This window comes from Thermus hydrothermalis, assembly GCF_022760925.1.
Classification (GTDB): domain Bacteria; phylum Deinococcota; class Deinococci; order Deinococcales; family Thermaceae; genus Thermus; species Thermus hydrothermalis.
Map to the genome: position 1 here is coordinate 55,055 of NZ_JAKTNT010000001.1, position 51,579 is coordinate 106,633.

At 68.6% G+C, this 51,579-nt stretch carries 53 protein-coding genes, 2 pseudogenes and 1 riboswitch; of the genes and pseudogenes, 16 read left to right on the forward strand and 39 right to left on the reverse strand.

Annotated elements, in window-relative coordinates:
* Positions 1-334 precede the first annotated feature (334 nt).
* The 8 genes and pseudogenes from L0C60_RS12735 to L0C60_RS00330 form a co-directional block, all read left to right on the forward strand.
* Positions 335-643 carry a hypothetical protein gene (locus L0C60_RS12735; protein WP_267962809.1) on the forward strand — a complete coding sequence of 103 codons (309 nt, stop codon included), beginning with the start codon at positions 335-337 and terminating at the stop codon, positions 641-643.
* A 37-nt stretch (positions 644-680) separates the two neighbouring features.
* Positions 681-1,415 carry a CRISPR-associated endoribonuclease Cas6 gene (cas6, locus tag L0C60_RS00305; protein WP_234508075.1) on the forward strand — a complete coding sequence of 245 codons (735 nt, stop codon included), beginning with the start codon at positions 681-683 and terminating at the stop codon, positions 1,413-1,415.
* Positions 1,408-1,998, forward strand: coding sequence for a hypothetical protein (locus tag L0C60_RS00310; RefSeq protein ID WP_234508073.1), 591 nt, complete (start codon positions 1,408-1,410; stop codon positions 1,996-1,998). Before cas6 ends, L0C60_RS00310 begins: the two co-directional genes overlap by 8 nt.
* Positions 1,999-2,070: 72 nt before the next feature.
* On the forward strand, positions 2,071-3,033 hold the full coding sequence (locus L0C60_RS00315; RefSeq protein WP_234508071.1) for an AAA family ATPase: 963 nt from the start codon (positions 2,071-2,073) through the stop codon (positions 3,031-3,033).
* Positions 3,030-3,905 (forward strand): ParB/RepB/Spo0J family partition protein, encoded by an 876-nt coding sequence (locus L0C60_RS00320; RefSeq protein WP_243092371.1) that lies wholly within the window; start codon positions 3,030-3,032, stop codon positions 3,903-3,905. The genes L0C60_RS00315 and L0C60_RS00320 overlap by 4 nt, the downstream gene beginning before the upstream one ends.
* A 110-nt stretch (positions 3,906-4,015) precedes the next feature.
* A complete protein-coding gene (locus L0C60_RS00325) occupies positions 4,016-4,222 on the forward strand; it encodes a DUF2281 domain-containing protein (RefSeq protein WP_234508068.1) in 207 nt (68 codons plus the stop codon).
* Between the two features lie 72 nt (positions 4,223-4,294).
* Positions 4,295-4,630 (forward strand): annotated as a pseudogene (locus tag L0C60_RS12940) (PIN domain-containing protein); the annotation flags it as partial.
* A gap of 152 nt (positions 4,631-4,782) precedes the next feature.
* Positions 4,783-5,262 (forward strand): annotated as a pseudogene (locus L0C60_RS00330) (ParB/RepB/Spo0J family partition protein); the annotation flags it as partial.
* Here L0C60_RS00330 and uvsE read toward each other — a convergent pair.
* The 8 genes from uvsE to L0C60_RS12740 are packed head-to-tail and all read right to left on the reverse strand — an operon-like array spanning position 5,231 to position 9,939.
* Positions 5,231-6,145: a UV DNA damage repair endonuclease UvsE gene (gene uvsE / locus L0C60_RS00335; RefSeq protein ID WP_234508066.1), complete on the reverse strand. Its 915-nt coding sequence runs from the start codon at positions 6,143-6,145 to the stop codon at positions 5,231-5,233. The pseudogene L0C60_RS00330 and the gene uvsE overlap by 32 nt on opposite strands.
* On the reverse strand, positions 6,142-6,648 hold the full coding sequence (locus tag L0C60_RS00340; RefSeq protein ID WP_234508064.1) for a YceI family protein: 507 nt from the start codon (positions 6,646-6,648) through the stop codon (positions 6,142-6,144). The genes uvsE and L0C60_RS00340 overlap by 4 nt, the downstream gene beginning before the upstream one ends.
* Entirely contained in the window at positions 6,645-7,142 is a 498-nt protein-coding gene (locus L0C60_RS00345; RefSeq protein WP_234508062.1) for a flavin reductase family protein, read from the reverse strand. The genes L0C60_RS00340 and L0C60_RS00345 overlap by 4 nt, the downstream gene beginning before the upstream one ends.
* A gap of 2 nt (positions 7,143-7,144) precedes the next feature.
* Entirely contained in the window at positions 7,145-7,768 is a 624-nt protein-coding gene (locus L0C60_RS00350) for an SDR family NAD(P)-dependent oxidoreductase (RefSeq protein ID WP_234508060.1), read from the reverse strand.
* A gap of 50 nt (positions 7,769-7,818) precedes the next feature.
* Positions 7,819-9,234: a DUF2867 domain-containing protein gene (locus tag L0C60_RS00355; protein ID WP_234508058.1), complete on the reverse strand. Its 1,416-nt coding sequence runs from the start codon at positions 9,232-9,234 to the stop codon at positions 7,819-7,821.
* Positions 9,235-9,257: 23 nt separating this feature from the next.
* Positions 9,258-9,566, reverse strand: coding sequence for a nucleotidyltransferase domain-containing protein (locus L0C60_RS00360; RefSeq protein WP_243092372.1), 309 nt, complete (start codon positions 9,564-9,566; stop codon positions 9,258-9,260).
* Entirely contained in the window at positions 9,563-9,802 is a 240-nt protein-coding gene (locus tag L0C60_RS00365; RefSeq protein WP_234508054.1) for a hypothetical protein, read from the reverse strand. The genes L0C60_RS00360 and L0C60_RS00365 overlap by 4 nt, the downstream gene beginning before the upstream one ends.
* 11 nt (positions 9,803-9,813) lie before the next feature.
* Complete coding sequence (locus L0C60_RS12740) at positions 9,814-9,939, reverse strand: hypothetical protein (protein ID WP_267962833.1); 126 nt, start codon at positions 9,937-9,939, stop codon at positions 9,814-9,816.
* A 59-nt stretch (positions 9,940-9,998) separates the two neighbouring features.
* Between L0C60_RS12740 and L0C60_RS00370 the strand changes: the two genes are divergently transcribed.
* Complete coding sequence (locus L0C60_RS00370; RefSeq protein ID WP_234508052.1) at positions 9,999-11,402, forward strand: phytoene desaturase family protein; 1,404 nt, start codon at positions 9,999-10,001, stop codon at positions 11,400-11,402.
* On the opposite strand, the gene L0C60_RS00375 is transcribed toward L0C60_RS00370, so the two are convergent.
* From L0C60_RS00375 to L0C60_RS00475, 21 genes are all read right to left on the reverse strand, one after another.
* Positions 11,308-12,585: an alpha/beta fold hydrolase gene (locus L0C60_RS00375; RefSeq protein ID WP_234508050.1), complete on the reverse strand. Its 1,278-nt coding sequence runs from the start codon at positions 12,583-12,585 to the stop codon at positions 11,308-11,310. The two genes, L0C60_RS00370 and L0C60_RS00375, sit on opposite strands and share 95 nt — an antisense overlap.
* Before the next feature lie 420 nt (positions 12,586-13,005).
* Positions 13,006-13,356 carry an endoribonuclease YicC domain-containing protein gene (locus L0C60_RS00380; protein ID WP_234508048.1) on the reverse strand — a complete coding sequence of 117 codons (351 nt, stop codon included), beginning with the start codon at positions 13,354-13,356 and terminating at the stop codon, positions 13,006-13,008.
* A 28-nt stretch (positions 13,357-13,384) separates the two neighbouring features.
* The gene (locus L0C60_RS00385) at positions 13,385-14,086 is read right to left on the reverse strand and encodes a class I SAM-dependent methyltransferase (RefSeq protein WP_234508047.1); all 702 of its coding nucleotides are present in this window, start codon (positions 14,084-14,086) and stop codon (positions 13,385-13,387) included.
* Between the two features lie 44 nt (positions 14,087-14,130).
* Positions 14,131-14,793 carry a DUF4397 domain-containing protein gene (locus L0C60_RS00390; RefSeq protein ID WP_234508045.1) on the reverse strand — a complete coding sequence of 221 codons (663 nt, stop codon included), beginning with the start codon at positions 14,791-14,793 and terminating at the stop codon, positions 14,131-14,133.
* 111 nt (positions 14,794-14,904) lie between these two features.
* Positions 14,905-16,824: a cobyric acid synthase gene (locus tag L0C60_RS00395; protein WP_243092373.1), complete on the reverse strand. Its 1,920-nt coding sequence runs from the start codon at positions 16,822-16,824 to the stop codon at positions 14,905-14,907.
* Positions 16,814-17,224, reverse strand: a complete 411-nt coding sequence (locus L0C60_RS00400; protein ID WP_234508041.1) for a HEPN domain-containing protein — start codon at positions 17,222-17,224, stop codon at positions 16,814-16,816. The genes L0C60_RS00395 and L0C60_RS00400 overlap by 11 nt, the downstream gene beginning before the upstream one ends.
* Positions 17,193-17,525, reverse strand: coding sequence for a nucleotidyltransferase domain-containing protein (locus L0C60_RS00405; protein WP_234508039.1), 333 nt, complete (start codon positions 17,523-17,525; stop codon positions 17,193-17,195). The genes L0C60_RS00400 and L0C60_RS00405 overlap by 32 nt, the downstream gene beginning before the upstream one ends.
* Positions 17,526-17,529: 4 nt before the next feature.
* The gene (locus L0C60_RS00410; protein ID WP_234508037.1) at positions 17,530-18,528 is read right to left on the reverse strand and encodes a pyridoxal phosphate-dependent aminotransferase; all 999 of its coding nucleotides are present in this window, start codon (positions 18,526-18,528) and stop codon (positions 17,530-17,532) included.
* Between the two features lie 44 nt (positions 18,529-18,572).
* Positions 18,573-19,427, reverse strand: coding sequence for an adenosylcobinamide-phosphate synthase CbiB (gene cbiB, locus L0C60_RS00415; protein WP_234508034.1), 855 nt, complete (start codon positions 19,425-19,427; stop codon positions 18,573-18,575).
* Positions 19,424-20,113, reverse strand: coding sequence for a uroporphyrinogen-III C-methyltransferase (gene cobA, locus L0C60_RS00420; RefSeq protein WP_234508032.1), 690 nt, complete (start codon positions 20,111-20,113; stop codon positions 19,424-19,426). Before cobA ends, cbiB begins: the two co-directional genes overlap by 4 nt.
* Positions 20,110-20,475 carry a DUF3209 family protein gene (locus L0C60_RS00425; RefSeq protein WP_234508030.1) on the reverse strand — a complete coding sequence of 122 codons (366 nt, stop codon included), beginning with the start codon at positions 20,473-20,475 and terminating at the stop codon, positions 20,110-20,112. Before L0C60_RS00425 ends, cobA begins: the two co-directional genes overlap by 4 nt.
* The gene (locus L0C60_RS00430) at positions 20,476-21,579 is read right to left on the reverse strand and encodes a CbiX/SirB N-terminal domain-containing protein (RefSeq protein WP_234508028.1); all 1,104 of its coding nucleotides are present in this window, start codon (positions 21,577-21,579) and stop codon (positions 20,476-20,478) included.
* A complete protein-coding gene (locus tag L0C60_RS00435) occupies positions 21,576-22,652 on the reverse strand; it encodes a cobalt-precorrin 5A hydrolase (protein ID WP_234508026.1) in 1,077 nt (358 codons plus the stop codon). The genes L0C60_RS00430 and L0C60_RS00435 overlap by 4 nt, the downstream gene beginning before the upstream one ends.
* Positions 22,645-23,508, reverse strand: coding sequence for a precorrin-3B C(17)-methyltransferase (gene cobJ, locus L0C60_RS00440; protein WP_234508024.1), 864 nt, complete (start codon positions 23,506-23,508; stop codon positions 22,645-22,647). The genes L0C60_RS00435 and cobJ overlap by 8 nt, the downstream gene beginning before the upstream one ends.
* 2 nt (positions 23,509-23,510) lie before the next feature.
* The gene (locus L0C60_RS00445) at positions 23,511-24,254 is read right to left on the reverse strand and encodes a cobalt-precorrin-4/precorrin-4 C(11)-methyltransferase (RefSeq protein WP_234508022.1); all 744 of its coding nucleotides are present in this window, start codon (positions 24,252-24,254) and stop codon (positions 23,511-23,513) included.
* Positions 24,251-24,916, reverse strand: a complete 666-nt coding sequence (locus tag L0C60_RS00450; RefSeq protein WP_234508020.1) for a precorrin-2 C(20)-methyltransferase — start codon at positions 24,914-24,916, stop codon at positions 24,251-24,253. The genes L0C60_RS00445 and L0C60_RS00450 overlap by 4 nt, the downstream gene beginning before the upstream one ends.
* The gene (cbiE, locus tag L0C60_RS00455; protein WP_234508018.1) at positions 24,913-26,127 is read right to left on the reverse strand and encodes a precorrin-6y C5,15-methyltransferase (decarboxylating) subunit CbiE; all 1,215 of its coding nucleotides are present in this window, start codon (positions 26,125-26,127) and stop codon (positions 24,913-24,915) included. The genes L0C60_RS00450 and cbiE overlap by 4 nt, the downstream gene beginning before the upstream one ends.
* Complete coding sequence (locus L0C60_RS00460) at positions 26,128-26,826, reverse strand: precorrin-8X methylmutase (RefSeq protein ID WP_234508016.1); 699 nt, start codon at positions 26,824-26,826, stop codon at positions 26,128-26,130.
* Positions 26,819-27,919 (reverse strand): cobalt-precorrin-5B (C(1))-methyltransferase, encoded by a 1,101-nt coding sequence (locus L0C60_RS00465; protein ID WP_234508014.1) that lies wholly within the window; start codon positions 27,917-27,919, stop codon positions 26,819-26,821. The genes L0C60_RS00460 and L0C60_RS00465 overlap by 8 nt, the downstream gene beginning before the upstream one ends.
* Positions 27,916-28,575 carry a HoxN/HupN/NixA family nickel/cobalt transporter gene (locus tag L0C60_RS00470; RefSeq protein ID WP_234508011.1) on the reverse strand — a complete coding sequence of 220 codons (660 nt, stop codon included), beginning with the start codon at positions 28,573-28,575 and terminating at the stop codon, positions 27,916-27,918. Before L0C60_RS00470 ends, L0C60_RS00465 begins: the two co-directional genes overlap by 4 nt.
* A 96-nt stretch (positions 28,576-28,671) precedes the next feature.
* Positions 28,672-28,834: riboswitch (cobalamin riboswitch) on the reverse strand.
* A 22-nt stretch (positions 28,835-28,856) separates the two neighbouring features.
* Entirely contained in the window at positions 28,857-29,399 is a 543-nt protein-coding gene (locus L0C60_RS00475; RefSeq protein ID WP_234508009.1) for a histidine phosphatase family protein, read from the reverse strand.
* A gap of 34 nt (positions 29,400-29,433) precedes the next feature.
* Between L0C60_RS00475 and cobT the strand changes: the two genes are divergently transcribed.
* From cobT to L0C60_RS00495, 4 genes are read left to right on the forward strand one after another with little or no spacing between them, the layout of a single operon-like run.
* Positions 29,434-30,444 carry a nicotinate-nucleotide--dimethylbenzimidazole phosphoribosyltransferase gene (gene cobT, locus L0C60_RS00480; protein ID WP_234508007.1) on the forward strand — a complete coding sequence of 337 codons (1,011 nt, stop codon included), beginning with the start codon at positions 29,434-29,436 and terminating at the stop codon, positions 30,442-30,444.
* Entirely contained in the window at positions 30,445-31,140 is a 696-nt protein-coding gene (locus L0C60_RS00485; protein ID WP_234508005.1) for an adenosylcobinamide-GDP ribazoletransferase, read from the forward strand.
* Positions 31,119-31,682 carry a cob(I)yrinic acid a,c-diamide adenosyltransferase gene (cobO, locus tag L0C60_RS00490; RefSeq protein WP_234508003.1) on the forward strand — a complete coding sequence of 188 codons (564 nt, stop codon included), beginning with the start codon at positions 31,119-31,121 and terminating at the stop codon, positions 31,680-31,682. The genes L0C60_RS00485 and cobO overlap by 22 nt, the downstream gene beginning before the upstream one ends.
* A complete protein-coding gene (locus tag L0C60_RS00495) occupies positions 31,682-33,001 on the forward strand; it encodes a cobyrinic acid a,c-diamide synthase CobB (protein ID WP_234508001.1) in 1,320 nt (439 codons plus the stop codon). Before cobO ends, L0C60_RS00495 begins: the two co-directional genes overlap by 1 nt.
* Before the next feature lie 130 nt (positions 33,002-33,131).
* Here L0C60_RS00495 and L0C60_RS00500 read toward each other — a convergent pair whose 3' ends face one another.
* The 7 genes from L0C60_RS00500 to L0C60_RS00530 all read right to left on the reverse strand — a co-directional run bounded on the left by L0C60_RS00500 (position 33,132) and on the right by L0C60_RS00530 (position 45,322).
* Entirely contained in the window at positions 33,132-36,410 is a 3,279-nt protein-coding gene (locus L0C60_RS00500) for a DUF499 domain-containing protein (RefSeq protein ID WP_243092374.1), read from the reverse strand.
* A gap of 51 nt (positions 36,411-36,461) precedes the next feature.
* Positions 36,462-37,022: a sigma-70 RNA polymerase sigma factor region 4 domain-containing protein gene (locus L0C60_RS00505; RefSeq protein WP_071678255.1), complete on the reverse strand. Its 561-nt coding sequence runs from the start codon at positions 37,020-37,022 to the stop codon at positions 36,462-36,464.
* Positions 37,023-37,025: 3 nt separating this feature from the next.
* Positions 37,026-37,406, reverse strand: a complete 381-nt coding sequence (locus tag L0C60_RS00510) for a helix-turn-helix domain-containing protein (protein WP_243092375.1) — start codon at positions 37,404-37,406, stop codon at positions 37,026-37,028.
* Between the two features lie 148 nt (positions 37,407-37,554).
* On the reverse strand, positions 37,555-37,791 hold the full coding sequence (locus tag L0C60_RS00515) for a hypothetical protein (protein WP_243092376.1): 237 nt from the start codon (positions 37,789-37,791) through the stop codon (positions 37,555-37,557).
* 84 nt (positions 37,792-37,875) lie between these two features.
* Positions 37,876-40,710, reverse strand: a complete 2,835-nt coding sequence (locus L0C60_RS00520; RefSeq protein WP_243092377.1) for a DUF1156 domain-containing protein — start codon at positions 40,708-40,710, stop codon at positions 37,876-37,878.
* Positions 40,691-41,869: a Fic family protein gene (locus tag L0C60_RS00525; RefSeq protein ID WP_243092378.1), complete on the reverse strand. Its 1,179-nt coding sequence runs from the start codon at positions 41,867-41,869 to the stop codon at positions 40,691-40,693. Before L0C60_RS00525 ends, L0C60_RS00520 begins: the two co-directional genes overlap by 20 nt.
* Before the next feature lie 63 nt (positions 41,870-41,932).
* On the reverse strand, positions 41,933-45,322 hold the full coding sequence (locus L0C60_RS00530; protein ID WP_243092379.1) for a helicase-related protein: 3,390 nt from the start codon (positions 45,320-45,322) through the stop codon (positions 41,933-41,935).
* Between the two features lie 139 nt (positions 45,323-45,461).
* Here L0C60_RS00530 and L0C60_RS00535 point away from each other — a divergent pair, with 139 nt between their 5' ends.
* Positions 45,462-45,650, forward strand: coding sequence for a hypothetical protein (locus L0C60_RS00535; RefSeq protein WP_234507800.1), 189 nt, complete (start codon positions 45,462-45,464; stop codon positions 45,648-45,650).
* Positions 45,651-46,153: 503 nt separating this feature from the next.
* Here the strand turns inward: L0C60_RS00535 and L0C60_RS00540 are convergent.
* The 3 genes from L0C60_RS00540 to L0C60_RS00550 all read right to left on the reverse strand — a co-directional run bounded on the left by L0C60_RS00540 (position 46,154) and on the right by L0C60_RS00550 (position 48,799).
* The gene (locus L0C60_RS00540) at positions 46,154-46,624 is read right to left on the reverse strand and encodes a type II toxin-antitoxin system HicB family antitoxin (protein WP_243092380.1); all 471 of its coding nucleotides are present in this window, start codon (positions 46,622-46,624) and stop codon (positions 46,154-46,156) included.
* Positions 46,625-46,661: 37 nt separating this feature from the next.
* The gene (locus L0C60_RS00545; RefSeq protein WP_326491141.1) at positions 46,662-46,910 is read right to left on the reverse strand and encodes a type II toxin-antitoxin system HicA family toxin; all 249 of its coding nucleotides are present in this window, start codon (positions 46,908-46,910) and stop codon (positions 46,662-46,664) included.
* A 356-nt stretch (positions 46,911-47,266) separates the two neighbouring features.
* The gene (locus L0C60_RS00550; protein ID WP_234507803.1) at positions 47,267-48,799 is read right to left on the reverse strand and encodes a Ppx/GppA family phosphatase; all 1,533 of its coding nucleotides are present in this window, start codon (positions 48,797-48,799) and stop codon (positions 47,267-47,269) included.
* Here L0C60_RS00550 and L0C60_RS00555 point away from each other — a divergent pair, their 5' ends adjacent.
* Positions 48,800-50,686 carry a phospholipase D-like domain-containing protein gene (locus tag L0C60_RS00555; protein ID WP_234507804.1) on the forward strand — a complete coding sequence of 629 codons (1,887 nt, stop codon included), beginning with the start codon at positions 48,800-48,802 and terminating at the stop codon, positions 50,684-50,686.
* A partial coding sequence (locus tag L0C60_RS00560; protein WP_243092381.1) for an RNA-guided endonuclease InsQ/TnpB family protein occupies positions 50,575-51,579 on the forward strand: 1,005 nt, incomplete at its 3' end. The genes L0C60_RS00555 and L0C60_RS00560, both read left to right, overlap by 112 nt.

Consider the following 51,579-nt stretch of genomic DNA (forward strand, 5'->3'; position numbering starts at 1 on the left):
TATCGGAAGACTTGGGGAGTTCTATCGGAAGACTTGGGGAGTTTTTCACCCCGGTTTGCGTCCTGAACGCGGTTTTCGCCCCGCCGCCCCCCGTCCTTGTTGTTGATCATCAATATATCAATGGGTTTAGAGCATTTAAGGAGATTAATAGAGATCAACAACACGGCACTATTGTTTGGATCCATTCCCTTTAGCGTTGGACAGGGCTCCCCTCTTTCCTTGCTCCATGTAACGTATCCAAGCAATGGCTATCGGAAGTCTTGGGGTGTCCTTCCCCCGGAAGCCCTCCGTGCCTGGCCCCGGTGGGTGCCCATCCCGAATGATAAAGCTCTGTATGAAGGTCCTCATCCTCACGGTAGGGACCACCCCAGGCCCCCTGGAGGAGGCCTTGGCCCACCACGCCCCGGAAGGGGTGGTTTTCCTGGCGAGCCAGGACACCCATCCCGTGGCGGCGAAGCTGGTGCGGGACTATGGCACCTCCTTGCGCCATCACGCCTCCTTTCTGGACTGGTCCGAAAGCTTTGCTGCAAGCTATCACGTAACCTTGAAGAACCCAAAGACGTTCCTGAAACAGAAGAGACTGGCGCCGGTTGCCTACCTGAAAGCGAGTACCAGGGCCAGCGAAGCGAGCGCTACCGTGTGAGCGATGGGCACCGGGGCCGAATGGGTACAATCGGGCCATGGTCTTGGCGGCGCTGGTGCTCCTCCTGGAGGGCGAGGCCCCGCCCGAGCCCTTGGGCCTAAGGGGGTTTTTCTACGGGCTCCTGCGGGAGGTGGCCCCCGAGGTGCACGACCAGGGGGAAAACCCCTTTGCCCTGGGGTTTGGGGGGAAGGAGGGGGCTTACTGGGCCCGGGTGAGCTTTCTAAGGGAGGACCTCTATGCCCGGCTCTCCCCTACCCTCTTCGCCCTCGAGGGCCAGGAGGTGCGCCTGGGGACCCCCTTCCGCCTCAAGGCCGTGCTCCAGGAGGGACACCCCTGGGCGGGGGTCACCACCTACCCGAGGCTTTTCCAGAACCCCTTAGGGCCGGACCTCCCCTTGCGCTTCCACGCCCCCACCTTCTTCCGCCGCAAGGGGGTGCACTACCCTCTCCCCGAGCCTAGGCTGGTGATGGAGAGCCTCTTACGGCGCCTCGAGGCCTTCGGCACCCTCAAGGCCCCAGAGGAGGTGCGGGAGGCCCTCTTGGAGAGGACCACGGTGCGCTGGCTGGAGGGGCGCACCCTGAGGGCGGCCACGGAGGTGGACACCGTGGGCTTCGTGGGCCGGGTGGTCTACCACCTCCCTAGGGCCACGGAGGAGGAGCGGGCTTGGCTTTGGGCCTTGGGGCGCTTCGCCTTCTTCGCCGGGGTGGGGGCCAAGACTGCCCTGGGCTACGGGCGGGCCAAGGTGTTCGCCCCGAGGGAGGGGGATGGGTAGGCTCCTTGTGGTCCTGGCCCTCCTCCTCGTGGCGGCCTGGTTTTGGCAGCGGCCCAAGCCCCCGCCGCCAGGCGTCCTGGCGCCCCATCCCCCGGTGCAGGAGCCCTTGGGGCCGGAAGATCCCCGTGCCCTGGTGAAGGGCCCCTACCGGCTAATCCCCGTGGCCCGGTTCGGCCTCGAGGCCCGTCTCCTCGCCAAGCGCCGCTACCGCTTTGACCGGTGGGCGGCGGTCGCCCCTTGGGACTTCGCCCTGGGCTGGGGACGGATGTCGGACACCGCCGTTCTCCGCCGCATGCGCATCTGGCAGGCGGACCGCTTCTACTTCTACGCTGGCTCCGGGGAGCCCCCCATCCCTTTGAGGGAGATCGTGGAGCATAGCGCCAACATGCACCTCGTGCCGGCAAGCCCAGGGATAGAGCGGGCCATGGGCCGGGTGCGCCCTGGCCAGGTGGTGCGCCTCGAGGGCTACCTGGTGGACGTCTACGGGCCGGATGGGTCCTATTGGCGGACCTCCACCACCCGCCAGGACACGGGGGCCGGGGCGTGCGAGGTGGTCTGGGTGGTGCGTTTTGCCTTTCGGTAGGGCCGGGGTTCTTGTGTGGGAACCGTCAGAGCCTGGTTGCCGAAAAGCGCACATACCTGGTATCCTTCCCTCATGAAACGGGAAAGGTTGGTTCCCCTCACGGAGTGGGCCCGCAAAGAGGGGATGTCGGAGAGCCTGGCCCGGAGGTGGATCAAGGAGGGCAGGCTGGCGGCGGTGCGCCTGGGCCACTACTGGTACATCCCCGAGGAGGTGGACGGTCCCGAGCGGAGGACGCAGGTTTACACCCTCTTCACCCACGCCGGCGGGGCGGGGAAGACCTCCCTGGCCCGGGACCTGGGGTTTGAGCTGGCCTCGAGGGGGTACCGGGTTCTCCTGATTGACGCCGACCCCCAGGCCAACCTCACCGCCTGGCTCGGCGTGGACCCGAGCGGCGTTCAGGACGAGGAAACCCTCCTTCGGGTCATCCGCCAGGACCTCCTCCCCCCGCCCAAGGAGGTGGGCCGTAACCTTTACCTGGTCCCCGCCTCCGTGAACCTGGCGGTGGGGGAGCTGGAGCTGGACCGGAAGCCCTTGGGCGCCCTGGCCCTGCGCACCGCCCTGGAAAAGCTGGAGCGGTACGACCTGGTCTTCGTGGACTCCCTGCCCTCCCTGGGCTCCTTGGCGGTGATGGCCGCCCTGGCGGGGGACGGGCTCCTGGTGCCCGTGGAGACGGGGGCCAAGGGAATCCAGGCGCTAAAGGCGGTGATCGGGGTGGCCAAGGAGTACCGGGAGGCCCTGCGCAAGGTGGACCCCGAGGCGGTGTCGGGGCGGGGCCATATCATCCGCGCCTTCATCCCCACCAAGTACGACGCCCGCACCGCCGGCGACAACCGGGTGCTGGAGACCATCCAAGAGCTGGAGGAAATCGCTCCCGTAACCCCTCGGATGGCCTACCGGCCTGGCCCACACCGCCGTGCCACGGAGGAGGGGGTGCCCATCCACCTCACGGGGGACAAGGAGGCGGCGGAGGAGGTCGCCCGGCTCGCCGACTTCCTCCTGGAGAGGGTCTTCCGCTTTGAGGAGGTGGTGGCGTGAGCGCCATCCGGGCCTACCTCAAGGGACTGGTGGAGGAGGCCAAACGCCCTGCATCCTCCGTGGCCCTCCTGAGCGAGCTTGTTCCCCGCCCCCAACCCCGCCGCCGCTTTGACGAGGCCTCCCTCCAGGCCCTGGCCGAGTCCATCCGGGCCCAAGGGGTCCTGGAGCCCCTCCTGGTTCGCCCCGTGGAGGGCGGGAAGTACGAGATTATCGCCGGGGAAAGGCGCTACCGTGCGGCGGGGATGGCGGGGCTTAAGGAGGTCCCCGTGGTGGTCCTGGAGGTGGAGGAGAAGGCCGCCTCTGCCATCGCCCTCATGGAGAACCTCCAGCGGGAGGACCTGAACCCCTACGAGGAAACCATCGGGGTCCTGGACCTCCTGGCCCTGGAGCTTGGGAAGAGCAGGGACGAGGTGGTGCGCTTCCTCCACCGGATGCGGAACGAGAAGGGGGGTAAGGCTACCCCCAACGTTGGGGGTAGCCCAGAGGCCCAGAAGGTGGAAGAGGTCTTCCGCCTCCTCGGACGAATGACCTGGGACTCCTTCGTGAAGCACCGCCTCCCCCTCTTGAGGCTTCCCGAGGACCTGAAGGAGGCCCTGGAAGGAGGTGCCATCCCCTACACCGCCGCCTTAGAGCTCAAGAAGGTGAAGGACGATGGCCTTCGGAAGGCCCTTCTGGAAGAAGTGAAGGCGGGGCTTTCCTTGCGGGACCTGAAGGCCAGGGTGCGGGAGGCCTTAAGGCGGGAGGAGGCGCCCAAGCCCTGGTACAAGGAGGTGGTGGCGAGGCTTAGCCGGCTTGACCTCGAGGCCCTCCCCCCCAAGAAGCGCCGCCTGGTGGAAGAGAAGCTGAGGGAGCTGGAAGCCGTGCTTCTCTGAGGGTTTGGGGGCTTCTGCGTTCCCCAGAAGAGACCGTTACTCTTGGGACGCCTGAAGGTGCCCCCGGGCCTGGAGAGGTGGCCCAAGGGTGGTAGAAGGGAGGAAGACGTATGGGAAGGCTTGAGGAGTTGCTTCAGCAGTTGCCGCCCGAATTGCAACGGGAGGTTGCCGACTTCGCGGAGTTCTTGCTGGAAAAGCGGCGCCGCAAGCAAGCACGTCCGTTGCGACAAGATTGGGCGGGAGCGCTCCGGGAGTACCGCAGTCAGTACACTGCGCTAGAGCTTCAGAAAGAGGCGTTGCGGTGGAGGGGCGATTGAGCCATGTATCTGGTGGACACGAACGTCTGGTTGGAGCGCTTCCTGGAGTAGGAGCGGGCGGAGGAGGTCGGAGCCTTTTTGGCCCAAACCCCCTCGGACCAGTTATGCCTAACGGACTTCTTCCTCCACTCCATTGGTATCGTGCTTGGCCGGCTTGGCAGGTCGGATGCCTTCGTCTTGTTCGTCCGGGATGCATTCCTGGAGGGGGCCGTTTCCCTCGTTCGCCTAAGCCCTGAGGATATGCCGGACCTGGTTGCGACCATGGAGCGGTATCGGTTGGATTTTGACGATGCCTATCAGTACAGGGCGGTGGAAAAGTACGGCTTGATCTTGGTCAGTTTTGACGGCGACTTTGATAGGACGCCCCTCGGGCGCAGGACGCCTGCTCAGGTACTTGGTAAGGGATAGCCCGGAGTGGAAGAAGGCCAAGTGTCTTCGTAGGCTCTTGGTCCCGGGGCATGACCGGAAAGAGGATCCCCACTAGGGTGGCAGGGGGCGCTCTGGAGCCTAGGTGCGGTTTTGCCCTGGGCCTGCCGCCAGGCTGGGATGCCTACGGGCACGGGAGGGATCGGGAGGAGGTGGTGCGCCTCCTCCACCGGATGCGGAACGAGAGGGGGGGTAAGGCTACCCATAACGTTATGGGTAGCCCGGAGGCCCGGAGGGTGGAGGAGGTTTTCCGCGTCCTGGGGCGGATGACCTGGGAGTCCTTTGTCCAGAACCGCCTCCCCCTCTTGACGCTTCCCGAAGACCTGAAGGAGGCTCTGGAGCAGGGCGCCATCCCCTACACCGCCGCCTTGGAACTGAAGAAGGTGAAGGACGACGCTCTCCGGAAGGCCCTCTTGGAGGAGGTGAAGGCGAGGCTTTCCTTGCGGGACCTGAAGGCCAGGGTGCGGGAGGCTTTAAGGCGGGAGGAGGCGCCCAAGCCTTGGTACAAGGAGGTGGTGGCGAAGCTTGCCCGGCTTGACCTCGAGGCCCTCCCCAAGAAGCGGCGCCTGGTGGAGGCGCGGCTCAGGGCGCTTTGGGAGGCGTTGGAGGAGTAAGGGGCTCCTCGCCCTGCGCGGCCGGGGCCAAAAGGGCCAAAGCCCCCGGCGGGAGCCCTTGTTCCTTCCCCTTGGCCTCCACCATGAGGTCGGCGGGTCCAGGGAGCGCCCGCAAGAGCCGCTCCCAGTCCGCCTCCAGGACCCGGAAGGCGTGGGCCCCGGGGCGCTTGGCCGGGTCCTGGCTTGCCAGGTGGACCTTGGGCCTACCCCGCCAGGTGGGGAAGGCGAGGCGCAGGGCCTCCTCCAGGGAAAGCCGGCCCGGGTTCAGGGCGTGGTGGAGGGTATCCACCACCACGGGCACGCCCAAGGCCTCCGCCACCTTAAGGACCTCCTCCACGGGCCAAAGCCGCTCGTCGTTCTCCAGGGCCAGGTAGCGGAGGACCTCCCTTTCCGCCTTGAGGTTTTCCACAAAGCGCCGGAGGGCCCGCCTTGGGTCCCCGTAGGCCCCGCCCAGGTGGAGGACCAAAACCCCGTCCTCCGCCCCGAGGAGGGTGAGGGCGCGGGCGGAGTAGCGGAGTTCCGCCAGGGAGCGCTCCACCACCTGGGGGTTTGGGCTTCCCGGGTTCACGTACTGCCCCGGGTGGAAGGAAAGCCGTATCCCCAGGGCCCTGGCCAGGCGCCCGAGGCGGCCAAGCTCCGCCCCGTGGGCTCGCTCCCAGGCGTAGGGGAAGGCGGGGTGGGAGGCGAAGGGGATGAGGTGCTGGCCGATGCGGAAAAGGCGGAAGCCATGGGAGGCGTTCCAGCGGAGGATGCGCTCCAGGTCCGAGAGGTTCTCCGCCACCTTGGCCCGCACCCTTTCCTCCGTGAGGGAGGCGAGGTGCAGGGTGTGGTTGGTGCTCGCCCCGAGGGTCAGGTTCTCGCAGGGGTAGCCCAGGCGGATCACCGCCGGACCTCCGCCTCGAGGAGGACCTCCACCTCGTCCCGCACCTCCAGGAAGAGGAAGCGGGGGCGCTCCAGGTTCCAGTCGGAAAAGCGGGTGACGAAGCGGCCCTGGAAGCGGTAGCCCGGCCCCCTCGGCAAGAGCTCCCCCTCCACCCGCACGGGGCGCCTGAGGCCCGCCAGGGAGAGCTCCCCCTCCACCACGAACCGCCCTTGGGCGAAGTAGGCCCGCTTGAGGTAGAGGCAGGCCTCGGGGTATTCCTTTGCCCGGAGGATCTCCCGGGCCTTCTTGTCCCTTTCGCCGTTTCCCGAGTCCCAGGCCGCCTGCGCCAGGCAGACCTTTCCCGAGGCCTCCTCCCCGTCCCACCAGACCTCCCCCCGGGCCGTGGGGTTCACCCCCTCCCAGCTCCCTAGGGGGTAGTAGCCCCGGTAGCGGGCCACGCCCTCCACGGCGTAGGGGGCTTGGGCGAAGGCCAGAAGGAAGAGGAAAGCGGCCCCCACTCTCATGGGCGGAACCTCCAGGTCTCCCCCAAGGTGGCGAAGTCCCGGAAGCCCAGGAAGAGGATGGGCCGCCTTTTGGCCTCGGGGCTTCCCTCGGCGTGGACCACATCCCCCAGGAAGAGGGCGTGGTCCCCGTCCGTGGGCCACTCCGCCACCTTCAGTTCAAACACGGCGAGCGCCTCCTCGGGCACCAGGGTGCGGGCGAGGGCCCGGGCGGGCCTAAGGGGCACGCGGAGCCTATCCGCCTTGCGCACGCGCCGCCCCGAGAGGTAACCCGCCCGCACCACCCAGGCCCGCGCCTCCCAGGGCAGAAAGCAAAGCGCCCCCTCGCCGAGCTCCCGGAGGAGGCTTAGGGTGTGGTTCTTCCGGTCCACGGCCAGGAGGAAGCGGAAGGGGGCCTTGGACACGGGGGTCCACCAGGCCATGGGCATGAAGTTCTCCCCCACGGCGAGGAGGGCGAGGCGCATGGGATAGAAGTGGGCCTGGTAGCGGGCTTCCACGGCTACACCTCCAGGACCTCGGGCGGAGGCTCAGCGAGGACGGCCTCCAACACCCTCCTCGCCGCCTCCTCGGGGGTGAGGGCCCCTTTGGGCGGGCCCCCGAGGGGGGTCCAAAGCCCCGTGGCCACGGCGGGGAGGCGCACCAGGACGAGATGGACCCCTTCCCGGCGGAGCTCCTTGTGGGCCGCCTCCAGGTAGGCCTCGAGGGCCCCCTTGGCCGCGGCGTAGGCGGCGAAGCCGGGGACCCGCACGTAGGCGGGGTAGGCGCCGAAGAAGACGGCCCGGGCCCCGGGCCGGAAGCGGGCGTGCTTGAGGGCGTGGTGGGCGGTGAGGAGGTGGGCCGAGAGCATCCCCTCCAGGAGGTCCCTTGGGGTTTCCCGCACCGGGGCCCGCCCCGCTGCCCCCACCGCGTGGAGGAGGAGGTCCAGGGGCCCCGCCTCCTCCAGGAGGGCCTGGGCCTCCAGTTCGTCGGCGAGGTCAGCGGGTAGGGGCTTCCCTCCCACCTCCTCCGCCAACCCCCGCAGGGCCTCCGTTCGCCGGCCCGAAAGGAGGAGCTCGTAGCCCCTCAGGGCCCGGGCCAGGGCCCCCCCTAGGCCTCCCGTGGCCCCGAGCACCAGGACGCGCATGCCCTAAGCCTAGGGAAGGAGGAGGAAGCCCTTTGTAGCTTGGACTAAGGCTAGCCCGGCTTCTCCGCCTCTTTGGCGATGGCCCGGGCCAGGTCGCTGAAGATGCGGGCGTGGATGGGGTAGAGCGACCACCAGTAGAGGAAGCCCGTGAGGCCCATGGGGGCGAAATAGGCGGTCTGGACCAGGCGGCAACCTTCCCCTTCCGGGAGGGCCTGCCACTCCAGCCACGCCTTCCCGGGCAGGCGCATCTCCGCCCTGAGGCGGAGGAGGCGGCCCGGCTCCACCGCCTCCACGCGCCAGAAGTCCACCGCCTCCCCGGGGAGGAGGAGGGTGGGGTGGCGCCGGCCCCGCCTTAAGCCCGGGCCCCCCAGGAGCCGGTCCACGAGCCCCCTCAGGGCCCAGGCCCAGCCCCAGACGAGCCAGCCCCGCTCGCCCCCCAGGGAGGCGAAGACCCGGTAGACCCTCTCGGGGGGCGCTTGGACGGGGAGGGTGCGCACCTCGCGGATGACCCCCTCCCGGTCCTCCAGGAAGTAACCCCGCCCCTGGAGGGCCCCGGACCAACGGGTCTCCACCTCGCCCAGGGCGATGCGCTCCAGGGCCAAGGCTACCGCCTGCCGATAGGGGATGGGGTCCACCTCGGGGAAGAGGGCCTTGGCCCGGGCGGTGTCCGCCACCAGGGGGTGGAGGATGCCCTCCACCAGGGGCAGGGCCAGGCGGTTGGGAATGGGGGTGACGAGGCCCACCCAAAGGGCGGCAAGCCTCGGGGCCAGGACGGGCACGGGGAGGATGAGGCGCTTAAGGCCCCGCACCTCCGCGTAGGTTTCCATCATGGCCTTGAAGGTGAGGGGCGGGGCCCCCACCTCCACCACCCCCGAAGGCCCCCGCTCCAGGGCCAGGAGGAGGTAGGCCAGGACGTCCCGGATAGCGATGGGGGAGACGGGGTTGAGGACCCAGCGGGGGGCCACCATTACGGGGAGGCGCTCCGTGAGGTAGCGGACCATCTCGAAACTGGCCGAGCCCGAGCCCACGATGGGCCCGGCCCGGAACTCCGTGGTGGGCACCCCCGCCCGCAGGATCTCCCCCACCCGGGCCCGGCTCGCCAGGTGGGGGGAGGGCCTTCCCGTCCGGGGCAGGAGCCCCCCCAGGTAGATGGCGTGGGGGAGGCCCGCCCTTTGGGCCGCCTGGGCGAAGGCCTTGGCCTGGCGCTCCTCCGCCTCCTGGAAGCGGGTCTCCGAGAGCATGGCGTGCACCAGGTAGTAGGCGGCCTCCACCCCCTCCAGGGCCCGGAGGAGGGCCGCTTCGTCCTCGAGGCTCCCCTCCACCACCTCCACCTGCCCCGCCCAGGGGCGGCCTTCCAAACGGCGGGCATCCCGCACCAGGACCCGCACCCTGTGGCCCCTTTCCAGAAGCCGGGGCACGAGCCTTCCCCCCACGTATCCCGTGGCGCCGGTGACCAGGACCCGCACGCCCCTAGCCTAGCCCTGCTCCCCTACGGGGATGGTGGTGGGAAAGGGTTTTCCAGGAGGACGATCCCTTCCCGCGCCGCCTCCCCCACCACCCCGAGCTCCCCCTTTCGCGCGGCCCACTCCTCGGGGGTGAGGGCCACGTAGTCCACGTGCCGCAGGGGAAGGGTGCGGTGGAGGAGGAGAAGGCGGTCCAGGTAGTCCATCCCCCGGAAGGCGGGGGAGACCACGAGGAGGTCGTAGTCGCTTTCCAAGAGGGCTTCCCCCCGGGCCCGCGAGCCGAAGAGGAGGGCCAGGGCGATGGGGAAGGGGGCCCGGGAGAGGGCCTCCCTCAAGCGTTCAAGCCCGCTTCCGCCCACCGGATCACCTCCCGGGCCGCCTCGAGGCGCGCCAGGCCCTGGGCCTTCCCGTAGAGCCGGGCGGGCAAGGTGCCCGCCACATTGGGGCAGCGGCTTAAGGTGTAGTCGGGGGTGAGGAGGCGGGCGGCCTCGCACACCGTTTCGGGGGCGCCGAGCGCCTCCGCTAAGGCCAGGAGGTCGTGGGAGCGGGGGTGGGTGCGCAGGCGCTCCACCGAAAGGGCCTTCAGGGCCTTTTCCGCGGACTGCTGGGCGAAGAAGGCGGCGTAGTAGCGACCGCCACCTGGAGGGTTTCCGCCGTCAAGAGGTCCTCCCGGGCCTGGGCGAGGAGGTTTTCCGCCTCGGGCCGCACCGCTCCCAGTATAGCCCGGGCAAAGGTCTTTCCCTCCTGGAGCCCCTAGCCTAGGGGGCGTGCGGGCGGTGGTGGTGGGGGCGGGGGTTGGGGGGCTGGTGGCGGCCCGCCTTCTGCGGCGGGCGGGCCTCGAGGTGGTGGTGCTGGAGGCCCACACCTACCCAGGGGGGCTTGCGGGTAGCTTTTACCACCGGGGCTTTCGCTTTGAGGCGGGGGCCACCCTCCTCACGGGCCTCGCCCCTGGCGCCCCCTTGGCCCTGGCCCTGGAGGCGGCGGGGGTGGCACTCCCCTTTGAGCCCCTGCCCGAGGGTTTCCCCCTCCTCCAGGTCCTCCTACCCCGAGGCCCCCTGGTGCGGCCCGTGGGGCGGGAGGCGGAGCGGGAGGCGCAGGTGGACTTTTTCGGAAAGGGGGTCCTCCCCTTTTGGGCCTGGCAACAGGACCGGGCGGAGCGCCTCCTCGCCCTGGCCCCCCGCCTCCCCTGGCCCCCGGAGCCCGAGGAGGCGCCCATCCTCCTCCGCACTCTTCCCGGGCTTTTCCCCCTCCTCCCAGACCTCCTGGTGGGGGCCTCGAGGCGGGCCCCGGAGGACCCGGGCTTCCGCCTTTTCCTCGGGGCGCAGCTCCTCATCAGCGCCCAGACGGAGGACCCCTACGCCCTCTACGCCGCCCTGGCCTTGGACCTGCCCCACCTGGGGGCGGCCCTTCCCCCCTACTTGGGCCGCCTGGCCGAGGCCTTGGCGGAGGGCCTCGAGGTGCGGTACAGGGCCAGGGCCCTGCGGCTCCTCCACCGGGAAGGCAAGGCGTATGGCGTGGAGGTGGCCTACGGGGGAAGGCGCCGGGGGGAGCGGGAGGTGGTGGCGGGGGAGGTTTTCGTCCTGAACGTCCCCCCCGAGCCCCTTCTTGGCCTCCCGGAGCGGGTTCCCCGGGATGCGTGGGGCGCTTTCGTGGTCTACGGCGTCCTGCCCTTCCGGGTGCCGCCCCCCTACTACCGGCAAAACGCAAGGGAAAGGCCCTTCGCCTTCCTCTCCTTGCGGCCCGAGGGGGAAAGCACGGTGTTTGGCCTCTCCCTCCACACGCCCCTGGCCCTTTGGGAGGGGCTGGACCGGGAGGGGTACCGGCGGGCCAAAGCCCTTTGGCAGGAAAGGGCCCTCGCCCTCGGGGAGGCCCTTCTCCCCGGGCTTCGGGAGGCGGTCTTCCTCTTCGCCGCCACGCCCCAGACCTACCGGCGCTACGCCGGCCGGGCCTGGGTGGGGGGCATCCCCCAGACCCACCCCTTCCGCTTCCCCCGGGTGCGCCTCCTCAAGAACGCCTTCCGGGTGGGGGAGGGGGTCTTCCCCGGGCAGGGCATCCCCGCCGCCGCCCTTTCAGGCCTCAGGGCGGCCCGGCTGGCCCTGGCCTACCTGGGCCTAGGAGGGGTTCCAGGTACGCCCGGAGCGCCCGGGCTGTCCTCCCCTCCCGCTCCGTGAGGAGGTCCAGGTGGGTGAGGCCGGGGAGGACCTGGGCCTGGAGGAGGGTTTCGGGGAAGAGCTCGGGAAGGCGGAAGCCCTCCGGCCGGTCCACGAGGCCCCGGCCCGCCCCCAGGGCCAGGACGGGGTAGGGGAGGGGCCTGGGCCTCAGGTCGGGCCGCACGTGGGGGTAGCCCGCCACCTCCAGGAGGAGGCGGTAGGGGAAGTACCACTCGGAAAACCCCGTCTCCGCCCGGGCGAAGGCGCGGAGGAAGGCCCTCGGGTCCGTGGCCTCCCCCGTATCCCGCCAGCGGATGGGCCCGGCCCTTGCCCCCCGTACCGTGAGGACCAAGCGGCCCTGGAGGAGGCCCAAGAGGCTAAGCCCCTCCCGGGCCCAGGCCCGGCCCACGCTCACGCTAAAGGTGGGGAAAGGGCTATAGTGGTCGTCCACCCGGAGGAGGGCCTTGGCCTCCCGGGTGGCCCGGTAGGGCCCGAAGGGCACGAGCTCCTCGGGGCGCCTCCCCGCCAGGAAGGCCTCCGCCTCCGCCAGGGCCAGGTCCCTCGGGGAGAGGCCCGGGGCCTGGAACACGGGGCTCGCCCGCCCCGAGCGGAGGTCCTCCAGGCCCGGCAGGCGGCCAAAAGGGGTGTCCTGGCCCTTCAGGAAGGCCTCCCGGGAGAGGGAGACGAGCCCCAGGGTGCCGTCCAGGAGGACGAGGCCCGCAAGCTCCTCCCCGTGGGCCCAGGCGTAGAGGACGGCAAGGCTCGCCCCCAGGGAGTGGCCGGCCAGGACCACGGGGGCCCGCTTCCTGGCCTCCGCCACCGCCCGGTCCAGGTCCTTCAGGTGGACCTCCAGGCCGAAGTCCCGCAAGGGGGAGAGGTCGGGCTCGGGGAGGGCTTGGTAGTAGGCCAAAGGGTCTTCCCCCAGGAAGCCCCTCCGGTCCTCGAGGCCATTGGCCCGCCGCTCCCAGGCCCACACCTCCAGCCACGGCATCTCCCGCTGCAGGCGCTCCGCCAGGAGGGCGAAGTTGGTGCTCCCCCCGAGGAGGCCCGGTACGAGGAGGAGCACCGCCCGGGGGTTCTCCGCGCGGTAGACCAGGGCGTAGCTCCGGTCCAGGCTGGGGCGGCCCGTGGGGGCCCCGGGGAGGTGGAGGTAGGCGCCGGCAAGCGCCCATCCCAGGAGGAGGCCTAGGGCAAGGAGGCGCATGCCTCCATGGTGGTCCGAGGGGCTTCCAGGCTTTGGGCCCGGGGTTACCCTTCTATCCACAAGGCCCTGGCCCCGTCCACCCTTCAGGGCTCGGGCGCTTGGGTGGATGCGCTAGCCCTTCGGCGCTGGAAGCGGTGGGACGGGAAGGCAACGACCTTGCCTGCGGGGCTTCCGGTGGAAGGGGGATGGGATCGTGGAGGTGGTTAAGACCCTTCCGCCGGGGGCCCCTAACCCTTGGGTTCAGGTCCCTTGGGAGGCCACGGAGCCCACGGGCTAGGGGGGAGGCTTGGCACCGCCAAGGGTGGCCCCGCCTCGAGGGCCACCCTCCTGCGGGAAGCCGAGGCCAGGTGGCAGAGCTTTTGCTTGCAAGGGATTGCCTGGCTTTGCACCCCGGCGGACTCGGGGGTTAGGAAGGAGGCGCTAGCGTGCGAGGAAGGCGAGGAGGGTAAGGGCGGCGGCCAGGGCGGTGAAGTAAAGCATGAGGCGGTTGAGGGCGGTGTTGATCTCCGCCTTCACTTCCTGGCGCAGGGAGTCTACCTTGCCGTCCAGCCGGGCGATTTCTTCCTTTACCTCTTGGCGCAAGGCGTCTATCTTGGCGTCCAGCCGGGCGATTTCCTCCTTCACCTCCTGGCGCAGGCTGGCGACTTCCGCCTTGATCTCCTGCCTCAGGAGGTCCATGCGGTGTTCCAGGGAGGAGACCCGGTCGGGGAGGGTGGCCATGACTCCCTCCACGATGCCCTCCAGCTTGTAGAGGCGTTCCTCCGTGGTCATCCCTTGGGGACCAGGATACCACGGGGGCCTAGGCCTCGGCCAGCACCAGGCCGAGCCGCCCGAAGCGGAGGAGTTCCGCCCGGAAGCCCGCTTCCCGGAGGAGGCAAAGGAGTTCCTCCCCGCTTGGCCGGAAAAGCCCCAAGGAGGCCCCGGGCCCCAGGAGGAGCATCCCGAAGAGCCTGCCGCCCTTCCGGAGAATGCGCCTAGCCTCTAGGGCTGCCCTCCTAGGGTTCTGGAACTCATTCCAGGTGGGCCCTATGGCCACCCCAGCAAACGCCCCATCGCGAAAGGGGAGGGCTTCCCCGTGGGCCAGGAGGTAAGGCCCGGGCCGGCGCCGGGCGGCCACCCTGAGGAAGGCGGGGGAGGGGTCTATCCCCACCGCCTTTACCCCCAAGACCTCCCGGTAGACTCCCGTCCCCGTGCCCACGTCCAGGAAGGGCCCACCCATGGGGAGGAGCCAAGCCTTTAGGTGGGCGAGCTCCTCGGCGAAGGAAAGGGTTCCTCCCGAGAGGAGGGCGGTGGACCGCACGCGCCAGGCCTCGTAGGACCAAGCGGTGAGGGGGAAGCGGTTGACCAAGGCCAGCAACGGGCGTTCCGCCCCCATCCGCAGGTCGGGAAAGGGCCCCCGAAAGGGGTAGCGCGCCCCGCACCTGGAGCAGCGGAGGTCCTCCAGACCCGTCCCGCACCGCGGGCAAGCGAGGAGGGGGGAGAGCCAGGTGGGAAGGGGCATGGGAAAGGCCCCCAGGGAGGGCCTGGGGGCCCTAACCTCCGGTTCTAGCGGTTGCCACCCAGGGCGGCGGCGTCCACCACGGGCACCACGGTGAGGGTGCCCGCCTGAACGCTTCCCACGGCGAAGACGGTGTAGGTCTTGCCGCTTTCCAGAACTACCCCAGGGAGCTCCAGGGCCACGGTGGTGGTCCCGGCCACCCGGACCTCGAGGTCATACCGCCCCGCCGGCACCACCAGGTACTGCCCCGCCCGGGGGAAGGGGAGGTTTTGGAAGAGCACCGGCCCACCCTTCACCGCCACGTCCACGGCGGGGGCGTCGGGGGAAGCGTGCACCACCCGGATGCGGGCGTAGCCCGCCCGGGGGAAGAGGCCCGCCAGGGCGTCCGTGTAGACCTGGGGCCGGATCTGCGCCAGAAAGCCCGTGGCGGCCACGGTGTAGTAGACCCCGTCCCTCAGGTCCAGCTCGGCGTCAATGACCACGGGGCCCTCCTGTCCCGCGGGCACCACCTGGACCTGTACCCGGGCGGCGGGTAGGGGGATATAGGGGGTAACCTCCTTGAAGGCGAGGTTCTGGATGGCCCGCTGCCCGTTCACCAGCACGTCCACGGCGGGGGCGTCGGGGGAGAGGTGGGCCACCCGTACCATGGCCCCCTGGGCCCAGGTGAGCCCGGCCAATGCCATCAAAACCCAGGCAAGAACCTTGCGCATACGCACCTCCTCGCCCTCTCTAGGGCCCCATTAGGGTAACGGGGTGCCGCTTGTCTAACCTTTGTCCAAACTACCTTCCGCCCGGGGGTGGCCGGGCACGTGTAGCCCGGGCTACGGGTTCGCCCCCTTAAGGCGAAGGGTCTGCCCCGCCACCAGGAGGTACACCTCCTCCGCCGCCTCCGCCAGGCGGGCGTTCACCTCCCCCAGGAGGTCCCGGTAGCGGCGGGCCAGGGGGTTGGCGGGGACGATGCCGAGGCCCACCTCGTTGGAAACGGCGATGACCCGCTTGCCGCTTTCCCGCACCGCCCTAAGGAAGCGCTCCGCCTCGGCCAGGGGGTCTAGGCCCCTTTCCAGGAGGTTGGCCACCCAAAGGGTGAGGCAGTCCACCACCACCACGGGGTGGCGGGCCTGTCCCAAGGCCCCCACCAGGTCTAAGGGCGCTTCCAAGGTTTCCCAGGTGGGGGGGCGCTCGGCCCGATGCCGCTGGATGCGGGCCGCCATCTCCTCGTCCCGGGCCTCCGCCGTGGCGATGAGGGTGGCGTGGGGCCCGGCGAGGCGCTGGGCCTGGCGGCTCTTGCCGCTCCTCGCCCCCCCCAGGAGGAGGACGAGGCCGGGCTTAGGGGGAGGGTCGGGGCTTTGGGGCGCCCCTTGCCCAAGCCTCCCCGTAAGCCCCAAGCCCCGGTGGAGGCGGGCGAGGTCCAGGTGGGCCTCGAGGGCGTCCGCCAAGGCGTCCAGGGCCTCGTCCAGGGCCCGGGCTTCCCGGCCGAAAAGGGCCCGTTGCACCCCGGGGTTTTCCAGGAGGCCGTGGAGCCAGGTGGCGAGGAGGCTTCCCTCCTGGTGGAAGAGGGGAAGCCCCTCCCCGTGGTGGATCTCGTACCCCTCCGCCTCGAGGCCGTTGAGCCTCCCCCAGTAGCCCGAGAACCCCCCAAGGCGCACCCGCCGCCCCTCCACCCGCTTCTCCCTGCGCATGCGCACCCGGTAGGGGAGGAGGCCGAGGCCCGGGAAGACCCCCTTCTCCTCCACCCCCTCCTCGTCCAGGATGGCCTCCGCGAGCATCTCCGCCCCGCCGCAGACGGCAAGAACGGGCTTTCCCGCCTCCAGGTGGCGCTTGAGGAGGGGGAGGAAGCCCCTTAGCCAGGGGAGGTCCCGGGCGGGAAGCCGGCTTCCCGGCAGGATCAGGAGCTCCGCCCCTTCCGCCTCCTCGGGGGTCCTGGCGTGGACCAAGCGGGCGAGCTCGGATAGGGGCCAGAACTCGTCCAGGTTGGCGGCGTGGGGGTAGCGGAGGATGGCCACCTTAGGGCCCTCCCCCGCCCGGGGGCGGTGGCGGAAGCCATCCTCCTCGGGAAGCTCCAGGGGGAGCATGGGCAGGGTGCCCAGGACGGGCACCCCCGTCCAACCCTCCAGGAGGCCGTAGGCGGGCTCCAGGAGGGAGAGGTCCCCCCGGAACTTGTTGAAGGCGAAGCCAAGGAGGCGTTCCCGGTGCTCCCCCAAAAGGGCCCAGGTGCCGTAGAGCGCCCCCAAGGCCCCCCCTTGGTCCACGTCCGCCACCAGGAGGGCCTTGGCCCCCGCCCAGGCCGCCACCTGGAGGTTGGGGAGGTCGGGCCAGAGGTTGCGCTCCACGGGGCTTCCCGCCCCTTCCAGGACCAAAAGCTCGTACTCCGCCATGAGCCCCTCCAGGGCCTCCCGGACGGGGGCTTCCAGGTGGGGCTTGCGCTCCTTCCAGGGTAAGGAGGAGAGGAAGGGGTCCACCCTTCCCAGGACCACCACCTGGGCCCCCCGCTCCCCGAAGGGCTTCACCAGGACGGGGTTCATGCGCACCTCGGGGGTCACCCCCGCCGCCCGGGCCTGGAGCCACTGGGCCGTGGCCATCTCCCCCCCCGCCACCACCCGGGCGTGGTTGGCCATGTTCTGGGCCTTGAAGGGGGCGGCCTTGAGGCCGAGCCTCCGGAAGTGGCGGAGGAGCCCCGCCACGAAGAGGCTTTTCCCCACCCCGCTTCCCGTGCCCCAGACCACTAGGGCCTTAGCGCCCAAGCCGCACCTCCACCGCCTCGAGGATAGCCTTGGCGTCCTCTAGGGCCTTTTGGGCCTCCTCCTCCGTGTACGCTTCCCTTGGGGTGAGCCCGGGCAGGGCGTCTGGGTAGCGGGTGGGGATGTAGAGCTTGTCCAAGGCGAGGGCTTTGGGGAGGAGGTGCCGGAAGGCGGGGGCCTCCTCCTCGGGGAGGTGGCGGAGGAGGTGGGCGAGGCTATGGCCCCAAGGGTCCAGGCCCAGGAAAAGCCAAAGCGCTTTTAGGGCCTTCTCTCCCGCCTGCTGGGCCAAGAAGGCCGCTTGGGCGAACTTGCGGGCATGGAGGAGGGCCTCCCCCGCCTCCCAATCGTCCTGGGCCTGGTGTAGCCACCGCCTAGCCTCTGCCCGCCGCTTTTCCACGCTCATAGAGGGGCACCGCCTCCTTGAGGATCCCCGCCAGGAAGGGGAGGTCCTTCCGTTCCTCCAGTTCCCTGGGCGTCAGGACGATGGCCTCCACGGGTAGGGGCGCATCCTGGAGGGACTCCAGGACCCGGCCGATACGCTCCAGGGGAGGCAGGTCCGTCTCCGCCACCACCAGGAGGTCCAGGTCGGAGCGGGCGTCCGCCGTGCCCCGGGCATGGGAGCCGAAGAGGTAGAGGGCTTCCAGGGGAAAGGCCTCCTTAAGCCTTTCCACCGCCTCCTCCAGATAGGCCCGAAGCGCCTCCACCCCTTCAGTCTACCCGCTCCGTGGCGAGGACCGCTTCTAGGGCCTCGAGGAGGGCCGTTATGGCCTCCTCCTTCTGCGCGGAGAGCCGGAGCCACTCGGGAAGGCCGAAGCTGGTGGCGTCCCGCACCCGGATGCCCCGCGCCCGGAGGGCTAGGGCCACCTCCCTGGCGCGCCCCACCCGCACCAGGAGGAAGTTGGCGGGGCTTTCCCGGACCTCGAGGCCAAGCCCCCGAAGCCCCTCGGCCAGGAGGCGGCGGAGGCGGAAAAGCTCCTCCTTGGCCCCTTCCAACCAGGCCTGCGCCTCCGGGTCCAGGTGGCCCAGGAGGAGGGCCTCCCCGTAGACGGACACGGGCCAGGAAGGGGCCAGGTGTTGGAAACGGGTGAGGTCCAGGGGGGCCACCAGGTACCCCGCCCGCACCCCCGTGAGGCCGTGGGCCTTGTTGGGGCTATAAAGCCGGAAGGCCCTCTGGGGGAGGGGAGGAGGGGTTTGCAGGAGGGGGTAGTAGGCCAGGTCCAGGACCAAGGCCCCCCCGGCCCGCGCCGCCGCCTCCTCCAGGAAGGGGTAGACCTCCCCCGTGGGGTTGTTGGGCACGCAGAGGAAGGCCAGGGAGCTTCTGGGGAGGAGGTCCAAAAACTCCTCGGGGCTTCCCGCCTCCCAGAGGGGAAGCTCCAGAGCCCTCGCCGCCCGGGCGTACTCGCTAAAGGTGGGCGGGAGGAGGAGGATGGGCCCCCGGAGGTAGTTCCAGCGGGCCAGGCGGTGGATGAGCTCGCTCGTCCCCGTGCCCACCGCCACCTGCTCCGGGGCCACCCCGTGGGCCTCCGCCAGGGCCGTGCGGAGCTTCCGGTAGAGGGGGTCAGGGTAGCGGCCCGGATCCGCCCGCTTTAGGTAGCCGAGGATCACCGGGTTGGGCCCCAGGGCGTTGGCGTTGGTGGAGAAGTCGTAAAGGGGTTCGGGGCCCCCGTCCGGCCCCCCGTGGATGGGCCTTAGCACATCGTCCAGCATGCCCTCCATGATAGGTAGCCCCCTTTCCCAAACCTTGGTCTAGCCTACCGGCCCAGGAGGTGGAGGGCCAACCCCAGGGCCACCCCCAGCCCGTAGCCCCAAAGCCCCACCCGGCGAAGGCCCAAGGAGAGGTGGCGGGGGGTGGGGGAGGGGGCCTCGGGGTTCAGGGCGTACACCCCCCGCTTCCTGAGCCGCACCCCTAGCCCCAGGGCCAGGGCCGCCATGGGGAAGCCGGCGTTGGGGGAAGGGGTCTTGCGGGCCTCCCGCCAAAGCCGCCCCCAACGCCCTGGAGGGCAAAGGAGGAGGCCCGTGAGCCGCGCGGGGAGGAGGTTTAGGAGGTCGTCCGCCCGGGCGGCGAAGGCGCCCTTTGCCCCGTGCTCGGGGTAGCCCCACATGGCGTCGGCGGTGTTGGCGTAGCGGTAGAGGGCGGCTCCCCCGAGGCCCAGGAGGGCGTAGTAGAGGAGGGGGGCGATCAGGCTATCCGAGAGGTTTTCCGCCAGGGTTTCCAGGGCCGCCTCCCGCACCTCCTCTTCGGAAAGGTCTTCTGTCCTGCGGCTCACCAGCCCGGCTAGCCGCTTCCGGGCGGCCTCGAGGTCCTTCCCAAGGGCCCTTTCCACCCCCGCCACCTCGGCGAGGAGCATCCGCAGGCTGAAAAGGGGCTTGAGGAGGAGGCCCAGGAGGACCCACCCCAGGGCCAGGGGGCGGAGGAGGAGGTCCAGGAGGAAGGCGGGGAGGGCGAAGAGGAGGGCCCCCAGGGTCCAGTAGAAGGCCCCCGACCAAAACCCCCGCACCCGCCCCCAGGCCCACGCCAGGTACCGCCCCATCCCGACCACGGGGTGGAAGCGGGCAGGGGGCTCCCCCAGGAGGGCGTCCAGGAGGAGGGCGAGGAGGAGGCTCACCGCAACTCCCCGTAAAGCCCCACCACCTCCCCCACCACCAGGAGGGCCGGGGAGGGGAGGCCCGTCCCCAGGCCTGGCAGGTCCTTGACCCGGCCCAGGCGCACCTCCTCCCCCGGCCAGCCCACCCGGGCCAGGAGGGCCAGGGGGGTTTCGGGGGAGAAGCGCTCCAAAAGCCTCGCCTTCAGGCCTTCCAGGGCGTGGAGGGGCATGAGGAGGACCAGGGTGTCCGCCTGGGGCAGGGGCGCAGAGGGGTCGTGTCCCGTGGCCACAGCGAAGCTTTGGGCGAGGCCGCGGAAGGTGAGGGGAAGCCCCAGACAGCTCAGGGCCCCCACGGCGCTGGTGACCCCGGGGACCACCTCAAAGGGGACACCCGCCCGCTTGAGGGCCATCGCCTCCTCCCCGCCCCGGCCAAAGACCATGGGGTCCCCCCCCTTGAGCCGGGCCACCACCTTCCCCTCCCGGGCCAGGGCGATGAGCCTTTGGGTGATGGCCTCCTGGGGGGTCTTTTCCCCGTACCCCTCCTTGCCCACAAAGACCCTTTCCCCCTTGGCCAGGGCCAGAACCCCGGGGTGGACCAGGCGGTCGTGGAGGACCACTTCCGCTTCCTCCAGGACCCTCAGGGCCTTCAGGGTGAGGTGCTCGGGCCCCCCAAACCCCGCCCCCACCAGGTAAACCTTGCCCCTCATCCCCGTTTTCTTGGGAAGAGGCGATGGAGGCGGTGGTGGAGGGCGTCCAGGTCCTGGTAGAGGGCCTCCGCCTCCCGCCTCAGGGCTTCAAGGCGGCCTAAAGCGGCCTCCGCCGTGAGGAGGAGGCCCCGCCAGTAGGGCTCCTCGGCCTCTTGGGCGGCCCGCTCCTCCAGGCGGAGAAGGGCTTCCCTTAGGGCCGCCTCCATGGCGGGAAGGGTCTTGGCCTCGGCAAGGTGCCGGATCTCGGGCCGCCCCTCCAGGACGGGGGCAAGCTCCTCCCGTTCGTGGATGAGGTCGTGGGCCTCCTTCTCCAAAAGCTCTCCTAGGGCAATCCTAAGGGCCGAAAGCTCGTGGCATGCCATCTAGATCACCTCCAAAACCTTGGGGGCAAAAAGCTCTCCCGCTTCCAGGTGCGTCCTCCTCAGGAGGGGCACGTCCCTTGGTTCTAGCCCCCCATATACCACCCCTTCCGGATAGGCCACCAAGATGGGCCCTTTGCCGCACCGCCCGAGGCAGGGGGTGGGGGTAAGCTGGACCAAGGAGGCGAGGTCCCGTAACCCCTCCTCCAGGGCGCGGAGGACGGCCAGGGCACCGCCTTCCCGGCAGGCCTCCCCCGTGCAGAGAAGGAGGTGGGTGAAGGGTCCGTGGGGGTGGCGCCCTGGGGCGAAGAGGGCGTGGCGCAGGGCGCGAAGCCCGGCAATCTGCGCCTCCCGCCTGGGGGCGAAGCGGCCTATAGGGAAGCGGAAGCGGCAGGTGTCGCAAGGGGCGTGCCCCCCGTCCAGGGCTTCCCGGTACCGGTCCTCCAGGGCCTGGAGGAGGGCGGGGTGGCCCATGAGGGGGGGGAGGACCTCCAGGGAAAGCCCCTGGATCCGGCCGAGGAGCCTCCCCTCCACAACCCCGCGGAAGAAGAGGTGGGGAAGGAGGAAAACCCTCCGCGGTCGGAGCCCAGCGAGGCGCAGAATGGCCTCCTTGGGGGTGGGGCGTGCCTTGGCGGCGTAGGCGGGGACCACGGGAAGCCCCGCGCGTTCTTCCAGGAGCCGGGCCAGGGCGGCGCCCTCCGCGTTGGCCCCGGGGTCCGTGCCCCCCCGGAGGACCAGGACGGCCCCATCCCCCGCCCCGGCTCCTCGTCGCCGGAGGCGCTCCGCCCAGAGCTCCACCAGGGCGGGGTGGGTTCCCAGGGGGCGGGCGAGGAGGAAGCGGGCCTCTGGGTGGCGGGCCTGGGCCGCTTCCAGGGCCAAGGGGAGGTCGGCCTTGAGGTGGCCGGCCCCCAGGAGGAGGAGGGGCAGGACCACCCCGCCCCCCTTTTCTGCCAGGGCCAGGGTGGCCTCGAGGAGGGTGGGCCGGTCGTGCTCAATGAAGCCCAGGTGGACCTCCGTCCGGAGCCGCCGGGCGAGGCCCTTGGCGAGCCCGCGGGCCAGGGCCTGGGCCCGGGGGTCGGGGGAGCCGTGGGCGGCGAGGAGGATCACGGCAGGGCCTCCTCGGGAATGGATAGGGTAAGGACTCCCAGGGCCAGGGTGAGGTTGCCCCGCTTGGTCTTCTCCACCAGCAGCCTCGCCCCTTCCGCCAGCACAGCCGCTTCCGCCACCCCGTAAAGCCCCGTGTGCCGGAAGACCACCTCGGAGGGGTTGGGGATGGGTTGGGCGTTGAGCACCTCGGGGGGGTGGAAGCGTAGGGGAAGCCCCATTTCCTCGGCGAAGGCCAGAAGCCCAGCCTCGTCCCGCTTGAGGGTGGCGGTGGCTATCCGGGCCAGGGCCTCTTGGGCGAACCCCCCTTCCTCCAGGAAGCGGAAAACCTCCCCCCGGATCTCCTCCAACGGGGTCCCCCGGTTGCACCCGAGGCCCAGGACCAGGGCGGGCGGGTGGGCGAAGAGGGCGGGGACGGGGAGGGGGAAGGGCTTCTTCACCGTGAAGAGGACCATCCCCTCCACCCCCTCGGGGTGGGGGCTTGGGAGGAGGCGCAGGGAGGGGTAGCGGGCCAGGGGGCTCAGGTCCACGCAGTCCGCATAGAACCCCACGGGCCTCCCGTCCACCAGGAGGGCGGACACGTCCTTGAGGGGCTTCCAGTCGGGCACCTTGGCGGAGAGGGCCTTGGCCAGGAGGTCGGGGGCGGGGAGGGCCAGGCTATCCGTGCCCGTGGTGAGGACCGCCTCTCCCCCTAGGGCTTCCGCCAGGTAGCGGGCGAGGGGGTTGGCCCCGCCCAGGTGGCCGGCGAGGAGGGGGACGAAATACCGCCCCTTCAGGTCCACCACCAGGACCGCCGGGTCCACCCGCTTGTCCAGGATGCGGGGGGCGATGGCCCTTAGGACGATCCCCGCCGCCATGACGAAGACGTGTCCGTCATGAAGGGGCCAGGTTCGTTCCAGGAGGTCGCGGATGGGTTCGTCAAAGAACCGGGCCTCCAGAAGCCCCCGGTACTTTCCCGCCACGTAAAGCGTGCTCCCGGGCAGCGCCCGGTGGATCGCCTCCGCCACCTTGAGGCCGGGCAGGGTGAGGGTGTAGACCGCCACCCTTTCGGGCCGCAGGGGGCCTAGCTCAGGCATCCCGCCTCCTCAGGGAAAGGCCCGGGGTCTCCCCAGGGAGGGGCTCGCCCGTTTCCAGGTCGTACTTTAGGCCGTAGCCCCTTGGGGTGAGGAGGGTCCCCTCAAAGAAGCGGCTATGGTGGTTGCCGACCACCACGGTGGTGAGCATGCCCGCCTCGGCGGAGAGGAGGCCCTCGAGGGTGGTGAGGGTCACCTCCTGTCGTTTGCGGTAGGCGCTCTTCACCAGGGCGGCGGGGGTTTCCCTTGGGCGGTAGGTGAGAAGGATCTCGGCACTCCGCCGAAGTTGCCAGTCCCGCCGTTTGCTTTGGGGGTTGTAGAGGACCACCACGAAGTCCCCCATGCCCGCCGCATGGAGCCTTCCCTCTATCACGGGCCAGGGCGTCAGGAGGTCGGAGAGGCTGATGAGGCAGGTGTCGTGGCTTAAGGGGCTTCCCAGGAGGCTCGCCACGGCGTTGGCCGCCGTCACCCCGGGGACGACCTCGAGGGCCACCTCCTTTTCCCCCAAGGCGAACCGCCCGGGGAGCCCCACGCCCCCGTCTACCCGGCGGAAGCCCCGCTCCTCCATGAGCTCCAGCACGGGGGCTGCCATGCCGTAAATCCCAGGGTCGCCCCCCGAAACCAGGGCCACCCTTTGCCCGGCCAAGGCCCGCTCCAACGCCTCCTCCGCGCGGTCCAACTCCTCCGTCATCCCCTTGCGCACCACCTCCTTGCCGGCAAGGAGCCCCATCTCCTCCAGGAGCTTGATGTAGGTGCTGTAGCCGATGACCACCTCCGCCTTCCCCAGGGCCTCCTTGGCCCTCAGGGTGAGGCCGGGGAGGTCGCCTGGGCCCATGCCCACCAGGTAGAGCTCTCCCATCTTCACCTCCTGTACCGGTGCCGGAAGTTCGGGTCGTAAAGCCGGCTTCGTACCCCCTTCGCCCGCAACGCTTCCCCCACCAGGAAGACGGTGGTGTCCCGGGCGGGGAGTTGGGCCAAGCCCGAAAGGTCGGTGAGCCCCACCTCTTCGCCCGCCTGACCCACCCTGTGCCCGAAGAGGACCGGGGTGTCCGGGGCTAGGCCCGCCTCCTGGAGTTCCCGGGCGAGCCTTTTGGGGTGCATGCCGGAGAGGTAGACCGCCAGGGTAAGGCCGGGTCGGGCGAGGCTTTTGGGGTCCTGCCCCGGGGGCATGGGGGTGCGCACCCCAAGCCGGGTGAAGGCCACCGCCTGGGCCACCTCGGGGGCGGTGAGGGCGAGGCCCGCCCGGGCCGCCAGGGCGAAGGCGGCGGTGACGCCGGGCACCACCTCCACCTCCACGCCCAGGGCCTCGAGGGCCTCCTTCTCCTCCAGGAGGGTGCCGTAAAGCCCCGGGTCCCCCGAGTGGAGCCGCACTACCCCTGAGCCCTGGGCTGCCTCCTGGGCCAGGAGGGTTGCGATCTCCTCCAGGACCATCCCTTTGGAGTCCCGTAGGACGGCCTTGGGCGCAAGCGCTTGGAGCGTCGCCTCGGGGAAGAGGCTCCCCGTGAAGAGGACGAAGCGGGCCTCCTTGAGGAGGCGCGCCCCCTTGACCGTGAGGAGCTCAGGGTCCCCCGGCCCCCCGCCTACCACGTGCACCACAGGCCTCATACCTCCTCCCGCCATAGCCCCACCAGGGTCCAGTAGTCCCTTTCCATTCCCAAGGCCTCCTCCAGGGGCAGAACCCGTTCCCCGTCCATCCCAAGCCGCAGGAAGGCGAAGCCCTTCCTGTCCGGGAAGGCTTCCTTTAGTCCCGGTAGGTCCTTGGCCTTGTAGACGAAGACGCTCTGGAAGCGGTCTAGCCCCTTGGGTTCCACTCCCTTGAGCCCCGTGACCGCGGCGAAGCCTCCTTCCCCCAAGGCGATGGGCCGCAGGATGCGGGAGGCCGCCAGTTGGTGGGCGCTGATGCCGGGGACGGCCTCCACCGCTATGCCCTCCAGGTGGGGGAGGAGGTTGAGGGGGGAGGCGTAGAGGAGGCTATCTCCTAGGACCAGGTACCCGCCCTCCCCGTGGCGGGCGAGGGCCTCCCGGATGATCTCCGCCGCTTGCCTGCGCGCCCGCTGGCGGGCCTCGGGGTCGTGGCCCGTGAAGAGGGGCAGGGGGACGAGGGGCTTGCCGGGGGGGATGTGGGGCCGGGCCGCCCTGAGGGCCAAGGGCTCCCGCCCCTCCTCCTCCGGGTAGAAGAGGACGGGAAGCCTCTGGATGAGACGGAGGGCCTTGAGGGTCACGAGCTCGGGGTCCCCAGGGCCCACGCCGAGAAGGTAGAGCCTCATGCCCCCTCCTTTGTGGCGGCGAGGAGGACCGTGGGGTTTTGCGCCTCCAGGCGGCGGTAGGGCCCGAGGGGCACCACCCGGCTCGCCTGCACCTGCACCCCCTCCACCTGCAGGCCCGCTTCCCGGAAGAAGGCGTAGGCTTCCAGGAGGTTTTCCAGGGTGATGGCCGCCACCACGAGCCTGCCTCCGGGCCTTAAGGCCCGCAGGCTTTCCGCCAGTATTTCCCGCATCTCTCCCCCGCTTCCCCCCACGAAGACGGCGTGGGGGGCGGGGAGGCCCTTCAGGGCCCCGGGGGCCTCCCCCCGCACCAGGACGAGGTTGTGGGCTCCGAAGCGGCGGGCGTTCTCCTCAATGTGGGGCCAGGACTCGGGGTTTCGCTCCACGGCGTAGACCTGCCCCCAGGGGGCGAGGCGCGCCGCCTCAATCCCCACGCTCCCCGTGCCCGCCCCGACGTCCCAGAGGATGCCGTCCGGGGGTAAGGCGAGGAGGCCCAGGGCCAGGAGGCGCACCTCCCGCTTGGTGATGAGGCCCCGCTTGGGAACCCGTTGCTCAAAGGCCTCGTCGGGGAGGAAGCCCAGGCGGGGAGGGAGGGGGCCTTGGGCCTCGAGGACGAGCACGTTGGGGTCCAGGAAGCTCTCCCGGGCCACGGCCTCCAGGTCCGGGAAGCTCCGCACCCGCTCGTCTTCCTCCCCGAGCCTTTCCGCCACGTGGGCCCGAAAGGGCCCCGCCCCCATGGCGAGGAGGGCTTCCGCCACCCGGGCGGGGGTGTTCTCGGGGTCGGTGTAGATCACGGAGAGGGGGGAGAGGGCCACTTCCAGGAGCACACCCCCGAGGGGCCTCCCGTGGAGGGAGAAGAAGCGGGCCTCGTCCCAAGGGCGCTTGAGCCGGGCGAAGGCCTCCTGGAAGGCGGTGGGGGCGGGGTGGACCTCCGCCTCGGGGAAGCGCTCCAACACCCTCTTCCCGATGCCGTGGAAGAGGGGGTCCCCGGAGGCCAGGAAGGCCACCCTCTTCCCCGCCTGGACCCGCTCCGCCGCCCGGTCCAAAAGGGCCTCCAGGGGTCCTTTCACCGCCAGTTTTTCCCCCGGGTGCTCGGGGAACTGGGCCAGGTGCCTAGCCCCTCCCACGAGCACCTCCGCCTCTGCCACCCGCCGCAGGGCGAGGAGGCTAAGCCCCTCCCGCCCCCGCGCCCCCATGCCGATGAGGTAGACCATCTAGCCCTCCCGGTGGGCCCTGGAGGTGTCCACGCCTCCGTCCGCCGCCAGGCGCAGGAGGGCGTGGAGGGCGGCCACCACCAGGGTGGACCCTCCCTTCCGCCCCTCGGTGACGATCCAGGGGACGGGGGCCTCCGTGAGGGCCCGCTTGGCCTCGAGGACGTTCACGAACCCCACGGGCATCCCCAGAACCAGGGCGGGCCGCGCCCCTCGCCTTATCGCCTCCACCAGGGCCAGGAGGAAGGTGGGGGCGTTCCCCACCCCCACGATGCTCCCCTCCAGAAGCCCCTTTTCCTCCGCGTAGGCCACGGCGGCCTCCGCCCGGGTGCCCCCCGTGGCCTGGGCCCTCCCTATCACCTCGGGGTGGGAAAGGAGTTCCACCACCTCGTTCCCAAAAAGCCGGAGGCGCTCAGGGTTGAGGCCGCAGGCGATCATGCGGGCGTCCACCAAGATCCTCGCTCCCTCCTGGAGGGCTTTAAGACCGGCCTCCACCGCCCCCGGGCTAAAGCGGGTGATTTCCTTGTACTCAAAGTCGGCGGTGGCGTGGATCATGCGGCGCACGATGGGCCATTCCAGGGGGGAGAAGCGGTGGGGGCCCGCCTCGAGGTCCACCAGGCGGAAGCTTTCCTCCTCTATGGCCCTGCCCTTGGCTGTCATCTGGTGGGTGGGGTTTTTCCGCTGCTGGATCAGGTCATCCACGGTACACCTCCCGGTCTGGCCAGGCGGCGAGGCACCGGCCCTCGTCAAAGTCCGTGAGGGCCACGCTCACGAAGGGCCTGGGGCCGATATAGGCCTGGAGCTTCTCCTGAGCTAGCCGCACCAGATCTAAGAAGAAGCGGTCAAGCCCTTCCTCTAGGGCGAGCTCAAAGAAACGCCGGGCGGTGGCGGCCCCTTCCGCCTCCTTGAGCGCCCTGGGGCTCGCCCCCGCCTCCTTGAGGAGGCCGAGGAGCATGGGTAGGTTCACCTCGCCTCCCGCCGCGTGGGTCATGGTCTTGCCGTCGGCCATCTTGGAGATCTTTCCGATCATCCCCACGATGCGCACCACCTCAATCCCCACCTTCCGCGCCGCCCGGAGCACATCCCCCACGAAGTCTCCCATCTCAATGAAGGCCATCTCGGGCAGGTGGGGAAGGAGCCTCTGGGCGAAGCGCTCGCTTTTGCCCCCGGTGGTGGCGGCGATTTCCAGGAGGCCGTTGGCCCGGGCTACGCCCACCGCCTGGACCACGCTCATGCGAAAGGCGCTGGTGGAGTAGGGCTTCACCACCCCCGTGGTGCCCAGGACCGATAGCCCCCCGAGGATGCCAAGGCGTGGGTTTAGGGTCTTTCGCGCCAGCTCCTCCCCCCCCGGAATGGCGATGGTGATGGCGAGGGGCCTTTCCGTCACCTCCCGCACCGCCTCCCAGATCATCTGCCGGGGCACGGGGTTGATGGCCGCCTCCCCCACGGGCACCCCGAGCCCGGGCCGGGTCACCACCCCTACCCCTTCGCCCCCTTCCAACCGGTCCTCGCTGGCGAACCGCACGTAGGCCTGGATCTCTGCCCCGTGGGTCACGTCGGGGTCGTCCCCGGCGTCCTTGATCATCCCCACCAGGACCCCGTCCCCTTTTGGCTCCAGGCGGAAGACCCGGAAGGGTTGCCGCCAGCCGGCGGGAAGCCAGATGTCCACCACCTCGGGGGCCTGCCCCAGGAGGGCTAAGGTGGCCGCCTTGGCGGCGGCCGCGGCGTTCGCCCCCGTGGTGAAGCCGATGCGGCTTCCCTTCTTGTCCCGGGGTGGGGGGTAGGGGTGGCTCATGCGGGGCGCAGGGCGTACAGCCGGAGGGAGACGAGGAACCCGAAGAGGCCTAGGCCCAGGGGGAGGGCGAGGGCCTCGAGGTCCACCGCCAAAAGCTCCGCCAAGGCCAGGAGGAGGGCCATACCCACCACCACCCAGCCAAGCCCACGGCTCGCCCTGCGGGCCCTCTCCGAGTCCTGGGCTAGGTGCTGGAGGCGGCTTGCCAGGAGGCCGTCCACCCCGTCCACCAGGAGCATCCCCAGGGTGAAGAAGAAACCCAGGCGCAGGGGGGAGAGCTCCGCGGAGAGGGCCAGGGCGGAGAGCTGGCTTGCCGTTTCAAACCCCAAGCCGAAGAGGAGGCCCAGGAGAAGGGGGTGGAGGAAAGGGAGGCGGTTTGGGGCCCTCTCCTCGGGCCTGAGGAGCCGGTAGAGGTTGAGGCCGGCCACCAGGAGGAGGAGGAGGGTGGGGAGGTGGAGGGCCTCGAGGTCCACCCTTTCCAGGAGGGCGGCGGCGGGGAAGGCCAAGAGGGTCACGATGGCGCCGTGCCCCAAGGCAAAGAGGACGCCGTTATAGGGGGAAGGGCGCACCCGGGAGAGCCCGTCCACCGCCGCCAGGTGGTCGGGATCCACCCCGTGGCGCATGCCCAGGGCCACGGCCAGGAGCTCCAGCCCCGTCATGGGGCACCCCTACCTTGGGGGGATACCGCCTTTCCTTTCACTTGGGAACGCCTTTTTCTCGTCATCCTTGCCTCCTTTCGCCCCTGCTCGGGGGCAGGTGAGGCGCGCGCTAGGGCGGGTATTCGGGCTTCCGGCCACGACGTGGGGTCTAACGCATGGGCCGGTTACCGTTGCGGCACAGCGCCGGACTTTCACCGGTCTTCCCCCTTTTCCGCCCCAAGACATCCGGGCCTTGGGGCACCCTAGCCGCACGGGCCCCGCTAGGGGGCTTGCCCTAGGTTTTACTCCTCTTCCCGCCCCCCGTCAACCGCTGGGGGGGCTATCCGCCCCAGGACCCTCCTCGGCCAGTCCACCACCACGGCGCTTCCCGGGAGGACGAGGCCGTCCTCCCCCAAAGCCCGGAGCACCGCCCGCACCACCCCCCCGTGGGTGAAGAGGAGGGCGGGTGCCCTAAGGGTTTCCAGGAAGCGAAACACCCGCTCCTGGAAGGCCTCCAGGGTCTCTCCCCCAGGGGGATGGAAGCCCTGGAACCGGAGGAGGGCTTCCTTGTGGAGGGGGTCTAGGCTTTCCCAAGGGGCTCCCTCCAGGGCCCCGAAGTGGATCTCCCTAAGCGCCCGGGTGGGCTCGGGGGTAAACCCCGCCAGGGCCGCTGTTTCCAGGGCCCGCCGCAGGTCGGAGCTATGGGCGGGGAGGGGAGGGAGGAGCCCTTTAAGGGCTCTCGCCTGTTCCCGCCCAAGGGAGGTTAAGGGGAGGTCGGTCCAGCCGAGAAGCCTCCCCTCCCGGTTCCAAAGGGTTTCCCCGTGCCGCACGAGCCAGAGCTCCATGGGTAGAGTTTACGCTTTTGGTATAGTGGGGGCCATGCGGCGGGAGGTTTTGGAAGAAGCCCAAAGGCGCATGGAGGACCTCACCAAGCCGCCCCGCTCCTTGGGGTACCTGGAGGAGGTGGCGGTGCGCCTGGCGGCCATCCAGGGCCGGGTGAAGCCGGAACTGGGCCAGGGAGCGGTGGTGGTGGCGGCGGCGGACCACGGGGTGGCGGCGGAAGGGGTTTCCGCCTACCCCCAGGAGGTCACGCGGCAGATGGTCCTCAACTTCCTCCGGGGCGGGGCCGCCATCAACCAGTTCGCCCTGGCCGCCCACTGCGAGGTCTACGTCCTGGACGTGGGGGTCATGGGGGAGCTCCCCGACCACCCCCGCCTCCTCAAGCGCAAGGTGCGGGAGGGCACCCGCAACCTGGCCCTCGAGCCCGCCCTCACCCGGGAGGAGGCGGAAAGGGCCCTCGAGGCGGGCCGGGAGGCGGCCAGGCGGGCTTTAGCGGAAGGGGCCACCCTCCTCGCCGCCGGGGACATGGGCATTGCCAACACCACGGCGGCCGCTGCCCTCACCGCCGGGCTTCTGGGCCTTTCCCCGGAGAAGGTGGTGGGCCGGGGGACGGGGGTGGGAGAGGAGGGCCTCAAGCGGAAACGGGAGGCGGTGGGGAGGGCCCTCGCCCGCCTGCGGCCCGGGCTTGACCCCTTGGGGGTGGCGGCGGAGGTGGGGGGGCTTGAGCTCATCGCCATCGCCGGGGTGTACCTGGAGGGGTACGCCCAAGGGGTTCCCCTGGTCCTGGACGGCTTCCCCGTGACCGCCGGGGCCCTTTTGGCCTGGAAGCTGGAGCCGGGGATAAGGGACCACTTCTTCGCCGGCCACCTCTCCCGGGAGCCCGGGCACCGGTACCTCTTGGAGGCCTTGGGCCTCAGGCCCCTCCTGGACCTGGACCTGGCCCTGGGGGAGGGGACGGGGGCGGTCCTGGCCATGCCCCTCCTCCGCGCCGCCGCCCGCATCCTCCACATGGCCACCTTCGCCGAGGCGGGGGTTTCCCGGGGCGGGTAGGTGTTTCGGGCCCTTTTGGCCGCCTTCTCCCTCCTTTCCGTCCTCCCCGTGGCCCGGGCGCTGGAGGGGGAGGACTTTCGCCGGGCCTCCGCCTTCTTCCCCCTGGTGGGCTACGCCCTGGGGGCTTGCCTCGCCCTCCTCGCCTTCCTCCCCCTCCCCCCGGGCCTCCTCGCCGCCCTCCAGGTGGCCCTCCTCCTGGGGCTCACGGGCCTCCTGCACCTGGACGGGCTCCTGGACGCCGCCGATGCGCTTCTCGGTTCCCGGCCTCGGGAGGAGAGGCTTCGCATCCTCAAGGACCCCCACCTGGGCCCCTTCGCCTTCGGGGTGGGGGGGCTCTACCTCCTCCTCCTCTGGCAGGGCCTGGCCTCGGCACGGGACCCCCTTTTCCTCCTCCTCTTTCCCGGGTTCGCCCGCTTCGCCTTCTTGCCCTTCCTCCACCTTTACCCCCTCCTGGGCCCGGGGATGGCAGCCATGGTGCGGGGGGGGCCGTGGGGGGTGGCCTTTCTCCTCGCCCTGCCTTTCCCCCTCCTCTTCCCCCTTTCCGCCCTCGCCGCCCTCCTCGCCGCCTTCGGCGTGGGAAGGCTCGCCCTGGCCCGGCTTGGGGGGGTAAACGGGGACATCCTGGGGGCCATGATCGCCCTGGGGGAGCTAGCTTCCCTGCTAACCTATGCCCTATGGAAGAGCCTCGCCGGGTGAAGCCCTACGCCAAGCCCCAAGGGGAGAGGAGGGGTCTCCTCCTGGTCTACACCGGGGACGGCAAGGGCAAGAGCACCGCCGCCTTCGGCCTCGCCCTCAGGGCCCACGGGCGGGGCCTGAGGGTGCGGGTCTTCCAGTTTGTCAAGCACGCCACCGCCCGCTTTGGGGAGCACCGGGCCTTCGCCCGGCTCGGCATCCCCATAGAGGGCCTCGGGGATGGTTTCACGTGGAAAAGCCGGGACCTCGAGGCCTCTGCCCGCCTGGCCCAGGAGGGGTGGCAAAGGGCCAAGGAGGCCCTCCTCTCGGGGGCGTACGACCTGGTGGTCCTGGACGAGGCCACCTATCCCTTGCGCTACGGGTGGATCGCCTTGGAGGAGTTCCTGGAGGCCCTCAAGGGACGCCCGCCCCACGTGCACGTGGTGGTCACGGGCAGGGGGGCGCCCGAGGCCCTCTTGGACCTGGCGGACACGGTGACGGAGATGCGCAAGGTGAAGCACGCCTTTGACCAGGGCGTCCCGGCCCAGAGGGGGATAGAGCACTGATGCGCCTCCTCCTTGCGGCTCCCCACTCGGGCGCGGGCAAGACCACGTTTTCCCTCGCCCTGGCCTTGGCCCTGAGGGAGCGGGGCCTGAAGGTCCAGGCCTTCAAGGTGGGCCCCGACTACATAGACCCCACCCACCTCGAGGCCGCCACCGGCCGCCGCCCCTACAACCTGGACGGCTTCTTCCTGGACGAGGAGGGCCTCCGCTCCCTCTTCCGCCACGGGGCGAGGGGGGCGGATTTCGCCCTGGTGGAGGGGGTGATGGGGCTTTTTGACGGGAAGGACCCCTTGGGGCGGGTGGGGTCCACGGCCCAGGTGGCGCGCCTCCTGGGCCTGCCCGTGGCCCTGGTGGTGGACGCTAAGGGGATGGCGGGCTCCATCGCCGCCCTGGTGCGGGGCTTCCGCGACCACGACCCCGAGGTGCGCCTCGTGGGGGTCTTCGCCAACCGGGTGGGTTCCGAGCGCCATGCGGAGCTCCTCCGGGAGGCCCTCGCCCCCTTGGGCCTTCCCCTCTTGGGCTGGCTCCCCCAGGACCCCGCCCTGGCCCTGCCCGAACGGCACCTGGGCTTGGTCCTCGCCGGGGAGGTGGCCCCGCCCCTGGAGGCCCTGCGGCGGGCCTTCCGGGTGGACCTCGAGGCCACCCTTCGCCTGGCCCAGGCCGCCCCGCCCCTCCCCGAGGCCAAGCCCTTCCTCCCAAAGAGGCGTCCTCCCCGGGCCCGGGTAGCCTACGCCTGGGACCGGGCCTTCCGCTTCTATTACCCCGAGGCCTTGGAGCTTTTGGAGGCCCTGGGGGCCGAGCTCATCCCCTTTAGCCCCCTGGAGGACGAGGCCCTTCCCCAAGCGGACGCCCTCCTCCTCGGGGGTGGCTACCCGGAGCTTTTCGCCGAGCGGCTTTCCGCCAACGGGGCCATGCGGGAGGCCATCCGCCGCTTTCCCGGGCCCGTGGTGGCGGAGTGCGGGGGGTACATGTACCTCTCCCAGGGGCTTTGGGTGGGGGAAAGCTTCTACCCCATGGTGGGCCTGGTCCCCGGGGAGGCCCGGATGGCGGATAGGCCCGTCCTGGGCTACCGGGAGGTGGAGGCCCTCCGGGATAACCCCCTGGCCCTTAGGGGAGAGGTGTTTAGGGGCCACGAGTTCCACTACGCCCGCCTTCCCCAGTCCCCAAGCCCCGCTTGGCGCCGGGTGGGGGGAGAGGAGGTGGAGGGGTACACGGACGGCAGGGTGCTGGCGAGCTTCGTGCACCTCTACCTTCCCGCTCGGCCTGAAGGGGCGAAGCGGCTCTTGGCAAGGGCCCGTGTGGAGGGTGGAGGGCTCGCTTAGACCTACCCCCTGTTGGGGTAGAGGATGGGAGCCAGAGGAGTTCGGTTTCCCGCCCGTTTCCTGCGGGGCCGCCTAGGCGTCCTCGTTGAAGGAAAGCCCCGGCCCCAGGTTGGCGGGGGTGGGGCCGGGGCTAGTCTTCCAGGCTGTAATCGTGGCTGATGTGGGGGCTATTCTCCCGCAAAACCCGTTGGAGTTCCTTGGAAAAGCCCTCCTCGGCCTCCGCCTGCACCTCGAGGACCACCCTCACCCGCACCCCGGGCTCCCCCGCCAGGTGGCGGACAATCTCTTCGGCCAAGAGGCTCGCGTCCCTTACCAGGTTGGCGGGGCGCACTTCCTTTTTGAGGTAGTAGCGGCGGGGTTTGGGCCCGGGAAAGGGGAAGGGGGGTTCCCCACTAGGAGCTGTAGGGGGGCCTTTTATATCGTCTCGCCCTCCCTCCGCAGGGTCCTTTGGTGCCTTCTCCTCTGGCTCTTCTGCCTTTTTCCGCAAGCCCTCGGCCCGCTCTCGCTCCAGAAGATACCCGGAGAGGTTAGGCGTGACGGGTTCCCGAAGGAAAACCCTGGCCCCCTCCCCAGGCCTTTCGGTGTAGCCGAAAAGCCCCTCCCGAACACCTTTTTCCACGGCACCCAGGAGGACCGCTTCATCCTTGAGCTTGGGCAGGTAGGGGTAGGTGGCGAAGGCTTCCCAAAGCCACCCTAAGGGTAGTTCCTGGCCTCTGGCGGCGAAAAAGCCGTAGTTTTTCAGTGTTTCTTCCAGGAACGAGGGATGCCATTCCGTGTAGACCAAGCCTTCGTTCTTCGCCTTGGCCGCCGCCCGTTCCAGGGGTTTGCCGCTACCCAGAAGGCGGATGGCGCTCATCTCCAGTTGGGGGGCCTTGGGGTCGGGTTGGTGGAAGGCCAGGAGGTGGCGGTAGGCCTCCTCTAGGCGCAGGTCTAGCGTTTCGCTGGCCTCCTTGACCCGGGCTTCCACCTGGCGCACGTCCGCCTGGCCCAGGTTAAGCCGCTCCCTGTCCTCGAGGATGGACCGCCAGGCCAGGTAGCGGCGGCTCGCCTCCATCAGGTCTGGTACCGCGGTGGCATCGGGGGCGAGGAAGAGGAGGGTGTTCCGGTAAAGCCTTTGGGCCTGGCCCCGGCGCTCCAGGATTTCCCGGGCGAGCCGCTCCGCCTCGGAGTTCTCCTTGCTGTAGGGAGCGGTGGGGGGCAGGACCACCAGGCGCAAAGCGGGCTCGTCGGGCACGTCCCCGCTTCCCGAGGGGGCGGCGTGGACGGCTGCGAAGAGGGGGGGACGGGTCCTGGCCCAGGCCTGAAGCCGGGCCACGATTTCCGCCATCGCCTCGTGCTCTTCCAGGGAGGCCATCCGGTCTTGGGCCAGGCGGTTCAGGCTTGGGCGGGTTTCAAACCAGTAGCGGTCCCCCTCGGCGTGGAAGTAGGTGAGGCGGTCCGAAAGGGCCTTTAGGGCATCGGTGAAGAGGGAGGGGCTTTCGCCGGGCTGGGCTACCCCTAGCTTTACCCGCACCCCCTGCACGCCCTTGGGGCGGTGGGCCTGGCCGGGGCTTGCGGCGGCGGGGGCGGTGGCGAGGAAGACCGCCCGGGCTACCCTGCGGGCGGCGTGGTGGCGGGCCAGGGCAGGGCGCTCCCGCTCCAAGATCAGGGCTTTGGCGTTGGGGCCATCTATGTCGGCGTCCACCACCTGGTCAAAGCCTTCCTGGTAGCGGGAGAGGTGGCGGACCAGCTCGTACCGGGGCCCCCCGGCGTCCAGGGGCAGGTTGCCGGGGAGGATGAGGAGGGAGGGGTCGCCTCGGGTCCAGAGGGTGTGGACCACGAAGGCCATGAGGCGGAGGACCCCCCGGGTGCGTTGGAAGCCCTCGAGGGTGGACCAGTCCTCGTAGAGGCGGTCAAAGAGCTCGGGGTGGATGGGATAGGCCGCCTTCATCCGGCGCTCGTAGTTGGGATCCAGGACCTCGCTGGGGAACTCGCCCTTGTTTTCCTGGTAGTAGCGCATGAACTCCCGCACCACGGCGTCCCGCTGGCGGTAGCCCTCCTCCGAAAGGGGAAGGAAGAGGCGGCGGCGGACGATCTCGTAGGCTTCGTCCTGGGTGGCGGGCTGCCAAACCGACTCCAGCCTTCCCACCACGTTTTGCAGGCGAATAAGGGCTTCCCGCCCTCCGCTTCCCCCCACCTCCATGTCGGAAGCGGGCAGGGAGGCCACCACCAGGGTGCGGGGGCTTCGCTTAGCGGCTTCCGTGAGGGCCTGGGCGAAGGTGAGGTTTTGGTCAAAGGTGCCGGCGGGCAGGTCCGTTTCCCCGTAGAGGTTGCGGAGAAAGGCCACCCACTCGTCAATGAGGATGAGGGCCGGGGCGTAGCGGTCAAAGAGCGCTTTTAGGACGTCCGAACCCGGGGCTACCCCCTTCCGGTCCTCCTCCTCCACCATGCGGTAGCCCTCCACGCCCCCGAGCTGGTAGGCGATTTCTCCCCAAAGGGTGCGCACCTCCAGCCCCTCGGGCTTGGGGTGGGTGCGGGCGGGGCTAAAGGCGGTGCCCACGAAGACGGCCCGGCGGGCCACAGGCACCTGGGCGATGTCCGCCTCGGCCAGGAGGTCTTCCAACCCCGGCACCTCCTTCGGGTTCACCCTTCCACCGAAGAGGTGGTAAAGGGCCAGCATGGAGTGGGTCTTGCCGCCCCCGAAGGCGGTTTGGAGTTCCACCACCGGGTCGCCCCCTGCGCCGGAAAGCCGCTTGAGGGCGCTTTGGAGAAGGCGGGATAACCCTTTGGTCAGGTAGGTGCGGCGGAAGAACTCCTCGGGGTCGCCGTACTCGGGCCCGGCCTCGCCCTTGTGCACCTGGGCTAGGTCGGCGGCGAACTCCGCTTCGCTATAGCGGCCCGAGGCCACGTCGGGGTGGGGGGTAACCACCTCCCGCCAGGGGGGAAGGCCTCTATGGGCCAGAACCTGGATGGGTTCGCTGGCCCGCCGTTCCGCTTCCCGCCGGGCGTCCTCCTCGTAGCGCCGCCTGAGGAGCTCGCGGGCCATGCGATCGGTTTCCCGGGCTTCGTCGGCGGCGATCATCTCCAGAAGGCGGGTGATGGAGTCCAGGGCCCGGTGGGCGTCCTCGAGGCTAAAGGCGTTCTGGTGGCCCCAGCGGTTGCGCACCTCTATGAGCTCCTTGACCAAGGTCCGGCCCCAGCGGCCAAGCTTCTCGTCAAAGACCTCGGTCCAGCGGTGGTCCATGAGCTTGAGGAGGGCTTGGGCGTCGGGGTCTTGGAGGGAGTAGCGGTCCCCCCGCAAGACCTCGGCCATCTCCTTGGCCCAGTCGTCCCCGTACACCCGGCGGTACTCCCGCTCCACAAAGGGCCTGAGGCCAGCCTTGAGGAGGTCCAGCCCCCGCCCTACGATTTCGCGGTTGCTGAGCGCCATAGTAAAAGCATATCGGCCAGGAGGAGGCGCCCCTGGCCAAACGACCTTGTCTCAAAACTTAAGTGCAGGAAGCACGAGGCGTGGGAGGCCCATCTGACTGGTTAGGAAGTCCACGTAAAAGCGCAGGTACGGCCAGAGGTTTACGGGCAGGTTCCGTTGGCTAAACGTTTGGAAGAAAGAGGCATCGGGGAACACGCCGCTTTGGTAGCTGGCCGCCACGCGGAGCCTGAGAAAGCCAAAGGTGCCAAGGGAGTCCTGAAAGTCCAGCTGGAGCTCCAAACCGGCCCTAAACCCGTCCTTTATTTTCTCCGGCCCGAAGGGCTCGGAACGGCCGAAAACGGGTTGCAGAGGTGCGCCTTTCTGCGGAGGGCGTTCCAGCTTAGCTTGGACCTCTAGGAGCTCCACGGATAGGATTTCTAGCCCCTCAATAAAGCGGCTATAGGCCTTGGGGTCTGCCTTCCCTTCGGATGGGGGGCTCTTGACCTGGAGAAGCCCTGCTCTGCGCAGGGTGCTATAGACCCGTTGATAGGTAAGCCCCAGCTCCTTGGCGATTTCCGAAACGCTCTTCCCTTGTTGGTAGAGGTTTCGGATGGTTTCCGATTTGTTAGCCATAGCTTAAGCGGCGCAGGTCCTGATGGGCGTTTCGTCCCAGGAAAGGGAAAGGGGGCTGATGTCCACGTTGGTCCAACCTGCGGCGGTGGACTCCAAAGGCTCATCCGGGGAGAGGCTGTAGCGGGCGAGAACCTCTCCGTTCTCGTCCGCAAACTCAAGCCGCAAGGAAAGGCCCAAAGCCAGGGCGTACCGGGCCAGGGTTTCCAAGGTGAGGGAAAGCCCCCCGGTAGTCTCCAGCTGGCTCACGCGGCTGCGGGACACCCCAAGGCGCTTGGCTAGCTTCTCTTGTGTGAGCCCCCGCTTCTCCCGCAAGTGGACCAAAAGCTCAGGCAGTTCCTCTTCCAAAACCTCCCGGTAGAGCCGCCGCTCCTCAGGGTCCTGCATGGAATCCCTGAAGTAATCTGCAAAGTTCGTGCCCCTAGGCATATTTAGTTCACCTCTTCCCTGTAGGCCTGGACAACAAGATCCAAAAGTCTTTCGTCGGGCCGGTTCTCATTTTTGAGTTCTCCGGCCACGACCAAAAAGGTGGAGCCTAGCCGAAGAAAATGCGCATGGCGCCTTCCTGGGTGCGTTTGCGAAGCTCGTGAATCAGCACGCCCTCACGGCGGAAGGATTTGACCCTTGGTGGCCGCATCTCGTCGGTACCAAGCTCCTGAAGCTCGCTAAGAAGGCGCATGGCTAGCGGGTGGAGGTGGGAGCGAAAGCGCTTCAGTTCCTCAAGCCACTCGCGAAAAGGTTCGCGCCCTTTGGGGTCTTGGTAGAAGACCACCTGGTATCGCCCCACCTCACACCCCCATGTTATTACCCCCAAGATAGTTAGTCAAGGCTAACCTCCGTGCCATCCTCGGCTCCTCTAGCCAAAAAGTCTTTCCTGGACCCCCTTACGCTTTGCGGCCTCCAGCGCCAGGTGTCCGTAGCTTCCCGCCAGCAGGTTGAAGTTCAGGGCGTCTTCCGCACGGCCTTTGCGTTCGGCAATCTGGTAAAGCCGGTAGGCGAGGGCCCTCGCCCCCTCGGCCAGGTGGCCGGGAAGCTGGGCGAGGAGGCTTGCGGCGGCGCTTTCCCCGGCCTTAGCCAAGAGGCGAATGAGGTGGTGGGCCGCCTCCCAGGCGGAGGGGCGCTTGTCGGCGCTGGGGTTCCAGTCCTCGGGGTACTCCTCGGGGCGGAAAAGGCGCACCTTGCCCCCCCTAGCTAGGAGGATGCCCCCCTCCATCAGGCCCGCCACGGCCACGTTCTTGGCCTTGGCTAGGGTTTCGGCGTCCCCGTAGGGGCCTTCCTCGTAGCCGTACTGCTCGTACCAGGCGATGGCGAAGCGGGTATCGGGGTCCAGCTCCGCTTCTTCCTCGGCCAGGAACTCGTCCAGGACCTGGTTTATGAGGGCCAGGGCTTCCCGCACGGAAAGGGGGCGGCCATCCGGCTCCAAAACGGCGGCGTAGCGGCTGAAGACGGCCATGCCCGGCCCGATGGCGCTTTGGGCCAGGTCCACAGGGGGAATGCTCCCTTGGGTGAGCTCTTTTAGGGCGGCGGGAAGCTCTTGGCGCAAGGCCCGGAGGAAGTCCTGCCGGGTGGCCTTGGGAGCCCCTTCGGGGCGTGGGCGGCAAACCAACACGATGGAGGAGGCCAAAGCGTTAGACCCCTGGCCCCGGGGGCGGTTGGCCCGTTCCGTGCGCATGGGCCAGGTGGCGGTTATCTGGAAGCCCTCGTCCACCAGGCCTTGTAGGAAGCTTTCCCAGCCGGTGGAGGCCACCTGGGGAGTATCCTCCGTTTCCTCCTCCTCTTCCTCCACTTCCTGTTGCTTGAAGGCGTAGTAGAGGCTTAGGGGGTAGTCGGGGTGGGCCTTGGTGCGGAGATTGCGGAAGACCTGGCGCATACCCTCCTCAAAGCGGCGCTTGGCGGCCTCCTTGCCCCCGTGGCGGTAGGGGTCGGCGATAAGCTCTTCCTCCTTGGGCACCAGGAGGGTGCGGAAGAGATCCGGGTAGGTGTCCTTCAGGGTCTTGCGAAGCCAAACGTAGAAGAAGTCGGAAAGATCGGCGTAAGGGACGTTGTCGTAGTAAGGGGGGTCCGTGGAGATGAGGGGTGAGGAGGGAACGCCGTTGACCGAGTCCGTGGCGTTCACCTGCCGGGCCTGGCCAGGGGGGTGGGCGGGAAGAGCTTCCAGACACTCCGCGACCCATTCCACCGCATCCAAAAAGTTGCGGGTGGAACTTGAAAAGGGGTTTATTTCGGCAAAGTCCCATAGCATTGGTAAAGCTTGACGGCTGAAAGCGCCGGCGACTTTGTCGCCGGCGCTTTGCCATCTTGATAGAACATTTGAGCTTTCAGCTAAGCGGTCTACAGCCAGAGCTAGATAAACCCCTATGGCGTCTGTGTACGCCCTGGCACCCCGCCCACCTTGGGCTAGGGGTACGCCGTCGTCGGGTAGGCCCGCCTTTAGGGCGTCCTGGTAGGCCCTTTCCCTCGCCGCGGCTATAAGTTCGGCGAAGGTGGTGAGGGCCACCAGCTGGCGGGGGGTGAAGAGCTGCGAAAATGACGTCATTCCGTACACAGCAGGGGTCATATGACGACTATTCGGAGTTAATGGAAACTCGGGTGCCCAAGCGGGCTTTGCCTTTTTCGCTACCTCCTCGTGCTCGGGCAGTGGGGAGTGGTAGCTCCGGCCCCCTTGCCCCTCGGCCACGATGGCCATGAGCCGTGCTCCAAGGCGCCCCGCTTTCCCCTCCTGGCGCACGTGCTCTAGGGGGATGGGGCTTCCGCAGACCAGGCAAACCCCTCCCTTTCGGCTTATGGTGCCCTCCACGGGGGGTTTCCCCGTGCGCTCCACACGGAAGCGAATGCCCTCCGGTGCCCGCTCGGGGACTACGAAGGCTTCCTTGCCCTTCTTCTTGGAAAGCCAAAAGGAGCGGGCCAAGGGGGCTTCCGCCCGGCACCCGGGGTTGGGGCAGGTCACGGTCCGGGCCCAAATCCAGGCGATAACCGGCTTGCCCTCCACCTCGGGGTAGAGGTGCCCGATGCGCCTCTTGGCCTCCTCGCGCATCCAGGCCCCGTAATGGCGCACATCCCAAGCGAGGCCCTGGGCGCCAAAGAAGCGGTCGCTGGCCGTGGCCTCCTTCCGGTACTCGGGGTTCATGGGGGGCAGACCCGCAAACCGGGCCGGGATTTCCAAAAGGGCCTTGTTGAGGAGGACGGCCACCGGGTTCAGGTCGCCGGCGTGGGCGGAAAGGCCCAGGCGCTGGGCCTCTAGGGGTATGGTGCCGCCCCCGGCGAAAGGGTCCAGCACGGGCGGGGCTTGGCGAAGGAGGGCCTCTATGGCGGGGCGGTCCTCCTTGGAGGCGGGAGGGGCTTGGCCTAGGCTTCGGGCCAGGCTCTTGGCGATTTCGTACTGGGCCTCGGCGATAACGCCCTGGCCCGGGTTCAGGGCCTCTTGGGGATTTTTGACGTTATCCCAGTTTACCAGACGCTCCAGGAGCTCAAAGAGCCTTTCCCGCTCCTGCTGGGCCTCCTCGGGGGGAAGGTGGACCCCGGGGTCGTCCACCAGGCTGGCGAAGAGGACGGCTCGGGCGGCGGCCAGGGGCCGCCTGGCCCACCACAGGTGCAGGGTGGAGGGGTGGCCATGGCGGATGGACTTTTCCCGGCTCGCCTCCCGGTTGATGGCCTCGAGGGGTAGGGCGACCTCAATGAGCTTCTTCGGCATGGCTGGGCTCCTCCAGGGTTTGCAGGATTTCCCGGGCGCCGTAAAGGCGGTTGCGCCGGGCCTGGCTTAGGGGCGTGAGTATACCGTCTTCCACAAGCCTCCCTATTAGGCGCATGGCCCAGGCGTGGGTTACCTCTAAACGTTCCCGCACGATGGACGCCGTAAGTACGGGCTGCTCAAAGAGAAGGTCAATCAGGGCTAAGAGGTGCGCGCTCCCGCCCTTGTCCTGATAGATTTGCCGCCAGTTTTGACGGAGGGCTATGAGTCGCTGGGCCTTTTGGGTGGCGTCCTTCGCCTCGGTTTTTACACCTTTGAGGAAGAAGACAATCCATGACATCCAGTCTCCTGTCTGGCTAACGCGCAGAAGGAGATCGTAATACTGGCTCCTATGACGCTCAAAATAGGCGGAGAGGTACAAGGCCGGCTCGGGCAAAAGGTTCCGCTCCAAGAGCATCAGGGTAATCAGGAGGCGACCAATGCGGCCGTTGCCGTCCAGGAAAGGGTGTATAGCCTCAAACTGGTAGTGTACCAGGGCTATCTCCACCAGGGGGGGTAGCCCATGGTCGCTGTGCCAGAAACGCTCCAAGGCGTCTAGGGCTTCCAGCATGGGGCCTGGAGGGGGGGGCACGTAACGAGCTTCAGCCAGGGTACACCCTGGCGGGCCAATCCAATTTTGCGCCCGCCGAAACTCACCTGGCGCCCGGTTTTGGCCCCGCACCCCTTGTAGGAGAACGGCCTGCATCTCCTTGAGGAGGCGCAGGGAAAGGGGAAGTTCCTTTAGGAGCGCCCTCCCTCGTTCTAGGGCACGAATGTAGTTGAGGACCTCTTGGGCATCCTCGCGTAGATTTGGGTTGGGGAAAAGGGGGGCCTGGGCCTCCATGGCGTAAACGTCTACTAGGCTCGCCTGGGTGCCCTCAATCCGAGATGAGAGTACGGCTTCCTTGCGGATGAAAGGCCGAATGAAAAGGTAAGGGTTAGGTAACGTGTGCAGTAAGCCCGCAAGCTCACCAAGGTTGCCCCTAGCCTCGTCCAGGAGACGTACTAAAGGGGGTGTCCACTCCAATGGAGGTGGCAAGGGGTCAGGGACGAAGGCATAGGCGCCTTGACCAATGGAAACGAGCCTGCCCGGGGATCTTGGCGAAAAGGCTTCGGGGCGCATGGGTCTTATGATACTAGACCCCCCTCTTTGTATAACAAGCTTGGAGCTTGTTATACGAGCGTATCATTTCCCCGCCTCTACCACCCGCACCGCCCGGGCCAGGACCTGCTTGAGGTCGTAGGACACATTGGTGGCGGCGAAGTCGGGCTCACCCATGAAGGGAGGGACGTAGTGGATGCGCAAGGCCCTCTGCCCAGCCGTTTCCACCACCACCAGGTACCAGTTTTCCCGCTTGTTGAGGGCGGTGAGGATCTGGGTGCGGGAGAGGGTGACCACTTCTGAGCCGGGGCCCTTGGCCTTCACCTCCAGGAGGCGCAGGTGCCCGTCCGGGGTGCGGGACTCCACGTCGTAGCCCGGGTAGCCTGGGGGCATCTCCTCCGGCTCGTGCCCCATGCTTCGCTCGGCCCAAAGGACCGCCTCCACGGCGATGCGCTCCAGGTGTTGGCGGACGTCTTCCTCAGGGGCTTGCAGGGCCTGGGAGAAGGGCGGCACCACCAGGATGGCCTGGGAGAGCCGAGGGGGGAGGGAGCGCAGGTGGCGGGCTTTTTCCAACTCCTCCTCCCTTCGGCGTAGCCGCTCCCGCAACTCATCCGCCATGCGCCGGAACGCTTCCGCCCGGCCGGCAGCGCCAGCTTTCCCCTTTTGGGCCCGCTCGTGTTCTTCATGGGCCCGCTGGTCCAAGTGGTAGATTTCCGACAAGAGCCTATCCTTCACCGCCTTTAGCGTGCGGTCCACCTCCACCTGGCGGAAGCGGCGAACCTCTTCCAGGTGCTTGCGGGCAAGGTGGCCTGCGGCGTACGCCTCGGCCTTCTCCAAGAGGGAGGCAAGGTCAAACTTCTCCAGGAGGGACAAGGCGTTCTCCCGCTCCTCCTCCGAGGCCGGGCGCAGGTCCAGGTAAGGGGCGGGGCCTTCTTCTCGCACCTCGCCCCCTGGGGTCAGGCTCAGGTAGAGGAAGCGGCGGGATACGGGCCCCTTGGCGTCCTGCACCTCGTGCTCCAAGGCCAGGATGAGGCGGGGGGTGGTGGCGTTTTCGTCCACCAGGACGGTGCCCCGCTCCAGGTACCCGCCCCACTCGGCCAAGGCGGCGTCCAGGAGGGCCTCGAGGAGGGGATGCCCCGGGGTGAGGAAGTCGGCCACGGGCTTTCCGGGCCAGGCCACCTGGTCCTTGTGGAAGGTCACCCGGGTGTAGCTCCGCAGGATCCCGGGCCGGGCCTGGCGCACCCGTGCCGGGACGAAGCTCACCTCCATCCGGGCCCCCTCCCGGCGGTGGACGGTGCCCCCCAAGCGGGTGAGGGCCTCCTGGAAGAAGCTGGAGAGGTAGTGAGGCTGAAGCTTTCTGGCCTCGGCCCGCTCCATCGCCAGCCTGAGTTCCGTCAGGCGCTTGGGGTCCAAGACCTCGGAGGCCAAGGCGTTTTGGAGGAGGGCTTCCAGCCGTTTGAGGTCCACGGCCCCTTCCACTTTTTGGAAAAGGCGGGCCCGCACCTCCGGGTCCTCCCCGTAGCGGATGGCCTCCAGGAGGAGTTCCCAAAGGGGCTTTTCCTGGAAGAGCTTGCCCAGGACATCAAAGACCTTGCCCCCCAAGGCCGTGCTCGCCTCCTCCAGTTTGCGCAGGAGGCGTAGGTAGACCTCGCCTTCCCGGGTGTTTGCCGCCACCAGGTTCCACATGTGGCAGACCTCGGTCTGCCCGATGCGGTGGATGCGGCCAAAGCGTTGCTCCAGGCGGGCCGGGTTCCAAGGCAGGTCGTAGTTGATGAGGAGGTGGGCCTGTTGGAGGTTCACCCCTTCCCCAGCGGCGTCCGTGGCGATGAGGATGAGGGCTTCCCGGTCCTGGGTGAAGCGGGCCTGCCGCAGGCGGCGCTCCTCCCGGGAAAGCCCCCCGTGGATGCTCACGAGGGCCTCGGGACGGCCCAGGTAGCGGGCGAGCCTCTTTTCCAGGTAGTCCAGGGTGTCCTTGTGTTCCGTAAAGAGGATGAGCTTGTGCCCCCGGATGCGGTCGGTTTCCAGGAGGCTTCTAAGCTCCTGCCACTTGCGGTCCTGTTCCTCCCTGAGAAGGGCTTGGGCCATGGCCTCCAGGCGCTTGAGGGTAGCGATTTCCATCTCCAGCTCGGCCAGGGTGCGGGCGGCGGTGGCCTGGTCCAGGACCGCAGGAGCCCCTTCCAGCTCCTCGCTGGGGAACTCCTCCAGCTCCTCCAGGTCCTCCTCCTCCAGGACTGGGAACCGCAGGGCGAGACCCTGCTTCACCTCTTCCCGGCGGGCCTCGAGGCGCTTCCGGCGCCGGCTTAGGGAGCGGGCGATGGCCAGGGGGCTGCTGGCCAGGCGGCGCTGGAGCAGGGTGAGGGCGAAGCCCACGGTGCGGCGCTGCCCTTCCTCCAGCGCTTCGGCCCGGTTCATCTCCTCCCGGACGTAGGCGGTCACCGCCTCGTAGAGCTCCATCTCCTGGGGGGAGAGGGCGTAGCCCACGGTGTAGGCTCGCCGCTCGGGGAAGAGGGGGGTGCCGTCAAAGCGGACCAGGTCTTCCTTCTGTCGCCTTAGCCAAAGCCCTTCGGTGTTCAAGGCGGGGCTATTGGGCCGAGGCTTGCCCCTAAAGCGGTCGGGATCCAAAAGGGAGAGGAAAAGCCGGAAGTCCTCCTCCTTTCCCCGGTGGGGGGTGGCGGTGAGGAGGAGGAAGTGGCGGGCCTTTTCGGAGAGGCGCTCGCCCAGGCGGTACCGGCGCGTGGCCTTGACCTCGAGGCCGTAGTAGGTGGCGGCCATCTTGTGGGCCTCGTCCACCACCACCAGGTCCCAGTCCACCTCGAGGGCCTTTTCCGCCACCTCGGGAAAGCGGGCCAGCTGGTCCATGCGGGCGATCCAGTAGCCGTGCTCCCGGAAAGGGTTCTCGCGGGCGGTTTCCAGGCGTTGGCGGGAGAGGACCTCAAACGGCAGGCGGAACTTTTCCCAAAGCTCTTCCTGCCACTGCAAGACCAAGGCCCCCGGGGCCACCACGAGGGCCCGCTCCAAAGCCCCCCGTAGGGCCAGTTCCCGCATGAAGAGCCCCGCCATGATGGTCTTCCCCGCTCCCGGGTCGTCGGCGAGGAGGAAGCGCAAGGGGTTTTTGGGGAGCATGTGGCCATAAACCGCCTCTATCTGGTGGGGCAAGGGCTCCACCAGGGAGCTGTGGACGGCCATGAAGGGGTCAAAGAGGTAGGCCAGGCGGATCCGCTTGGCCTCCGCCGCCAGGCGGAAGAGGTCCCCGGGGGCGTCTAGGGGGAAGCGGGGCGCCTCCTCCACCACGAGCTGGGCGAGGTCCTCGGGGTAGAGGAGGGCCTCGCCCAGCTCGCCTTGGGCGTTGCGGTAGGTGATCTGCAGGGCGCCCTCGAGGGGGCGCACGTGCTCCACATGAACGCTTTCCCCGGGCACCAGTCCCTTAAGGCGATGCCCAGGACGCACCCTGTGGAGGAGGGGAATGGGATCCACGGGTTTAGTTTAGCCCAAGTTGCCACCTCTCCCTGGACTTGAAACAATAGCGGCCGGTACGCCGTTGCGGACCTCAAAACCATCCACTTGTGCACCCAGGGGGATACTTATCTGCCGTGACCCCTTGAAAAAGGCTCTGATGACGGGTGCTATACCCCCAGCCCAACCCCTACCCATGGCCATCCCGCCAAGCCCTCACCTGGGGGCATCCCTCAAAGCCCTCCTCCCCCAGGGCCACGGCCAGGCGGAGAGGGAGGCGGTGAGGGGGGTCTTTCCTGAGCTGGTGGCACGGGTCTCCACGCGGGAGTTCTCGCTTCTCAGGCTCTAGCCTTCCTCTCTGGGGATAGGTGTGGGAGATGAGCGTTTATGCGGGATATACGAGGGGTGCAAGTTTTGAGAAAGGGCTGCAGCGCCCTTGTAATCATCCCCCACGAGCCCCCGACCCCGGGGGCAGGGTACGAGGTCTACGTGCAGAGGCAAATCGGGAGCGCCACTTGGGAGAGGACTTGGTGCTTCTGGGTGGACACTACCCTAGTCCCCTTTTGAAGAGGCTTTGAGGTATTGGACGCAGTGAGCTACCCCCAGGGGGTAAAGGGGGGTACAAGCCTCCAGGCCCTCCAGGGGATTTCTCCCTGTCGTAGGCCCGGGGGACGGAGACCCCGGCGCAGGCGGAGACCTTTCCTCGTAAGGGCCGCATAAGGCCTCCACCGGAGTAGGGACCCTGTTTTCTCGCCCCCCACCGCTTCCAGGCCTGTTTCTTAGCGGCGACGGCTTTGGGTATCTCCCATGCCCTAGGGTTATCCCGCTTGGGTGGGCCCACGCCCCTAAACTCTAAACTCGTACCCGCACCTCCACCTCTCCCCCCACGGCCTCGGCGAAGCGGCGGAGCGTGTCCAGGCTGTGCCCGAAGTAGAAGGGATCCAGCAGGCGGGACACCGCAGAAGGGGTGGTCCCCATGCGCCGGGCCACCTCCCGGGCGGTGAGGCCCGAGGCCTTCAGGGACCGCCTCAGTTCCAGGCTCACGGGGTTCACGGGGGCAGGGGTCACGTAGCTCAAGAAGTAGCCTTCCCGCTCCCGCTCCGCCTCCTCTTCGGGGCGCAGGGCGCGCCCGGGCGGAGGAAGAGCCCTCCCCTCCTCCTTGAGCTCCACAAGGGCCAGGGCCAAGCCCCGGGCTAGGCTCCGCTCCACCTCCTCAGGGGAAACCTTCCCCCACACGGCCACGGGCAGGTCCAAGGCGAACCCTGCCCACCTTCCCGTCCCATCCCTTTCCAAAAAGCACGGATATGCGCCTTCTCTTCTCATCCTTCTCCCAAAAGGGGGGCCGAAGCCCCCCTCTCCCCTACCCTTTGCCCCTTTGGCCGCCGCCCTTCCGGAAGAGGTCCTCCGATAGCCCCGCCATCTGCAAAATCCGCTTGAACGTCCCCAAAGGGGGTGGATCCTTGCCGGGATCCAGGACCACGAGGCGGCCATCTGGGTGTTTCCAAACCTCGTGGTCCCCCTTGCCCCGCTTGGGCATCGGGACAAAGCCTTCCCGCCGCAAAACCCGCCGGATTTCCCGGTACCGAGGAGGGACAAGCTTCCCGCTAATCCTCTACCTCCTTTTCCCGAATCCCGGGGGGGTGGGACCTCCGGGACACCATAGGTTAGCAAATTTGAGAACATTTGTCTAGGGGTGCCTCCCCTGAGCTCTAATCACTTTGGTCCGTAGGGGCTTGACAAAGGGAAACAAAGAGGGGGGTTGTGTAAGGTATGCGAACCCACAACCCTCTCCTCCAGGCTACCACCACCTGGGTCCACACGGTCTTCCGGCCCCTCAGGAAACCCGGGCGCACCCACTTGGCCTCCTTCTTTGCGGGGCGTGGCGGTGCGGGTGCTTGGAAGTCTTCCCCGGCAACTGGCACAGGGGTAGGGAAGGGGATGAGAGCTCAAAGGGCCGAGACCCCTTCACTCCCCCGCCCACCGCACCTCCAAGGCCAAGCCAAAGGCCTTCTGAAAAAGCCCCGCCTGCTTTTCCGCCTCTACCCGCTCCACCCAAGGGTCCTCCGCGGCCTCGAGGAGAAGGCGAACCCTTTCCCCAAGCTCCACCCTCACCCCCCGCACCCGGCCCGAGCGGGTGCGCTCCAGCATCTCGGCGAGGCGCAACAGGGCGGAAAGCCTTAGGAGGCGCTTGGCGTCTCCCCGCTCCAGGAGGGGCTTTAGGGCCCCGGGAGAGGGGTCGCCCCGGCGGTGGTAGCGCACCAGGAGGCCCAGGAGGGCCTGCTCCCGGTGCCGGAAGCCCAAAAGGGGCTCAGAGAAGACCAGGTAGGCCCCGTGCTTGTGGTGGTCGTGGTAGCCCAGGTGCATGCCGATATCGTGCAGATGGGCGGCTTCCGAAAGGAGGCGCTTTTCCTCCTCTCCCAGGCGGTGCAAGGGGGCAAGCCCGGCGAAAAGCGCCAGGGCCAGGGCCTTCACCCGGTCCCGGTGGGCTTCGGAGAAGGGGTAGCGGCGGAAGAGGCTTTCCACGGCGAAGGCCCGGGGGTTGGGAAGGAGGTGGGGTGGCGGCAGGAACCGGGTGAAGAAGGCCCCTTCCCGGATGCCCATCCCGCTGACCCAAAGCCCCGGGGCTTGGAAATAGGCGAGGAGCGCCCGGAGGAAGGCCAAGGAGGCGGGCAGGGTGCGGGCCCGGTCGGGCTGGAGGCCGGGAAGCTCGGCCCGGTCCTTTAGGGGAAGGCGCAGGACCTTCTCGTAAAGCGCTTCCAACCCCTCCCGGGGCAGGAAGTAGCCGTGGAGGTGTTCCCAGGGGTAGTCCCGCCCCTTGGCGTGGAGGCGGGCGATGGCCCGGAGGTTGCCGCCTAGGCCCACGAGGGGTAAACCCTCCGGTAGCCCCAAGCCCCGAAGCGCCTTGGCCACCGCCTTCTCCAAAGCGCGCACCTCCTTGTGGCTTGGCGGGTCGCTATGGAGGAAGGCCTCCGTGAGCCGGAGGGCCCCGAAGGGTAAGGCCTTCCCCTGGCGGAAGCGGCGGCCTTCCATGCGGGAAACCTGGGCGCTTCCTCCCCCTTGGTCCACCACCAGGGCGTCCTCCAGGAAAAGGCCGTTGGCCACCGCCAGGACCCCCAGGCGGGCCTCCTCCTCCCCCGGCACCACCTGGGCCCGGAGGCCCAACCGCCAAGCCTCCTCCAGGACCAGGTGCCCGTTTTCGGCGTCCCGGATGGCGCTCGTGGCCAGGACCACCACCTCGTCCACGGGGGAGGCCCGGAGGAAATCGGCGAAGGCCCGGAGGGCCTTCCGGCCCCGGGCTAGGGCCTCTTCCACGATGCGCCCCCCTGCAAGCCCTTCCCCCAAGGCCACCGCCTCCCTTAGCTCGTCCGCCAGGAGGTAGTACGCCCCAGGCCGGTAGCGGTAGACCACCAGGCGAAAGGTTCCCGAGCCCAGGTCCAAGACCGCCAAGGAACGCTCCTTGACCTCCTCCTGATCTAAAGCTGGCGTAATCTGTAGCAAATGCGCCTCCTCCCCGAAGCGAGCTGGCTCCAGTTTAACCGGAGGGTGCTCCGGCAAAGCGAGCGACCCGACTTTCCCCTTCTGGAGAGATTTCGCTTTCTTGCCATCTGGAACCGCAACCTGGACGAGTTCTTCGCAGCCCGCATCGCCAAGATCTTTCTGAAGGGGCGCGGGGATGCGGCCCACCTGGCCCTTTTGGAAGAGGCGAGGGCCCAGTCCCTCTATGCGGCGAAGCGCTACTGCGCCCTTCTCAAGGAAGCGGCCCCAACGCTCCAGGTCCTCGCCGCCGAGGCCCTGGACGAGCTGGACTGGATGTACTTCCGCGTCTATCTGGCGGAGGTGGTGGCCCCCCGCACGGACCTCATCCCGTGGGAGGCGGTGGGCGACCTCTCCCACGGGGCCCTTTACTTCGCCTCGCCCAAGCACTTGGTGCGGCTTCCCCAGGACCTGCCCCGCCTCCTCCCGGTGCCGGGAAGGGAGGGTACCTTCGTGCGGCTTGGGGCCTTGGTGCGGGCGCGGAGCGACCTCTTCCTGCCCGAGGAGGCGCCCTTGTACGAGTTCCGGGTCTTGCGCCTTTTGGAAAGCGAGCGGGCCCGGGCGGACTGGGATGAGTTGGCCCAGGCCCTCGAGGGGCGGCAGGAGGGGGTGCCCACCCTCCTGGTGGCCGAGGAGGGCTTCCCGGAGGCCTGGCTCGAGGGCCTACGCCAGGGCCTGGACCTTCTCCCCGAGGAGGTGTTCCGGCTTCCCCCGCCCCTGAACCTCACCCTGGTGGAAACCCTAGTGGAGGCGGGGCCTTCAGGGTGGCGTTTTCCTCCCCTTAAGCCTGCCCGCCCCAAGGCCTTCCTGAAAAACCCCCTAGGGCGATTGCGGCAAGAAGACCTCCTCCTCTACCACCCCTTTGAGGACTACGGCGCCGTGGAACGGTTCGCCGAGGCGGCCCTCCTCCCCGGGGTGGTGGAGGTCTACGCCACCCTTTACCGCATCGGGGAGGAAAACCCCTTGGCGGAGGCCCTCCTGGAAGCGGCCCGGCGGGGAAAGCGGGTGCATGTGCTCCTGGAAGGACGGGCCCGGTTTGACGAGTTGCAGAACCTCCGGTGGTACCTGCGTTTCCTGAGGGCGGGGGTGGAGGTGCTACCCCTTTCCGAGCGCAAGGTTCACGCCAAGGCCCTGCTCCTCTTGACCCGGGAAGGGGGCTTCGTCCATCTGGGCACCGGCAACTACAACCCGCAGAATGGGCGGCTCTACACGGACTTTTCCCTCTTCACCGCCCGGGAGGAGGTGGTGCGGGACGTCCACGCCTTCTTCCGTGCTGTGCGGGAGGGGAGTTTCCCCGGCCTCGCCCTGTTGCGCACGGGGGAGGCCATCCGGACCCTCCTGGTGGAGTCCATCCTGGCGGAGGCCCATCCCAAGGGCCGGGTAATCCTCAAGTTCAACCACCTTACCGACCCCGAGGTGCTCTCCGCCCTGGTGGAGGCGGCGGAGGCGGGGGCCCGGGTGGACCTTCTGGTGCGGAGCACCCTGACCCTACTCCACCCCGCTTTCCACGCCAAAAGCCTGGTGGCCCGCTTCCTGGAACACGCCCGGGTGGCCGCTTTCCGGGCGGGGGGCGCCTGGAAGGTCTACCTCACCAGCGCCGACGCCATGCCCCGGAACTTTCAACAACCGGGGTCTGGGGCAAGAGTCCCCGACCATACTGCGGTAGTGGTTGGTCGGGGAGGTAGAGCCCCAAGCCGCCGCAAGGCGGCTAAACCCACTCACCTTGCTATACTTTGTTTGTGCAGACCCTCACCCTTCGTTGCACCCTCAAGCCTACCGCCGCACAAGAGGCGGCATTGGAGGCCACGGTGCAACTGTTTACTAAGGGTTGCAACCATGCCCTTAGGATAGCTAAAGAGAAGGGGGAGTTTCGCAAGTTCAGGTTGCAACGTCTGGTTTACCGGGACCTCCGGGCGATGGGACTCTCGGCCAACCTGGCGATACAAGCTATCTTCCGTGTGGCCCGAAGGAAGGGTAGTCGGGCCAAGTTCTACCGACCCACCTCCTGTACCTTTGACCAGCGCACCCTGTCCCTGCGGGGTGAGTCGGTTTCGCTGACCACGGTATCTGGCCGGATGGTCATCCCGATGAAGCTGGGCAACTACCAGCGGGACCTTCTGCAACGGGCTAAGAGCGTCCAAGGCGGGGTGCTCACCAAAGGGCCGAGGGGTAAATGGTACATCCACCTTTATCTCCGCATAGAAACCCCTGAGCCCCCTAGCGGTGAGGGCAAGGTGGTAGGGGTTGACCTGGGACAGAAGGCGCTCGCTACCCTCTCCACCGGGGTGCAGTTTTCCGGCGGCTTCCTCAAGGGGAAGCGCTTGCACTACCTGGAGAAGCGGGCCGAAGTACGGAGCAAGCTGGATTGCCCTTCCGAACGCACCAAAGGGGTGAAGCGCCTTTGGGCACGGCTTACGGGAAGGGAGGCCCGCTTTGTAAAACATGCCCTGCACACCCTGACGAGGCGGATCGTGGACAGCCTGGAGCCTGGGGACATCCTGGCGATAGAAGACCTGACGGGTCTCAGAGAACGAACTACCAAGCGAGGGGCTAAGGAAAGGCACCTGCATAACCTCTGGCCCTATGCCCGCCTGCGCTCCCTTTTGGAGTATAAGGCGGCGCTCAAGGGAGTTCAGGTGGTAGCCGTTGATCCCAAGTATACCAGCCAGGAATGCCCCCGGTGCGGCCACACGGCCAGGGAGAACCGCAGGAGCCAGGCCCTTTTCCGGTGTCAGCGGTGTGGC

Coding starts and splice junctions, on each gene's coding strand:
- L0C60_RS00535 (WP_234507800.1), top strand. CDS start 45,462: ATGACGGGTGCTATACCCCCAGCCCAACCCCTACCCATGGCCATCCCG.
- L0C60_RS00505 (WP_071678255.1), bottom strand. CDS start 37,022: ATGGCTAACAAATCGGAAACCATCCGAAACCTCTACCAACAAGGGAAG.
- L0C60_RS00340 (WP_234508064.1), bottom strand. CDS start 6,648: ATGAGAGTGGGGGCCGCTTTCCTCTTCCTTCTGGCCTTCGCCCAAGCC.
- L0C60_RS00475 (WP_234508009.1), bottom strand. CDS start 29,399: ATGGAGCTCTGGCTCGTGCGGCACGGGGAAACCCTTTGGAACCGGGAG.
- L0C60_RS00540 (WP_243092380.1), bottom strand. CDS start 46,624: ATGAGAAGAGAAGGCGCATATCCGTGCTTTTTGGAAAGGGATGGGACG.
- cobT (WP_234508007.1), top strand. CDS start 29,434: ATGCGGCGGGAGGTTTTGGAAGAAGCCCAAAGGCGCATGGAGGACCTC.
- L0C60_RS00495 (WP_234508001.1), top strand. CDS start 31,682: ATGCGCCTCCTCCTTGCGGCTCCCCACTCGGGCGCGGGCAAGACCACG.
- cobJ (WP_234508024.1), bottom strand. CDS start 23,508: ATGGGAGAGCTCTACCTGGTGGGCATGGGCCCAGGCGACCTCCCCGGC.
- L0C60_RS00510 (WP_243092375.1), bottom strand. CDS start 37,406: ATGCAGGACCCTGAGGAGCGGCGGCTCTACCGGGAGGTTTTGGAAGAG.
- L0C60_RS00470 (WP_234508011.1), bottom strand. CDS start 28,575: ATGACGGGGCTGGAGCTCCTGGCCGTGGCCCTGGGCATGCGCCACGGG.
- cbiE (WP_234508018.1), bottom strand. CDS start 26,127: ATGGTCTACCTCATCGGCATGGGGGCGCGGGGGCGGGAGGGGCTTAGC.
- L0C60_RS00425 (WP_234508030.1), bottom strand. CDS start 20,475: ATGGCATGCCACGAGCTTTCGGCCCTTAGGATTGCCCTAGGAGAGCTT.
- L0C60_RS00555 (WP_234507804.1), top strand. CDS start 48,800: ATGCGCCTCCTCCCCGAAGCGAGCTGGCTCCAGTTTAACCGGAGGGTG.
- L0C60_RS00450 (WP_234508020.1), bottom strand. CDS start 24,916: ATGAGGCTCTACCTTCTCGGCGTGGGCCCTGGGGACCCCGAGCTCGTG.
- cobO (WP_234508003.1), top strand. CDS start 31,119: ATGGAAGAGCCTCGCCGGGTGAAGCCCTACGCCAAGCCCCAAGGGGAG.
- L0C60_RS00435 (WP_234508026.1), bottom strand. CDS start 22,652: ATGCCTGAGCTAGGCCCCCTGCGGCCCGAAAGGGTGGCGGTCTACACC.
- L0C60_RS00465 (WP_234508014.1), bottom strand. CDS start 27,919: ATGAGCCACCCCTACCCCCCACCCCGGGACAAGAAGGGAAGCCGCATC.
- L0C60_RS12735 (WP_267962809.1), top strand. CDS start 335: ATGAAGGTCCTCATCCTCACGGTAGGGACCACCCCAGGCCCCCTGGAG.
- L0C60_RS00350 (WP_234508060.1), bottom strand. CDS start 7,768: ATGCGCGTCCTGGTGCTCGGGGCCACGGGAGGCCTAGGGGGGGCCCTG.
- cobA (WP_234508032.1), bottom strand. CDS start 20,113: ATGAGGGGCAAGGTTTACCTGGTGGGGGCGGGGTTTGGGGGGCCCGAG.
- L0C60_RS00525 (WP_243092378.1), bottom strand. CDS start 41,869: ATGCGCCCCGAAGCCTTTTCGCCAAGATCCCCGGGCAGGCTCGTTTCC.
- L0C60_RS00375 (WP_234508050.1), bottom strand. CDS start 12,585: ATGCGCCTCCTTGCCCTAGGCCTCCTCCTGGGATGGGCGCTTGCCGGC.
- L0C60_RS00445 (WP_234508022.1), bottom strand. CDS start 24,254: ATGAGGCCTGTGGTGCACGTGGTAGGCGGGGGGCCGGGGGACCCTGAG.
- cas6 (WP_234508075.1), top strand. CDS start 681: ATGGTCTTGGCGGCGCTGGTGCTCCTCCTGGAGGGCGAGGCCCCGCCC.
- L0C60_RS00380 (WP_234508048.1), bottom strand. CDS start 13,356: ATGACCACGGAGGAACGCCTCTACAAGCTGGAGGGCATCGTGGAGGGA.
- L0C60_RS00310 (WP_234508073.1), top strand. CDS start 1,408: ATGGGTAGGCTCCTTGTGGTCCTGGCCCTCCTCCTCGTGGCGGCCTGG.
- L0C60_RS00385 (WP_234508047.1), bottom strand. CDS start 14,086: ATGCCCCTTCCCACCTGGCTCTCCCCCCTCCTCGCTTGCCCGCGGTGC.
- L0C60_RS00325 (WP_234508068.1), top strand. CDS start 4,016: ATGGGAAGGCTTGAGGAGTTGCTTCAGCAGTTGCCGCCCGAATTGCAA.
- L0C60_RS00315 (WP_234508071.1), top strand. CDS start 2,071: ATGAAACGGGAAAGGTTGGTTCCCCTCACGGAGTGGGCCCGCAAAGAG.
- L0C60_RS00500 (WP_243092374.1), bottom strand. CDS start 36,410: ATGGCGCTCAGCAACCGCGAAATCGTAGGGCGGGGGCTGGACCTCCTC.
- L0C60_RS00400 (WP_234508041.1), bottom strand. CDS start 17,224: ATGAGCGTGGAAAAGCGGCGGGCAGAGGCTAGGCGGTGGCTACACCAG.
- L0C60_RS00520 (WP_243092377.1), bottom strand. CDS start 40,710: ATGCCGAAGAAGCTCATTGAGGTCGCCCTACCCCTCGAGGCCATCAAC.
- L0C60_RS00410 (WP_234508037.1), bottom strand. CDS start 18,528: ATGCTGGACGATGTGCTAAGGCCCATCCACGGGGGGCCGGACGGGGGC.
- L0C60_RS00390 (WP_234508045.1), bottom strand. CDS start 14,793: ATGCGCAAGGTTCTTGCCTGGGTTTTGATGGCATTGGCCGGGCTCACC.